Origin of the sequence: Providencia sp. PROV205, assembly GCF_028479505.1 — a bacterium.
Taxonomy (GTDB): Bacteria; Pseudomonadota; Gammaproteobacteria; order Enterobacterales; family Enterobacteriaceae; genus Providencia; species Providencia huaxiensis.
The window spans coordinates 1-57,671 of the sequence record NZ_JAMPNU010000003.1 but is presented as its reverse complement, the minus strand read 5'-3'; the positions used below and the strand labels follow the sequence as shown (position 1 = coordinate 57,671).

Here is a 57,671-nt window from a genome sequence, read left to right as displayed (position 1 = left end):
CTTGGTTTTCTAATACATTGTGGTTAATTTTTGCTATATCCGTAAAGCGTATTTTACCTTCAAGAAAAGCAGCAACGGTCATTTCATTCGCACCATTAAGTGCAGTTGTAGCGGCTTGCCCTTGATGACAGGCATCGATTGCGAGCTTCAAGCAAGGATAACGTTGATAGTCAGGCTGAACAAACGTTAATGATGAAAGAGTTGCAAAATCAAGCGGTTTCGCACCAGACATGATACGCTGGGGATAAGCCATACTGTATGAAATTGGTGTACGCATATCTGGCGTGCCCAACTGTGCTATCACGCTACCATCTTTATACCGAACCATGGAATGAATAACAGATTGAGGATGGATAATCACTTCCATTTGCTCAGCACTCGCATTAAAAAAGTAGCAAGCCTCAATATATTCTAGACCTTTGTTCATCATTGTCGCAGAATCTACTGATATTTTTCGTCCCATCGACCAATTTGGGTGGTTACACGCTTCATCAGGGGTCACATTATCAAAATGCGATAACGGTGTATCTCTAAATGGGCCACCTGAACCTGTTAATACGATGCTCGAAATACCCGAGGCAGACAAATCAGAGAAACCTAAATTTAATTGAATAATTTCAGGTAAACTTTGGAAGATAGCATTATGCTCACTATCAATAGGAAACACAGTTGCATTGTGCTTGCGAATCTCATTAAAGAATAAACGGCCACTGGTAATTAAAGACTCTTTATTCGCTAATAATATTCTTTTACCTTTGCGTATTGCCGCTAGAGTAGGAAGTAAACCGGCAACCCCGGTAATTGCTGACATCACTTGGTCTGCATCATCAAGACCAGCAAGGTCAATCGCAGCTTGTTTTCCTGACAAAACCTCAGTTTTGCAATTGTTCTCGGTCAAAATAGCTTTTAACGCTTTTGCTGATGATTCATCCGCCATTGAGACATATTTCGGATTAAACTCAAGGCACTGTTTCGCCATTTCAGTGACATTCTTTCCTGCCACTAAAGCGGTAATTTGAAATTTTTCGGGATTTTGGCGAACAACAGAAAGTGTATTGGTACCAATTGAACCTGTAGAACCCAGGATTGTCAGACGTTTCATAGTGATTGGTTGCTCTGTATTAATTCAATACTGAGATTATATCAGCTTAATGATTGGAAAGGATTTATTAATAGATATGAAAATAATAAAGCCACGCTAGCGCACACTTTTACAGTTGTTTGCTTTGGTGGCTTTATTATCATGATGGATTAAAACTCCATCAGCTCCGCTTCTTTTTGCGCTAATGACTCATCAACTTTTTTGATGAAGTTATCAGTCAGCTTTTGGATATCATCCTGTGAACGGCGCTCATCATCTTCACTGATTTCTTTATCTTTCAGTAAAGCTTTTACTTTGTCGTTAGCATCACGGCGAACGTTACGAACAGCAATACGGCCTTGTTCTGCTTCACCACGAACCACTTTAATTAAGTCTTTACGACGCTCTTCCGTTAATGGAGGAAGTGGAACACGGATCACGGTACCCGCAGATGATGGGTTCAGACCTAAGTCAGACGCCATAATCGCTTTTTCAATCGCAGGTGACATACTGCGGTCAAATACAGAAATCGCTAATGTGCGTGAATCTTCAACAGTGACGTTTGCTAATTGGCGCAGAGGTGTTGCTGAACCGTAATATTCAACAGTAATACCATCTAACAGGCTTGGCGATGCACGGCCTGTACGAACTTTACTAATTTGGTTTTTGAATGCTTCAAGGCTCTTTTCCATACGGTCTTGAGCATCTTTTTGGATTTCATTAATCACGTTTTCAACCCTTAAGAACTGGTTATTAAAGGCCGCGATGCGACCTCGCTTAAATAGTCTGAATTTATATGCTAGATAATACATTTAAACTCAGGTCATGTCTCTGAGTATTAATTGTGAGAAATCAGAGTTCCTTCATTTTCACCCATAACCACGCGTCGTAAAGCGCCCGGTTTATTCATATTGAATACGCGGATCGGTAAGTTATGGTCACGTGCTAATGTGAACGCAGCTAAGTCCATCACTTTGAGTTCACGTTCTAAAACTTCTTGGTAACTCAGATTTTCATAAAGGACTGCATCAGGGTCTTTAGCCGGGTCTGCTGAATACACACCATCAACTTTTGTCGCCTTCAACACAACATCCGCTTCAATTTCAATGCCACGTAAGCATGCAGCGGAGTCTGTTGTAAAGAATGGATTGCCTGTTCCTGCAGAAAAAATAACAACACGGCCGTGACGTAACAAGCTAATGGCCTCTGCCCAGCTATAGTTATCACAGACACCGTTAAGTGGAATTGCAGACATCAGTCTTGCATTCACATAGGCGCGATGTAATGCATCACGCATCGCGAGTCCGTTCATCACAGTTGCTAGCATCCCCATGTGGTCTCCGACAACACGGTTCATTCCAGCTTGTGCCAAACCAGCACCACGAAACAGGTTACCACCGCCAATAACCACACCGACCTGTATACCCAGTTCTATGAGTTCTTTGATTTCCTGAGCCATACGATCTAAAACGCTAGCATCGATACCAAAACCTTCTGCGCCTTGTAAGGCTTCGCCACTTAATTTAAGCAGAATACGCTGATAAACGGGTTTTGCATTGGTTGCCATGGTGTTCTGTCCTAACAGATATTTATTGGGGTAACATACGTAGAATCACAGTTTTCTACATACCTAAATTTTTAAATAGACGTATATAAAACAGAGCCGCCAATTGGCGGCCCTTAGTTGATTACTTGCTCATTGCAGCAACTTCTGCTGCAAAGTCAGTTTCAACTTTCTCGATACCTTCACCTACTTCGAAACGAAGGAAACCAGAAACAGTAGCACCTTTCTCTTTCAGTAAGTCACCAACAGATTTGCTTGGGTCCATTACGAAAGGCTGGCCAGTCAGAGAGATTTCGCCAGTGAATTTGTTCATGCGACCGATAACCATTTTTTCTGCGATTTCGCGTGGTTTACCAGATTGCATAGCGATGTCTAACTGGATTTGATGCTCGTGAGCAACAACATCAGCAGGAACATCATCTGGAGTCACATATTCAGGTTTGCTTGCAGCGATGTGCATAGCAATGTGTTTCAGTAATTCTTCGTCAGCGCCTTCAGCCGCAACTAAAACACCAATACGAGCACCGTGCAGGTAGCTACCTACTTGTGCGCCTTCCAGAATAGCAACGCGACGAATATTGATGTTTTCACCAATTTTCGCAACTAATGTTGTACGAGCTTCTTCGAATTTTGCTTTCAGTGCATCGATGTCTGCATTTTTGTCAGCAACAACAGAAGCTAAAACTTCTTTACCGAATGCTAAGAAACCTGCGTCTTTAGCGACGAAGTCAGTTTCGCAGTTCAGCTCAACCAGAGCACCTGTTTTACCACCGTTGAAAACTTCAGTCAGGATAACACCTTCAGCTGCAACGCGACCTGCTTTTTTAGCCGCTTTTGCTTGACCTGATTTACGCATGTTATCAATCGCTAATTCGATGTCGCCATTAGCTTCAACAAGTGCTTTTTTACATTCCATCATACCTGCGCCAGTACGTTCGCGCAGTTCTTTTACCAATGCAGCGGTAATTCCAGACATGTGATTTATTCCTCGATATTCCCCGTGGGAATTTTCCCCACGTGGATAGTTCTGATTCATATATAAAAGGGGCCTAAATCAGGCCCCTTCTAACATATAGCAGTACCTGTATAGCAATACCTAAATAAGGGTTTAAACCTTATTATTCAGCTTCTACTAAGCTTTCTTCTGCTTGAACAGCCAGATCTTGTGAACGACCTTCACGAACGGTGCTTGCTACAGCGCCCAGATACAATTTGATTGCACGGATTGCATCATCGTTACCAGGGATAATGAAGTCGATACCGTCTGGATCAGAGTTAGTATCAACAATAGCAAATACTGGGATACCCAAGTTGTTTGCTTCTTTAATAGCGATGTGTTCGTGGTCTGCATCGATAACGAACAGAGCGTCAGGTAAACCGCCCATATCTTTGATACCGCCTAAGCTGTTTTCTAACTTACCAAGTTCACGAGTACGCATCAGCGCTTCTTTCTTAGTCAGTTTGTCGAAAGTACCGTCTTGTGATTGAACTTCTAAATCTTTCAGACGTTTGATTGACTGACGAACGGTTTTCCAGTTAGTCAACATTCCGCCTAACCAACGGTGGTTAACGAAATACTGATCACAGCTGTTAGCAGCTTCTTGAACGGCTTCGCTTGCAGCACGTTTAGTACCGACAAACAGAATCTTGCCTTTACGAGAAGCAATTTTAGTCAACTCAGCCAGAGCTTCGTTGAACATTGGAACAGTTTTTTCCAGGTTGATGATATGAACTTTGTTACGCGCACCGAAAATGAAAGGTTTCATTTTTGGGTTCCAGTAACGAGTCTGGTGACCAAAGTGTACGCCTGCTTGTAACATATCGCGCATGGAAACAGTTGCCATTTAATACCTCTGTATTTAAGTAATTGGGGTTATGCCTCCACAAATCCCATGCTACCGACTCCAAAGCTGCGTTTAAACGCATAAGAGCACCCCGGTGCACGTGTCGATTTGTGTGTGTTATTACACAATTGAGTTTTAAGTTTCGCACATCCAAACTTCTCATTAGCCACTTCATATTGATGCCATAAAATGACATTTCGATGATGGTGATAAGAAATAATATGGATTGCCGGCGCGCTTTATACCATAAAACCAACTTAGAAGCCAACTTTTGTTGTTTTTTTCGCTCACAAAAATGGCAGTGAAGTTGATTTAATCGGAGCAATCGCACTTTATAATTATAGACGCTTTTTGATTAGATAAAAAAGCCCTATTTAAAGAATGGTTTTTATTGTTTCACATACTTCTTATATCTCTCTTGCGGTTAGTTATTTGCATTTTGTGCTACGCAAGGCTCAAAATGAACAAGCCAATCCCCTCTCATCACCTATCCTACAAACAACTTCAACTTTCGAATCTATCGTTAGCTAGTTGGCAGAAAATGCGGTGGCTGTTACCATACGTCTTATCGATGTAAAAAATGGTATTCAACCTCCATTTTCAAACCCTCTTATTTAGCATGTCATTAAGCACTAATGGCATGAATGGACTGGACTCATGGCTATTATTATCAAAACTGAAGAAGATATTCAGAAAATGCGCGTTGCTGGTCGCTTAGCAGCTGAAGTATTAGAAATGATTGCACCGCACGTTGTGCCGGGTGTTAGTACAGGTGAATTAGACCGCCTATGTCATCAACACATTGTTGATGTGCAGAAAGCTATCCCTGCATGCTTGGATTACCACGGTTTTCCTAAATCTGTTTGTATTTCTGTCAATGATGTTATCTGCCACGGCATTCCTAGCGACGATAAGATTTTAAAAGATGGCGATATTGTCAATATTGATGTCACCGTCATTAAAGAGGGTTTCCATGGCGATACCTCCAAAATGTTTATCGTAGGTAAACCGACGATTCAAGGTGAACGCCTTTGCCAAGTCACTTTAGACAGCTTGTATCTAGCAATCCGTATGGTTAAACCGGGTATTCGCTTACGTACTCTGGGCAAAGCTATTCAAGAATTTGTCGAAAAACAAGATTTCTCGGTTGTACGTGAATATTGCGGCCACGGCATTGGACAAGGTTTCCATGAAGAGCCACAAGTTCTGCACTATGACGCTGATGACAGTGGCGTAGTCCTGCAAAAAGGGATGACTTTTACCATTGAGCCAATGGTCAACACAGGTGATCACCGCATTCGTACCATGAAAGATGGCTGGACAGTTAAAACCAAAGACCGCGGTTGGTCAGCACAATATGAGCACACATTAGTCGTAACGGATAACGGCTGTGAAATCCTCACTCTACGTAAAGAAGAAGAACCATTTATCTCTGCCGTATTAGTCAACGAATAATCTTCTCCTTAGAGCCTTCTTAATCGAAGGCTCTACCTCTGTTCATTTTTATCAAAAAACCGTAAGCTGGTAGCTATTCCCCTATTGCTATCAATACGGAAAGATAAAGATGACTGTAAATTCAGCTTCCTACCTATCTCCGAATCAATTTAGTACTCATGACCTTGAGTTGAATTCATTAAGACAACATGTCGATGATTTCGATCAGTGGTTGGAAGAGGCTTTCAACCAAGGTAAAAATGTTGCCGACCTTATTCACTTACGTAGTGATTACCTTGACGCATTGCTGACAAGATTATGGCAATCTTTTAAATTTGATAAGCAACCCGATATGTCATTGATCGCCGTTGGGGGTTATGGTCGCCATGAACTTCATCCACTTTCTGACATCGATATTTTAGTTTTAAGTAAAAACCCCCTTCCAGAACGCGTCGCCAGCGAAATTGGGCAATTTATCACGCTATTGTGGGATTTACGGTTTGATATCGGCCACAGTGTCCGTTCGCTTGCTGAATGTATTGAAGCTGGAAATGCCGACCTAACCACCGCAACTAACCTCATTGAATCACGGTTAATTTGTGGTGATGTCACCCTGTTTTTACAATTACAAAAAACCATTTTTAGCGATGACTTTTGGCCCTCTGCCCTCTTTTTTGCTGCAAAAATTGAAGAACAGCAAGAACGTCATCAACGCTACCATAGTACCAGCTACAATTTAGAGCCCGATATTAAAAGTAGCCCTGGAGGATTGCGAGATATCCATACCTTACTGTGGGTCGGTCGGCGCCATTTTGGTGCAACCACCGTCGATGAAATGGTGGGTTTTGGCTTTCTCACTGAAGAAGAGCGCCAAGAACTCAAAGAGTGCTTAATGTTTTTATGGAAAATTCGCTTTGCACTCCATTTAGTGGTGAAACGCCATGATAATCGCCTGCTATTTGACCGCCAATTTAGCGTAGCTCGGTTACTAGGTTATGAAGGCGAAAAGAACCAACCCGTTGAACGGATGATGAAAGATTTCTATCGCGTCACTCGTCGAGTGAGGGAACTCAATCAAATGCTATTACAGCTATTTGATGAGGCCATTTTGACACTTAATCCTAACGAAAAACCTCGCCCTATTGATTCATTATTCCAATTACGCGGGTCATTGATTGATGTCATTGATGAAGAGTTATTTATTAAGCAGCCAGCTGCTATTTTAAAAATGTTTTATCAAATGGCTAGATATCCAAATATTACAGGGATCTATTCCACCACATTGCGTCAACTTCGTTATGCACGGCGTAACCTTTCGGTGCCATTATGTGAAATCCCTGAAGCCCGAAAACTGTTTATCAAAATTCTACGCCACCCCAGAGCAATCAAAGGGGCTTTTGTTCCCATGCACCTTCATAGTGTATTAAGTGCCTACACACCGCTATGGGGCAATATCGTCGGGCAAATGCAATTCGACCTATTTCATGCATATACCGTTGATGAACACACTATTCGCGTGCTGCAAAAAATTGATAGCTTTACATTAGAAGAAAATCGTCGTGACCATCCACTGTGTGTCAGTGTTTACCCCAAATTATTACAACCCGAACTTTTACGATTAGCTGCGATTTTCCACGATATTGCTAAAGGCCGCTCAGGGGATCACTCTGATCTCGGCTCTGAGTTTGTTTATGATTTCGCCTTACTGCATGATTTTTCTGTCAAAGAAGCTGAATTAGCTTCCTGGTTGGTAAAAAATCACTTATTAATGTCAGTGACAGCTCAACGACGTGACATTCAAGACCCTGATATTATCAAGCAATTTGCAGGAGAAGTTAAAACCGTTTCACGGCTTAACTACTTGATGTGTTTAACGGTTGCGGACATTTGTGCCACAAATAGCACGCTGTGGAATAGCTGGAAACAAAGTTTAATTCGTGAGCTATTTTTATCAACAGAACACCAATTAAATCAAGGCATGCAAAGTACCCCTGACTTACGCGAACGCATTCGTCATCACCGTTATCAAGCTTTATCATTACTGCGCCAATCATCAATTGATGAAGAAAAACTGCAAGGCTTATGGTCTCGCTGCCATGCGGATTATTTTTTACGTCATACCCCATCCCAATTAGCATGGCATGCTAAGCACTTACTAGCCCATGACTTGAGCCAGCCTTTAGTGTTAATTAGCACGCAGCCTAAACATGGCGGAACAGAAATTTTTATTTGGTGCCATGATAAACCCCATTTATTTGCAGCTGTCGCTGGCGAATTGGATCGCAGAAATTTAAGCATTCACAGTGCTCAAATTTTCACCAACAAAGACAATATGGCCATGGATACCTTCGTCGTACTGGAACCTAACGGTAGCCCTCTATCCAAAGACAGATACGACCATATCCGAAAAATGTTGTTATTAGCCGTTCAGCAACCTGAAATTTCACTGCCTAAGCCACGTACTCTGCCGTCAAAGTTACGTCACTTTACTGTGCCAACAAAAGTTAATTTCCTACATTCCACTAACGAACGTCGCACTTATATGGAGCTATTTGCCTTGGATCAACCGGGTTTATTGGCTCGCATCGGTCATATTTTTGCTCAAATGGAAATTTCTCTGTATGGCGCACGCATCACCACAATTGGCGAAAAAGTGGAAGATTTCTTTGTTTTAGCTGATAAGGAACACAAAGCGTTGACTAAAAATATGCAACAAGAGTTATCAGAAAGGTTGACAGAAGCCCTAAAATCGAAGGATAAAATATAGCGTTCATCACATTTTCATGGTGAACGTTCACTTTTATATCATTCAAGAGGAAAATACAATCAATGCAGCATTTACAAGCGATCATTGAACAAGCGTTCGAAGAACGAGCTAATATCACACCAAATACCGTATCAAGTTCGGTAAAACAAGCCGTGTTAGATACCATTGCATTACTCGACAGCGGAAAATTGCGTGTCGCTGAAAAAATTGCCGGTGTTTGGGTTACCCATCAATGGCTGAAAAAAGCAGTTTTGTTATCATTTCGCATTCAAGATAACCAAGTCATTGACGGTGCAGAAAGCCGTTATTTCGATAAAGTCCCAATGAAATTCGCAGATTATGACCAAGCTCGCTTCGAGAAAGAAGGTTTCCGAGTTGTTCCTCCTGCCGCGGTTCGTAAAGGTGCTTATATCGCTAAAAATAGCGTATTAATGCCGTCATATGTCAATATTGGTGCTTACGTCGATGAAGGTACAATGGTAGATACATGGGCAACCGTTGGCTCCTGTGCCCAGATTGGTAAAAACGTGCATTTATCTGGTGGCGTAGGGATCGGTGGTGTACTAGAGCCATTACAAGCCAACCCAACGATTATTGAAGACAATTGCTTTATTGGAGCTCGTTCTGAAGTGGTCGAAGGGGTGATTGTTGAAGAAGGCTCCGTCATTTCAATGGGTGTTTATTTAGGACAAAGCACCAAAATCTATGACCGTGAAACAGGTGAAATTCATTACGGCCGAGTCCCTGCAGGTTCCGTGGTTGTTTCAGGTAATTTGCCATCAAAAGATGGTCGTTATAGCCTGTATTGCGCCGTCATTGTCAAGAAAGTCGATGAGAAAACCCGCGGTAAAGTAGGCATTAATGAATTATTAAGAACGATTGATGAGTAATTAAACGTTTAAAACTTCATGCCAAACCTATTACTGGTTTTTATAATAAGCTTTATAGTGAGCCACTGTAATTAGGTTAAAAAACCAAAGCTATCCCGAATCGCATACCCCCGTATGCAACTCGGGTGGCCATATCAGTGTTACCTTTTAATATTAGCGCATTAATTGCAAAGAGAAGTTTGTCAATTTCTACAAATCGCGCATAATATGTCCGTGGCTTTTGCCGTTTACCTCTAATAAAACTGTATTATTTTATTTTTCATTATAATGATGCTGTTTGTGTAATAACATCATTCTATCTATCACCTAAACGAATGGGATAGATAACTTATTAACGAGAAATAGACCGATATTGTTACGGCCTGCTCACACTATCACTTTGTTCACCGACTCTGTCTCTACAGTAAAGCGAGCTAACATGTACGATAATTTGAAAAGTTTAGGCATCAGTAACCCTCAAGACATCGACCGCTACACCTTGCGCCAAGAAGCGAATAATGACATTTTAAAAATTTATTTTCGCAAAGATAAAGGTGAGTTTTTTGCTAAAAGTGTAAAATTCAAATATCCACGCCAGCGTAAAACTATTGCTGACGGTAATAATAATTTCAAAGAAATTAATGAAATTAACACTAACCTGCGTTATGCCATCGAAGAACTAGACCAAATTTGCCAAACAGATCAAACTGATATTGATTTAAAACACAAAATTCTTGATGACTTACGCCATCTTGAACACGTGGTTTCAAATAAGATCGCAGAAATTGAAGCGGATCTAGAAAAATTGACCCGTAAATAATTTACAGGTGAAATGATTAATTTACTGCGCCGTAGCACTGCCAATATTTATCATTAATATAGGTAATACTACGGTGCAGACATTTAGAGCAGTCCCGCCCACGCTTCAACCCAAGGCTTAGCAAACTCCTCTGGAACATCCACCTCAATTGCATCAATGAATAAAATATCACCAATACGGGTCGCTGATTGTTCAGATAACAGCTCATCAAAACGAATACCAGCCCCACAAAAACTTTCATAACTGCTATCACCTAAAGCAATTAGGCCATAACGTAAATCAGGTTGATAACCGACAACATCTTTGATTTCACTATATAACGGAGCGATGGTGTCCGGTAAATCCCCTTGCCCCGTCGATGAGGTAACAATAAGTGCAATTTCATTACCTGAATTATAAAGTTGCCAATCGTTCAAGGTGGGCTCATCAAAAACAACCACTTCATGCCCTTGCTGCTCTAAAATTTCTTGTGCTGTTTCTGCAACAGCTAAAGAGTTACCGTAGACAGTTCCAACAAAAATGCCTATTTTTGACATAACTTTCCCTCTATTTTATCGTTAACTTGATGAGTTAATAACGTTTATCCCTAGTTTTTCAACTTTGCCTGTCCATCCAAATTGCTCAATTAATGACAACCATTGTGTATCCCATGTGGCAACCAACGATATATTTTCTTTTGTTATTGGGTGGTTTAAATTTAATAAGCTGGCATGTAGCATCAGGCGAGACACTGAAAAATGCGTATTCACACCTCTATTTTGGCGTAAGTCTCCATGCTTGCTATCACCAATAATAGGGTGACGAAGGTGAGACATATGCCTTCTCAATTGATGTTTACGGCCAGTTTCAGGTTTTAATTCAACTAAACTAAATCTTGATGTTTCATACCGCCCAATCCCAATGGGACATTCAACTGTCGCTATCGGTTTACAGTGGGTAACACACTCCTGCAAAACAGGCTCACGTGATGCATGTTTATCCGCAATTTTATCTAACTCTTCTAATAGCGGATAATCGATGGTTTGCTCTTCGGTTAAATAACCACGAACAACAGCGTGATACACTTTTTCTAACTGATGGTTTTCAAATTGAGCCGATAACAGCCTTGCAACCTCACTCGATAATGCAAAAAGCAATATACCTGATGTTGGCCTATCGAGACGATGAATGGGATAAACATACTGGCCAATTTGGTCCCGTAATGTTTGCATCACAAAGACGGTTTCTTTACTGTCTAGCCAACTGCGATGCACTAGCATCCCCGCGGGCTTATTCACTGCGACCATATACTCGTCGTGATAAATAATTTCCAACATCAATAAATTACCCACGGGTCTTCGTTGAGAAAAATCCATCTAATTCACGCAAATAATTAATAATTAGCGTGTATTGTTCTTCTTCATCATGTTTATAAGCTTCTTCAAAATAAGGAGCAACCGCAAAATTAGTTGGCAGCGTAGCCCCTTGCTCAATTAACATTTGCAGGCGGGGGATCAAAATCCACTGTAACCACTCTATCGCCTCCATCGTGTCTATACAAAAAGGCTCTACACTGTTAAAAGCGTCTGGCAAAGGTGGTTGTTCCCCCCAAAGAGATTTTAATTTCATTTCCTCTTCTAAGTGACGAAGTTTCTCAATGATACGTTGTTCAATATTCATACTTAAACTCATTTAGTGATGACAATGGCAAATATACGGTATTTTCTATCACAATTCTGTCGAATAAATGGGGTTAAAAATGAGTAAATACAAGTTTATTCATTTTTCTTATCTATAGTTATTATCACCACCATCAATCTGACAACTCACTTAATAAGATTTGTTTATATTTCGTTGCAGATAACACATGTAAAATTAAATGTTTTATCAATTTAGAACTTACAAAATAATTAACAACAAAATGGTTTATTTATGGGACGACTAAAACAGTGGCGCAAGGAAAGTAAAGTTTGGAAAGCCTTAAACTCTAAGTATTTTGAATTAAAAAGAAAAATACGCATTTCAAAGCTACCTTCGTCACAATATCAGCAGTATCAATTTATGTGTCAAAACTACCGTAGCGCTCAGTTTTCTTCAGTTATTGAAGGCGTTCCTCACTTCATTGAGCGCCCAATCAATAAGTACCTACATAAAAGCTGGAATGGAAAACAAAAATTATTAACTGCCAGCTATACGCTCAATTTAATTGAAAACACATTTACACCCGAAGCTATTGAGACAATGTTCTGTACAAAGCGCGAAGGGCTTCTTGTGGCAAACATTGAATTAAAATCAGGGGAATTTGCTCAGTTAACGTTGATTTATTCTCAATATCCTCGGGAAGGTGACCTCACTTTACACTTGAGAAATGAAACGGGTGACGATATTTATTTAATGAGTTTTTCCTTTGGCCCAGAAGGACAATTGTACGTGTGCTCTTTGCAAGGCCCTTCCACTGAACAAAGTGTCGACCAAGTTAGGTTGATAACTAAGCAAATGCACGGAATGAGGCCCAAAAACCTATTAATGTCCGCGGTTTATGCAGTAGCAACCTTCTTTCAGGTAAAATCAATATTAGGGATTTCAAACCAGTGCCATATTAAGAGCCAGCATTTGAAATCAAGCTACGATACATTTTGGCAAGAATGTAGTGCGACGAAAACACCTGATGGTTGGTTCCAATTACCTATTCAAGAACCTGTACGAGATATAGAGTCAGTGAAAAGCCAGCGTCGTGCTGAATTTCGCCGCCGAGAAGCACTTCGCGATACCATGACCCAAGATATTATTGCCTCGTTAACCGAAAATTCGATTAAAGCAGAGCATTGATTTTTAATCAATTAAAGTATCTTTGATACTTTTTTCACCACTCTACTGCAATAAACGCATAACTAAAAAAGCCAGTCAACCGAAGCTGACTGGCTCATACTTTAAAATTTACGCATCCTGCAAATGACTTCCCGTCACTCAACATCCTGTTGATTAAAACAAATTTATAGATCCGTCACCTAGTCGCGTTCCATCGCCTTGTTTTAAACAATTTTCACACCTTACACTAAGCAGTAAGGTATAAAAAGCTAAACGAGTTTACCCTGTCCAGCGAGATAAGAATGCATTAAATGTATTAATGAAACAACCTAGCAAAATAAACAATAACATAGTGAAAACACATACAAATCACAAACCAGATAGTAACGCCATGAAATTAAAAGTTAAATAATTATCATTACAATATAAAGAACATTTTTTAAGAAATGACTTAGCTCAATTGTAGGCATTTACTTACACAAACCCACTTAAAAACACTTACCCCTGAGGTTCAATGACAACCACGAGTTCATCGAGAAAATTTGTTAAATTCGAAGAAAGTACACGCCTTTGCTGACTACCAAATTTTTCTAATATAATTTCTCCCGTGAGATTACACATTGAAATCATTTCAATCTCTGATTCTAAAGTCGCAATAAACAGCGTGGGTGATAGCTTTAAACGCTTCTGAGTAACTAAATGACCAATTAAATTTTCTTGCAAACGGATGAAGTCATCTTCATTCCATACCTGCACTAAACTCAGCGTAATATCACGAAATGTGGCTTTCATATCACCAGCAAGCTGTGTCGTATAAAAAGCATGGATATCACCTTGCAAATTTATCTCCAATGCTGCCGCGACTTTGTCTAAGCTCGCATCCTTTATTGGGAATGGCTGAGGTTCCCAATAAACCCAGTTTTCACCTGTACGGACAATACATGGAGATGGAACACCATATAAGTCTGTTGAAGCAGGAGGCAAACCCGTTTGTTGGTGCCATTGCGAAATATATTTCTGCGTAAAATTTTGTAGTGCGACAGAGTGTGATGTATTCATAGTTATGTGTTTTCTGTAGCCTATTTAAAGAGAAAGGCGTCAATGTGGTAGATAAATGGTATTATGACAGAAGTTTGCAAATGAAGAAAATATCCCAATTTTTACCTGTTAGCCTCATTTTAAGTTTATGAAGTATAAGGACCCCTATGTCACACTACCAAAATAATCCCGCACTTAATAATTTAACACTTGGGAAGAAAACGGCTTACCATGACCAGTATGATGCCACATTATTGCAAGCCGTCCCTCGTAGTTTAAATCGTGACCCTTTAGCTATTCATGCTAAAGCACTTCCGTTTCACGGTGCTGATATTTGGACAATGTATGAGCTTTCATGGCTAAATCAGCGTGGGGTTCCTCAGGTAGCAATAGGTTCGGTTAGTGTTGATGCTAATAGCGAAAATTTAATTGAATCAAAAAGTTTTAAGCTTTATCTAAACAGTTTTAACCAAACACGTTTTGAAACTTGGGAAAATGTGCGAAGCGCTTTGCAAAATGATTTAAGCCACTGTGCTAATGGCCAAGTAAGCGTTACACTTCATAAATTAGCCCATTTTTCTCATCAACCTATCCAGCCATTACTTGGCGAATGTATTGATGAGCAAGAAATTGATATTGATAATTATGAGTTTAATCGAGACTATTTGGCGAATTGTACTCAGCAACAGGTTGTCGACGAAACGTTAGTGAGCCATTTATTAAAATCAAACTGCTTAATTACCAATCAACCTGACTGGGGCTCTGTGCAGATCCACTATCGTGGGCCCAAAATTGATCGCGAAGCCTTATTACGTTATTTAGTTTCATTTCGCCATCATAATGAATTTCATGAACAATGCGTTGAACGCATTTTCACTGATATTATGCAATTGTGTAAACCTGAAAAATTAAGTGTTTACGCACGCTATACTCGCCGTGGAGGGCTTGATATAAACCCATGGCGTAGTAATGAAGAATTTAAGCCTGAATTAGGTCGTTTATCACGGCAATAAATGTATACAGTTGAAAAATAAATGTAATTAATACATTTACAGTACAATCACATATCAAGAACCCATTGGGTAAAGGAGTACTACTTGATTACTCATATCAGTCCATTAGGATCTATGGATCTACTCTCTCAACTTGAAGTTGACATGCTAAAACGCACGGCCAGTAGCGATTTGTACCAATTATTTAGGAATTGCTCTTTAGCCGTTTTGCATTCAGGCAGCTTAACCGATAGCAGTAAAGAGCTTTTAGAAAAAAGTAAAGATTTTGATATCAATGTATTACGCCGTGAGCGTGGCGTTAAGCTTGAACTTATCGAGCCACCAGAAAAAGCCTTCGTTGATGGCAAAATCATCCGCACCTTACAAGCAAACCTGTTTGCTGTATTACGTGACATTTTATTCGTACATGCGCAAATTACGCATGCCAAAGAGCGATTCAATCTAGACCTCGAAAATGGCACACACATCACTAATATGATTTTCTCCATCTTACGTAATGCTCGCGCACTGCATATTGATGAAGACCCAAGTATGATTGTTTGCTGGGGCGGCCACTCAATTAATGAAATTGAATACCTATATGGTCGTAAGGTCGGTAACGAACTTGGCTTACGTGAACTCAATATCTGTACAGGCTGTGGTCCTGGAGCTATGGAAGCACCAATGAAAGGTGCCGCTGTTGGCCACGCCCAACAACAATACAAAAATAGCCGTTTTATTGGCTTAACTGAACCTTCAATTATTGCGGCTGAGCCACCAAATCCATTAGTGAACGAGCTCATCATTATGCCTGATATCGAAAAACGTTTAGAGGCATTCGTTCGATTAGGTCATGGGATTATAATCTTCCCAGGTGGTGTCGGTACTGCTGAAGAGTTGCTTTATTTACTTGGTATTTTGATGGATCCGGCTAACAGTGAACAAGTTCTGCCATTAATTTTAACGGGTCCAAAAGAAAGTGCAGAATACTTTGAAGTATTAGACGATTTTATTCGTCACACTTTAGGTGATGAAGCCAGTAAGCACTACCAAATTATTATTGATGATGCACCAGAAGTTGCTCGTGTGATGAAACGTAGCATGCCACAAGTTAAAGAAAATCGCCGTAGCACTGGTGATGCCTATAGCTTCAACTGGTCGATCAAAATTGCTCACGATTTACAGCACCCATTCGAACCAACCCATGAGAATATGGCATCACTGAACCTACACCCAGGACAAGCGCCTGAAAAATTAGCTTCAGATTTACGTCGTGCTTTCTCAGGTATTGTCGCTGGTAACGTGAAAGAAGTTGGTATGAAAGCCATCGAAAAACATGGCCCATTCAAAATTCACGGTGATAGTGAGCTAATGAAGCGTATGGATGTGTTATTACAAGGCTTCGTTGAACAACATCGTATGAAATTACCTGGTGGTACAGCGTACGAACCTTGCTATGAAATCGTGAAATAAATAATGATGGCGTATTTATGATCCATTTATTAATTATTGATGCATTAAACTTAATACGCCGGATCCACGCGGTGCAAGGAAGCCCGTGTGGAGAAACTTGTTTATCTGCAATAGCACAGTTGATCACCCATACAGACGCCACACACATTGTTGCAGTGTTTGATGAAGAAGGTCGTCATCAAAGCTGGCGTCATGAAAAACTGCCTGATTATAAAGCTGGCCGGCAACCGATGCCTGAAGATTTGCATGCCGAACTCCCTGCATTAATCGCTTTATTTAAAGAAAAAGGAATTCACTGCTGGCAGTCTGAAGGGGATGAAGCTGATGACTTAGCCGCAACCTTAGCAACACGCATTGCGGGCTCAGGGCACACGGTTACCATCGTATCCACAGATAAAGGTTATTGCCAACTACTTTCCCCTAACTTAAGAATTCGCGACTATTTTCAAAAGCGCTGGCTTGATATCCCTTTTATCGAAAAGGAATTTGGTGTTTCTCCTGAGCAACTTCCTGATTATTGGGGACTCGCAGGGATCAGTAGCAGTAAGGTTCCTGGGGTTGCAGGTATTGGTCCCAAAAGTGCTACAACCCTATTGCAGCAATACCATTCTATTGAAAATATATTTGCTAATTTAGATAAACTTGAAGATAAGTGGCAGAAAAAACTCATCAATCAACAGGAAATTGCATTGATTTGTCGAGATATCGCGACTTTAAGAACCGATATCGCGCTACAAGGAAATTTGAATCAGCTGCGTTATATAACCAACTAATATAAAAAAGGCCACTTTATTAATTAGTGGCCTTCTCATTGACTGGTTTTATGGATTAATAATACTCACGTGCCATTGGATTTGCCGACCATATCCTCATCACGTGCACAGTCACTTCTTCACGGTCATGATAAAGCTGCTTCGCTTGAATCAACACATTAATGCCTTGCTCTTTGAGCTGTGTTTTCATCTTTTCTAAGATATGTGAAACTTCTTCATAGCGCTTTTTCATCGGCAATTTTAAGTTGAAAATGGCTTCTCGGCACCAACCTTGTGCAAGCCAATCCGTCATTAACGCAGCAACTTTAGCGGGTTTTTCAACCATATCACAGACTAACCACGTAATGTTGTGGGAAGTAGGCTTAAATTTAAACCCATCTTCACGGTGATGCTTAACTTGCCCTGTATCCATAAGGCTTTCTGCCATTGGGCCGTTATCTACAGCATCCACCATCATACTGCGTTTTACCAATTGATAAGTCCATCCACCTGGACATGCACCAAGGTCGACTGCTTTCATCCCGCTCGCTAGACGCTCTTCCCACTCTTCATAAGGAATGAAGACATGGAAAGCTTCCTCAAGTTTTAAGGTTGAACGACTCGGAGCATCCGATGGGAATTTTAATCTTGGGATCCCCATATAGAAGTTCGAACTATTATTAGTATATGAATACCCGGTATAACAACAACCTGGGGCTATAAAAAATACATGAATAACAGGCCGCTTAAAGTTTTCGAGTGGCAATAAGATTTTTTCTTTACGTAATGCATTACGTAAAGGTACCGTAAACTTGCGGCAAAATTTCAGCAGCTCTTTCGACTCGTTGGTATCAGCAACTTCAACACGGATATCACCTGCCCGCGCAACTTGCTGACTCAATGCATTTACAATCGGAGTAATACGGTCTTCAGGCGGTAAGTCCTTAAGTAAATCCCCTATTACAATCATTTGACGAGCAAAAATTAATTCTCGAAAAGGCAACGTCCGTGCGAGTGTGTCTGCATCTTCTGCTTGATAGCACTCAAAAATAACATAACCACTGTTTTCTTTTACGCGAGCAAAACCATAAATCTCTTTTTGCCCTGCTTTATCTGTAATCTCTGCTGCACATTCTTTTTCAAAGCCTGGACGGCAATATAGTGCAATTTTATTACTCATTGCGTGACGCCGATTTCCTTAGACGCATAGCGCCAATAACCACTAACAGCCAACCAATTAGGAAACATACACCACCTATTGGCGTAAAATAAGAGAAGTATTTTACCTGCAATAGTGCCATACAATAAAGGCTACCGCTAAAAAGAAGTATCCCAACAGAGAAAAACACACCTGACCAATAGAACCATAGGATAATTTTACGTAATAAAATTGCCCCGAGCACCATCAGTGCTACAGTATGCAACATTTGATAACGCAGTCCTATTTCAATCCAGTCCATTTGATGGACACTCATAATTGACGATAACGCATGTGAACCAATAGCCCCAAAAGCAACAGTAAAGAAGCCACTAATTCCAGCAAAAATTAACATCAAACGACTATTCACAGTAACACCTTTTATTTAAATACTTGATTACTGAATAAGCGCCACATCTTGGTCACCCGTAATAAAGCCTAATTTCTCTTGTTCACTTGCTGCCTGCCCAAGGATCCATTGGCGAAATGCAGCTATTTTGCCTAAATCTGCCTGATTTTCTTGGCAAACTAGGTAGAATGCGTTTTTACTAACTAACACCTCACTAAAAGGGCAAACTAAGCGCCCAGCGTCAATTTCATTTTTGGCCATCACATTATTCGTTAATGCAACCCCCTGACCATGAACAGCAGCTTGAATAACCATAGCACTATGACTAAAAATGGGACCTTGCTGTACATTGACTACATTTTGTAACTCTAGTTGCTTAACATATGCCTGCCAGTCTCTTCGTGAAGAATCGTGAAGTAACGTATGTTTTGCTAGATCTTCAGGAACTTTTAATTGGCTATCCCCAGTTAATAAAGATGGCGAACACACAGGCATTAAATATTCAGCATAAAGCCTATCTGTTCTTAATCCAGGCCAATTACCTTTACCGTAGAAAATAGCGACATCAACGTCATCAGCCAATTTATCTTCTTCTCTATCTACAGCCTGGATCCGCACATCAATGCCTGGATAGGCTTGATTGAAGCCTGAAAGCCTTGGTACCAGCCATTGAATTGCAAAGCTTGGGGATAAACTCACTGTTAATGCCCCCTTCGCGCTTCTTGCTTGTAACTTACGCGTCGCCTCATTCAAAGAAGAAAAAATTTCTTTAATATCAAGGTAATAACTTTGTCCCTCTTCTGTCAACAACAATGAGCGATTGCGCCGACGAAATAATTTCAACCCAAGGAAATCCTCCAAACTTTTCATCTGGTGGCTAACGGCCGCTTGAGTAACAAATAATTCTTCTGCTGCCTTAGTAAAACTTAAATGACGAGCTGCAGCGTCAAAGACTCTCAGTGCATTTAGGGGCGGTAATCTTTTAGACATAATCACTTCTACTTGGCATCTTGTTATGCATTAGTTTTTTTCATCCGAAGCATTATAATTTGTCCCTTGAGGATACGCTAGTAAATACCTATAGTATGCACACTTCCTAAGCCGGAACGAAAAGTTACAGAGTTTAGTTACTTTGAAACTTTTGGCTTTGTGGTTGTGATGTTGTGTTTGCAAGTTGTCTGGTTGAACCAGACCTTTGTAGCTTTAGCTACTGTTTTTTCACTTCCTGTACATTTACCCTGTCTGTCCATAGTGATTTTATATAGTGCACCGCCAACGCGCGGTGCTTTTTTTTACTCTTTTTTTAATGCTATTTCGGCATTTACTTAAGCAATTTAACTTAATAAATACAAATATCTATAGATAAATACAAGTGTACCGAAAAAACTTTCAGTAAGATATTTAAGATAAATCTTGAAAATTATTCACTAAGTACTTAAAAAAATAAATTTATAAACAAAAGGCGTTGCATTGCAATGCAAAACACTGAATCATCTTGAAACCACATCTGGAAGAATTGCTAACAATTAATACCAAACGTAACAGAATATTTCAATAATTAGATTGAAAAATGATAAGTTTAAATTAATCAGAAAATAACTATAAATGTACTAATAAATGTACAATCAACTAATACAGCACTCAGTAAAATCAAAACACATTGAAATTTTGACTAAAAAGAAAATACTCATGGATCATTTTAGCGCTACCACATTTCGCCTCGCCTTCCCAGCGATAGACTCGTCAACACTATTTTTTGATAGTGCGGCTACGGCTCTGAAGCCTATTGCCATGATCAATGCATCAAATGACTATTATCGCTTGTCAGGCAGTTCCGTATACCGAGGTCAGTCACCTGAATCACTAAAATTAACACGTGATTATGAGCAGGGGCGAATTCGTGCCGCAAAATATATTCATGCTTCAAATGAAAAAAATATTATTTGGACACGCGGGACAACAGAATCAATTAATTTAATTGCACAAGGTTATTTTCGCTCAACATTACAACCTGACGATGAAATTATTGTTAGTGAAATAGAACATCATTCAAATTTATTACCATGGATTATGCTTTCGCAACAAACAGGTGCCAAAATTATAAAATGGCCTGTTGAAAAAAACCTGACGTTAAGCCTTGATGTACTCAAATCTAAATTATCTGAAAAAACGAAAGTTATCGCTATCACACAAATGTCCAATGTAACTGGGTATCAACCAGATATACAGACAGTAACTCAACTTGCTCACCAAGTAGGAGCTCTCGTCGTTGTTGATGGCGCACAAGGTGTCGTTCATAGCCCTATTAATGTCAGTGAGCTGAATGTCGATTTCTATGTATTTTCAGCACATAAGTTATATGGACCCACAGGGCTTGGGGTTTGCTATGCCAAAACAGAACTTTTAGAGCAAATGACCCCTTGGCATGGTGGCGGTAAGATGTTGACTCACGTCACATTTGATAATTTTACGCTTGCTCCTATTCCCCAACGATTCGAAGCAGGAACACCGAATATTGCTGGTGTAATTGCCTTTTCAGCTGTTCTAGAGTGGCTGGAAGAGATAAATTTAACACTAGCAGAAACATATACTTGCTCATTAACCGAATATGCAGCTAAAAAACTATCGGCACTTCCCGGCTTTATTAGCTATAGTGTGCCTCATTCTCCTTTGCTATCATTTAACTTCAAAGATGTTCATCATAGTGATCTGGGAGCCCTCTTGACCGAGCAAAATATTGCACTACGCTATGGTCAACACTGCACCCAACCATTAATGGATGCATTAAATATAAGTGGCTGCTTGCGCGTCTCAATGATGCCTTACAACAACCTGCAAGATGTCGATAAATTTATTGACGCAGTCACCGTTTCACTTTCTATACTCAATGAATAAATCAATAAAGGAAGCCTAATGACTTCGACTAACCATGAACTTGCTCCGCACCCATTCGGTACAGAGATTAAAATTCAAGAAATAGTTGAACAGTTTTCCACACATAAAGCATGGGAAGATAAATATCGTTTATTAATTCAATTTGCGAGAAAGCTGCCTGTATTGTCTGATGATGAAAAACTGCAAACTCAAGAAGTTAAAGGCTGTGAAAACCGAGTTTGGATCGGAGCACGGCTCAATGATAATGAAACATTTCATTTTTATGGGGATAGTGAAGGCCGGGTAGTAAAAGGGTTATTTGCTATTTTATTAGCCGCGGTAGAGCAAAAAACAGCAAAAGAGATCATGGAAATTGATTTTGACCACTTATTAGCTCAAACCGGCTTACCTTCGCAACTCAGCGAGTCTCGCCAAAATGGTATTCAATCACTCATTACTGCAATTCAAAATATTGCCAATGAAATGACACCTGCGTAATTCATTAAATGAGGCTATCTATCGCAATAGCCTCATTCGCTTTACAGATTTTCCATTTCTCGTTGTGACTTTGCTATCATTTTTTTAAGTGCATGTGAAACGGCAACAAACCCAAAACTCGCTGTAACCATAGTAACTGCGCCAAAGCCTGAAGCGCAGTCCATACGCTTAGAACCATCCGCAGTACTTTTTGCCGCACATACCGTGCCATCGCTTTGTGGATAAACAAGTTGCTCGGTAGAAAAAACACAGTCAATCCCAAGCTTTCCTTTCCCGTTTTTAATGACGTTAAAATCAGATTTTAAGCGTTCTCGCAACTTAGCCGCTAATGGGTCTTGGATAGTCTTAGCCAAGTCTGCCACTTGAATTTTTGTTGGGTCGATTTGCCCACCAGCGCCCCCTATGGTGATAATAGGTATTTTAAAGCGCCTACAATACGCTAGTAACGCTGCTTTAGGCCTCACACTATCAATAGCATCAATAACATAATCAAACCCCGTACTAAGGTAGTGAGCGACATTATCGACAGTAATAAAGTCATCAATAACATTCACTACACACTCAGGGTTAATTTCTAAAATACGATTTTTCATCACCTCAACTTTTGGTTGCCCAACCGTCGACTTGATGGCATGTAATTGACGATTAGTATTAGTCACACAGATATCATCCATATCAATCAATGTGATGAACCCAATACCTGAACGAGCAAGCGCCTCCGCGGCCCATACACCTACCCCACCAACCCCAATGACACAAACGTGAGAACGTGCAAAAAGATGAAGAGCATGTTGCCCATATAAACGCCCGATCCCAGCAAAACGCTGCATCCAAGCATCAGAAAGCTTAGCTTGCATAATAACGAACAACCTCAGTTAAATCTGTAACTACAGTGAACCAAATAGCGGCTGGCTTTTTTTCAGCACCCAAACTCGCCCATAATGGTTATAAAAACCGGCCATTTTCCCAGCGTCATGACCTATACCGTGGTAAATATCAAAATGATGCCCTTTAATTGCACCACCGACATCCAAGGCTATCATCATACGCATTTCATACTGCCCCGTAAATTTCCCGTTATTATCTAATACAGGGATTTCTGCGAGCAAAGCTGTACCCGGTGGAATGAGGGTTTTATCTGATGCAACGGATGCCTTAGCAATTAAAGGAACCGCACTTGCACCTCTAACAGGGACAAATGATTGCGGTTTAAAAAAGACAAATGACGGGTTTTCTTCTAAAAGCTGGCGAACTTCTTGCTCGCTATGCTGGTCCGTCCAATCATGGATAGCTTGTAATGACATTTGGCTAAGAGGAACCTCACCGCGGTCTACCAGCACTTTTCCGATACTTTTGTACGCATGGCCATTTTTACCTGCATAACCAAAGAAATTCAAAGGGCTACCATCCCCAAAATCAACATAGCCACTTCCCTGAACTTCCATCATAAAATTTTCAACGGGTGAATTACTATAAGCTAAAATTAAATTATCACTCAGGGCACCGTTATAAATCGCGGCTCGGCTAGGTAAACGCTTCTTTCCTTTTCGGGGCATACCGTATAACGGATAACGAAATTCACCTTGTGCCATACGACGGGCCTCAATCACAGGTGTGTAATATCCTGTAAATTGCACGTTTCCATAATTATCGGCACCTTCCATTTGGAAAGCCGTTAAATTGAAATTTGCCAATTGAGCCGGATCTCCTCCCGCCATCAACCAATTTTCTATGGCATGGTAAGCATCATTGTTATTTTTAAACAACCGTGGTGATGCATTTTTGATTTCATTAACCTGCTGATTAAAATCTGGCGCATTGATTGGTCGTCCCTGTACATTCACTTGATTTACTTTCTGTAAATCTTGAACTAAGCGACCATCTTTATATTGTTGGCCTTTATCCGTTGGATGGGTTTGGCACCCAGCTAATAAGGAAAGAAATACACTGGTTACTAACCACTTTTTTACTGTTTGTTTATTGACGATTTTTGTTAGCCCTATATTCATGCTCTACCACCCAGATAAATCCAACAATCCAATATGAAGCGCACAATAGCAAACCCAATTAGGGAATGAAACGTGTAAATATATTTAGAGTGGTTATTTTCCTTCACCAACTCATCAAAGTGTAAAAAACAGCCAGACAGAACAAATTTTGTTCGGTAAATGCTAAATTTTGAAAAAAAAACACGAAAAAACTTGCATCAGATCTCATCCCGAGTATAGTGCCCGCATCGGACGCGGGGTGGAGCAGCATGGTAGCTCGTCGGGCTCATAACCCGAAGGTCGTTGGTTCAAATCCAGCCCCCGCAACCAATTACTGATTAAATCAGTAAAGTAACAAAAAATCTGCAGTATAAAGTCGTAAAAATTCAGTCGCGGGATGGAGCAGCATGGTAGCTCGTCGGGCTCATAACCCGAAGGTCGTTGGTTCAAATCCAGCTCCCGCAACCAATTTTTTGCCTCTTCAGTCGCGGGGTGGAGCAGCATGGTAGCTCGTCGGGCTCATAACCCGAAGGTCGTTGGTTCAAATCCAGCCCCCGCAACCAATTCTTTTGAGTCTCCTTTCTGGTCCCCCATCACCTTTTTAATATCACTATAAAAATTCTATTTTTAATCATAACTGAAAAATAAAAAAGGCGATCCACATACGTTTATCACCTTTCTTAATCTTTTTAAATTAACTAGTTGCGGATCGCTAATGCACCACCGTTACGGAAATAAGCTTTTACTCCTTCAAAAATGGATTCTGCCATTTGCTGTTGGAATTTTGCTGTTTTTAATTTCTTCTCTTCTTCCAAATTACTAATAAAAGCGGTTTCGACTAGAATCGATGGGATCTCAGGTGCTTTAAGTACCGCGAAACCGGCTTGGTCAACTCTGTTTTTATGCAGTTTGTTAACTTTTCCCATTCGTTTTAGTACTTCGTCACCGAATTTCAAGCTGTCATTAATTGTCGCAGTTTGCACGAGATCAAACATCGTATGGTCAAGATACACATCACCACTTTTACTCACTCCGCCCACTAAGTCCGCTTCGTTTTGTGTTTGTGCAAGGTAACGAGCCGTATTACTGGTCGCGCCTTTCGTCGATAGTGCAAAAACAGAAGAGCCTCGGGCTGAACGATTAGTAAATGCATCCGCATGAATTGAAACGAATAAATCTGCCTGCATTTTACGCGCTTTCGCCACTCGGACTTTTAATGGAATAAAGACATCTTCATTGCGTGTCATATAGGAGCGCATTTTAGGATCTTTATCTATCAGTGCTTTTAGCCGACGTGCGATCTGTAAAACCACATCTTTTTCGCGCGTTTTATATTTGCCGATCGCACCGGGGTCTTCGCCACCATGTCCTGGGTCGATCATAATAATAATTGGGCGATCCGTCCCTGCTTTACCCGGTTTCTTCGCTTGAGCGGGCATGCTCTCCTCAAGATCACCTTTATTATAATCCTCAAGTAATGCCAATAGAGGATCATCATTGGTGTCAACGCCTTTACCTGGATAAAAATCAAGAACTAAGCGATGCTTAAATTCCGCAACAGGGGCCATCGAGAAGAATTGAGGACTGACTTTATTTTTAACTTCAAATACCAAGCGAACCGTTTTCGGATCAAATTGCCCAACTCTAACTAGTTTAAGGTAGGGATCACGTGTTTGAATTTGAGTTCCCATATCCTTCAATACATTATTTAACTGCACCCCTTCAAGATCGACCACAATACGCTCAGGGTTATTAAGCACAAACTGACGGTACTTCAATGGAGTACTAGATTCCAATGTAACTCGTGTATAGCTCGATGCTGGCCAAATGCGCACAGCCACCACGCTGCTACTCGCAGAAAAACCGAATGGGCTAATGCTCAGTAACATAACTGCTGCTGCGCCTTGAATAAAACGACGCTTCGATGGGTTGTGATCTTGGTGACTCATCAATAATTCCGAACCTAGAACTGAGAAATAAAGTGATTTTAGGATAAATGCTAATAGTTAGCCTTGAAATACGCACTCTAACTAATCATTTGCACTCTGTCATTAAGAATATATCAAAGCATCTATAGAGTTACAGACATGAGTATAACCTAATCATACTGAGAGAAAATATTTGTGAGTGACTTTCTGTGTCAATTTTATGCAATTTAGTTTTCATAGAGTATATCGAGTTAAATTTAGAGATATGTAAATGTAAAAAATAAAAATGTTACTTTTTTTATCCCATCTTTTACTTGATATTTACCGACAAAAAGAATAAAAATACATTATTAACGAATAAAAATTCAATTAAGAGGGTTGTTATGAAAGAGCGCAGCACCGAGTTGGTTGATGAGTTTCGCCATTCGGTTCCTTATATAAACGCCCACCGCGGCAAAACATTTATTATTATGCTTGGTGGTGAAGCGATTGCGCATGAAAATTTTCCTAGCATTGTCAATGACATAGGATTATTGCATAGTTTAGGCATCCGAATTGTTGTCGTTTATGGCGCTAGGCCTCAAATTGAGGACATTTTAGCAGAGCATAAATATGATGCGGTTTATCATAAACATACTCGCGTCACCGATGCGAATACTCTTGAATATGTAAAGCAAGCTTCTGGCGCTTTACAATTAGATATCACGGCTCGGTTATCTATGAGCTTAGGTAATACCCCGCTTCAAGGCGCACACATTAATGTGGTTAGTGGCAATTTCGTTATTGCCCAACCTCTGGGCGTTGATGATGGTATTGATTATTGCCACAGTGGAAGGATCCGTCGTATTAATGAAGAAGCCATTAATAATCAATTAGATAATGGTTCTATTGTGCTAATTGGGCCGGTTGCCGTCTCAGTCACAGGGGAAAGTTTTAATCTGACCTCTGAAGAAATTGCCACTCAATTAGCAGTAAAAATGAAAGCGGAAAAACTGATCGGTTTTTGCTCCTCACAAGGTGTAGCAGACAAAGAAGGCAATATTTTGTCTGAATTATTCCCAAATGAAGCAGAAAACCGCATTCAAGAACTTGAATCTGAAGGTGATTACTATTCAGGAACTGTGCGCTTTTTACGCGGAGCCGCAAAAGCTTGCCGCCGAGGCGTCCGCCGTAGCCACCTATTGAGCTACCAAGAAAATGGCTCGTTAATTCAAGAGTTATTCTCTCGTGATGGTATTGGCACCCAAATCGTCATGGAAAGTGCGGAACAAATCCGCCGTGCAAACATTAATGATATTGGTGGAATATTAGAGCTTATTCGCCCATTAGAGCAACAAGGTATTTTAGTTAGACGTTCACGTGAGCAATTAGAAATGGAAATTGATAAATTTACCATTATTGAACGTGATAACTTAGTCATCGCTTGTGCAGCGCTTTACCCTTACCCAGAAGAAAAACTAGGTGAAATGGCTTGTGTCGCTGTTCATCCTGATTACCGAAGTTCATCTAGAGGAGAGGAGTTACTGCACCGTGTTGCTGTACAAGCAAAACAATTTGGTTTAGATAAACTATTTGTCCTGACAACTCGTAGTATCCATTGGTTTCAAGAGCGTGGTTTTACCCCCGCGGAGATTGAGATGTTACCAATGAAAAAGCAGGCTTTATATAACTACCAGCGTCGCTCTAAAATATTGATTTTAGACCTAAAAAACCAAGCTGATAAGTGAATATTAGAGTCTTCAGCATAATTACTGTTTCGTCACTGACTTTAGCCCCAAACTATACAAGGATGCATAGTTTGGGTCGTAGCTTTAAAACTACGGAATAGCCGTTAAGCTATCTGAATAACTCTAGCTTTCTCACACAAAGGAATGGAATCTAAATGTGGTTGGATTGCCGCTTTCATCTCAGCGAAAGATGTACCATAAAAATAGAATGCGGTTTCTGTCGGGCCATCCCAAACGCCATGAATGCTCCCAATATCTTCCACAGCATCATCTAGAATATCGAACACTTCACTGATATCCCCGTTTTCATAAACGTCATCCGCGAGTTCTGTCCCGTTGAAATAAATAGCCATACCTTCATCTGAACCAAAATCGATTCGAACATCTTCCCCATGAATAAATAAACGAGAGCCTTTTGGAGCTAACATTGAAGAAAAAAGTTGAATAATTAAACTGATATTTTCGTCACTCGCCTCTTCAAGTGCTATTTCTATATCACATTCCTGCGCTTCACCATTATCACCTAATAATGTCCCACCACCTGTGACATGGATATTTTTATCCATGCTTTTCATGACTTCATTAAATGCATCTTCTAAGTCACCACGCCTAATAGGCTCAAGCCTTGCATTTAATGTTACTGTAATTGCCGTCATTTCTTGCTGGTTATCCATCTCATTACCTTTACTTTAGGGTGAATTATTCACGTAACTTACAAATAAGTTAGTTACATTAATTGGGTCGCTAAACCGCTCCGTCGCTTAGTTGGCGTTTCAACGGCTCGACGTAATACTTTTGGGCTACCGTAAAGAGATAGCTCTTTTTTAGCTCGAGTTATCGCTGTATACACAAGCTCACGTGTCATGACTGGAGAATATACATTTGGTAAAACCAATGCGGTATGAGCAAACTCCGAACCTTGTGATTTATGAACGGTCATTGCATAAGCTGTTTCATGCTGTGGAAGCCGGTTAGGTTGTACTCCACGAATAGTCCCATCTGGAAATTGGAAATAGGCTCTCAGTGCATTTTCTTCATCTGGTAAAATGATGCCTATATCCCCATTAAAAAGTCCTAATGGGCTATCATTACGACTAATCATAATTGGTCGGCCTGCATAGTGTTTATTCAATAAATTATATGGGCGGTTTATTATCCCTTGCCTATGAAATAATTTTTCTAATTTATCGTTAAGGCCAATAACGCCAAAAGGCCCTTCCCGCAGAGCCGTTAGTAACCGATATTGGTTAAATTTTTTCAGAACTTGCTCAGGATCTTCTTTATCTTTAACCGCAAGTAGATATTCCTTATAATTTTCAGCGGCATCTAATAAAATTTTCGCGTAATCATCCGCTGTTTCTTGAATATAACTATGCACATCTGGACGTTGTTGATTTAGTAATTGTTGAACTCGAGAAACATTCCCTTCATTTACAGCAAAAGCGAGTTGGCCAATCCCTGAGTCTGCAGAAAAACGGTAGCTTTTACGCAATAAACATAGGTTATCACGAATAATTGGGCCGTTTGGTGATGCATAAGCTGCAACTGAATATCCTGTTAGCGCCGAAAGTTGAGATGCCCTTTCCACACTATAACCGTTATCAGCAAACTGACAAATATCCCCTAACACAGCACCCGCTTCGACAGAAGCAAGTTGATCTTTATCACCTAGAAATATTAATTTTGCATTTTCAGGCAGTGACTCAAGTAATTTACTCATCATGGGTAAATCTACCATTGAGGCTTCATCAACAATGAGTACATCAAGAGATAAACGGTTGTCTCGGTTATAACGAAACTGCTGACTTTCAGGTTGAGCCCCTAATAAACGGTGTAATGTTTTTGCATGATTAGGCAAAACAGCGCGTTCTTCATCGGTTAAAGGCATCTTTTTCATCGCTTCACCAAGAGATTCCGTCAACCTAGCTGCCGCCTTACCAGTTGGAGCAGCCAGCTCTATTCTAATTTTGTGGTGAAGTTTGGTTTCAAGCTTAATTAATGCGGCAAGGATACGTGCAACCGTTGTTGTTTTTCCCGTCCCTGGCCCCCCTGATATGATTGACACCTTGCTGGTTACGGCAACTGCTGCTGCAATTTTTTGCCAATCAATATCATCAGTAGTAGGAAATAAATTATCTAGTACTTCCTTGATTTGGGCATTATTTTGCTTTTCTATTGATGTGTTAGAGAAAAACTTTGCAACATATTGCTCATATTGCCACATCCGTTGAAAATATAAGTATTCCCCTGAAAGTATTAAAGGCGAGATCTGGTTTTCTGTTGATAGCGACACTGCATTTGCTTGTTTGAGCGTTTGATAAAGTACTTGTTCGCTCGGCTCTCCCATTTTTTGCCAAAATTCAGCGGCTAATTCAGGATGCCTTCCTGCAAATAACTTTTCAGGTACAACATCTGCCAATGCTAAGCAAACGTGCCCAGCCATAGTTTCTGCGCTAAGAAGTGCGGCAATCATAAGCACTATCGGGTGCTTATCATCAGAAATACTGTAAGCAAATTGCACATCAAGAGGTGTAAAGATACGTAGCTCAATAGCCTGATTAAATAGGGATTTCATTAAGCGGGTTCCCCTTGTTGAACATTTTTAAATAAGCTATCTAACGCTTCAATAAACGCTTCTATAGGGCGATAAAAGAAAATACCGTTACTGGAGTTAACATCATCTACCCCCCTTAGAAATAAATAATAGACACCCCCAAAATGGGTTTCATAATCATAATTAGGCATTCTTTGCTTTAGGTAACGATGTAACGCCAACGAATATAGTTGATACTGCAAATCATAGCGGTGGTCTATCATCGCTTCAGCCATCGCTTCTTGGGTATAAAAGCTAGCGTCTTCCCCTAGATAATTTGACTTATAATCAAGAAGGTAAAATTTACCTTTCCAGTAAAAGGTGAGGTCAATAAACCCTTTTAAAATTCCCTGAACTTTCTCAAAACTTAGTGGAGGACAACGTTGTGATAATGGATCATATTGATGTGTTATTTTATCTAATTGGCCTGCACTCAACATTGACTCAATAGGCAGATAAAACTGCATCTCATCTAATTGGTCTTGAGGCCGTAAAGCAGATAAACATAACCCGTCTTCTGATAGTGGTGCATGTACAATTGCGTGTAGCCATTCTTGCAGCATTGGTGCCCACTGTAAGTCGAACCCTGAGGATTCAAGTTTTTCAGCCAACCATTCTTGAGAAACTGGTTCACTAAAATCAATCTCTTCCATTAAGCTATGTAAAAATGTTCCTGGTGACGCACCTTTAGGAAATTGATGAGGAGTTAGGAACAAAGACTCGTCTTCCTGCTGCTCTACATCAACACTAGCCTCAATATCCATATTCGGGGCTAATGAATTCGCAAATTGCAATGCTGAAACTGATTCTTCTGCTTCGGTATGGCTTGAACCGTAACTTAACCCCGAATAGCTAGTAACACGCCAATGGTCATTAAAATGACGAGTCACTGCTCTTGCGGATAAGTTTACACGACCATTTTGTTCTAATAATACGCGTTCCGACTTAGGTTGATTAATCACTGCAACATCAATAACGTCATTGCTAATTTCAGCCAACATCTCGTTTAAGAGTTGGTAATCACCAGCTTGCCCTTTTTGGATAACGTAACCCAGTGCAGATAAGTGTAAATCGGTTTCACCACTTTTTTTCCTGTTACCTTTAATTAATGGTGCAATACCGACACTACAGTGATAAATAGCCCTTGTGAGGGCCACATATAATAAACGTAGGTCTTCTGCCAAGCGTTCTTCGTCAGCTAAAGCGACATTTTCTTCGCTATCATTTAAGTCTAGCCGTACTCCATAATCTGTTCTGTCGTGATATAAGCCTTTAGATTGAGGTAAAAAATTGCTAGCAAAAGGCAGCCATACAATTTTGTATTCAAGGCCTTTAGATTTATGTATGGTACTGATCTGCACCAAATGTTTATCACTTTCAAGACGCATTTGCTGTGCGTCAGATTGATGATCAGGATGGGCTATTTGTTGCGCTAACCAACGGATTAGTGTGTGCTCACCTTCAAGTTGTAATGACATTTCTTGCAGTAATTCACCAATATGCATCACATCCATCAAGCGACGCTCTCCGTCGGTGCCTGATAATAATGTTTCTGCAATTTGCCTCTGCGCCATGACCATTCTAAGCATGGGGAGCACGCCTCGTTTTTGCCACACCACGGCATAACGAGCAAATTCATCTACAATTTTTTCCCACGACCTTTCATCATGGTTTAGGTCATCAATTTGTTTAGCGGTTAAACCCAATATTCCTGTCGCCAATGCACTGCGCAAAACACGTTCTTTTTCAGGTGTTAAAACTGCCTGTAGTAACCACAATAAATCCCTAGCTTCTGACGTTGAAAATACACTCTCCCGATTAGATTGAAACACCGAAGGGATATTTAACCGATTTAAAGCATCACGAATTAATACGGCTTCGCGCCGACTGCGCACCAACACAGTAATATCCGAAGCTTCGACAGGAGTATGCGTTCCTTTATTGTCAAAATAGCTACTACCTTGCAAGCCACCTTGCAAGTATTGTGCGATTTGTACTGCACATTGTGAAGCTGTTGCTTGCTCATATTCAGCAACGGAGACACCTTCTTCTTCCATTTTCCAAAATGTAAGCGCGTTGACTTCTTCACCATTATGGATAAGTTTTCTACCGCTATTTTGCTTAGCGAAATTAACGGGTTGAAAAGGAATTTGTTCAAAAATAAAAGGTGACTGACAATGGCTAAATAGATGATTAATAGCTTCAACCATATTTTGTGATGAGCGATAATTAGTCTCTAATGTATAGTGAGCGCTAACTTCATTTTTTGCTTCAATGTAAGTGAAAATGTCAGCGCCTCGAAAAGCATAAATAGCTTGTTTAGGGTCGCCAATAAAAAGTAATGCACTGTCATTAACTTCTCGATAAATTCTTTGGAAAATACGATACTGCTGTGCATCCGTGTCTTGAAATTCATCTATCATCGCAACGGGAAAACGTTGGCTGATAGCTTGAGCTAAAAACTTTCCACTCTCTTGAGCAAGAGCACTATCTAAACGGGTCAATAAATCATCAAATCCCATTTCACCACGGTTATGTTTTTCAAAACTAATCGCTGACCTCACCTCTGAAATTGCCAGTGGAATAATTAGATCTTTTAGGGTTAATGATTGAGAAAGTAGCTCATCTATTCTTTGGAAAACAACATGCTCTGGCCCTGAGCCACTTTTTGATTTTTTATGTAGTACCGTTTGTGAGAAGCGTTCAAGATCTTTAGGCAGCTGATAATCTTCTGTTTCTTCTTGAGCCCATTCGCCAATTTTTATCAACCATGCGGGTAGAAAACGAGTACTATAACTTCGTTTATCAACATCTGACTCAGCGATGAGCTTCTCAAAATCCGCTGAATTTTCTAACCATGCCGTTTTAACTGACTCAATTAACAAGATTAGCCGCTGATGCCGTTCTTCTAGAGTTTCTACTTGTTTCGGTTGGTTAATAATTAAAGGAATATCACCCTGTAAGAAAGGTTTAATCTCCGAAAGCAATGCTTCGGGACTATTCCACAGTGACTGAATAACTTTTGTCATGGAGTAATTCAGAGGATAAAAATGACGGCGCCAAAAGTCTGCACAGGCTTGTTTTTGAATCGGAGATTCATCTTGAATCATTGTTTGTTCGAACAATACTCCCGACTCAAATGCATTATGAACTAGCATTCTTTGGCAAAAACCATGGATAGTATATATCGCGGCTTCATCCATTTGCCTTTCCGCTGCCTGTAACCATTGCGCAGCGAATTTTCTTTGGGACTCCCCCGAAAGCTCGGCTAATAATTCAAGGTACTCAGGCTGCGACTCGAAACCAACACCATTTCTTAAGCAAACTAAGCGCATGTCATGAATACGTTGACGAATACGTCCCCGTAACTCATTCGTCGCAGCCTCAGTAAATGTCACAACTAAAATCTCTTCAACACTTAACGGCCTAGGAAACGCATTAACGCCTCCCAGACCTAGTAAAAGCCGCAGATAAAGTATACCAATTGTGTATGTTTTACCCGTTCCTGCAGATGCTTCAATTAACCGCTGTCCACACAGAGGCAATGAAAAAACATTCAGTAATTGGGACTCTACCTGCACTTTATTCACTCAGCATCTTCCTTTATTGGTAAAATCTTTTGCAACTGAGAAGCTGTCGAGTAAAGCACCCAATCTTTCAGATGAGCATACCCCACTTTAGTATCAACTCCTTGGCCTATAACTTGGGAGCTAACTGCTAATCCTTTGTGCTTTATAACCGCATTTTCATAATACTCGATGACTTGTTCTTTCGTTGCGGTCCCTAAAGTTGCAATAACTTTTTCACGTGTATCAAAACTAAAAATATTTCTAGAAAAATCAGATGAGTAACGGCCTACTTCCTCATAGAATGTTTGAGGTGGTTGGTTCATCTCTGTGATAATAGATTGTTTATATTGATTAAACTCATCTATCGGCAGTTTTTTCAGTTTCTCTAATGCTTGAAGATAAAACTGTTGGTAACGAGTATTTAAGTAACTCGGTGTTTTCGCATTACTTTGAATTAAAAAGCCCATTCCCCACTGATCCCCCAGCCCTGCTTTAAAAGCAAATACTGCGTAACCAAGTTGCTCATTGGTCCTTAATTGGTCATAAAACCAAGGCTGAATCACTTTAGAAAGAATACCTGATAATACTGCACCATCAATGCGGCTATAACCGTCTGGGATAAAGATTTCAGCAAGTGCATTATCTGAGCTATTCCCCTGTTTATGGAAATCTGCTAGGTAATTTTTATCAATAACGACAATGTCACCACGCCACCAATTGGTACCTTCGCTCTTTAATAATTGCTGTGCATCTTTAATGGTTTCAATACCTTGTGATTCAGTCATATTACCAAAGACAAGCGCTTGTAATGCGGCACTTTTAACTAACATTTCACGGTAGTTGGTGAGGTCCTGCAATGAAATTTTATCTAGCTCGGCTAAACGCTGTTCTTGCTCAAAATAAGGCACACTATTAATACGCTGAAGCGGTTGCATGGCCAGCTCATAAGCTTTCGCATTATTAGCAACTTCAATTTGCTCTTTATACCAAGACTTCGCTTGAGCTAACTCTTGTTCCGTTGGCTCAAAATTCAGGTATAGCTTTGTCATGGATAAAAAGAGTTCAGGTAAATGTTGGGTGTAACCACTGGCATTTAATTGCAGACCGATCCCCTGAGAAACAGAGACAGACATGCCAGCTACAGATGCCTGATATTGCAGTTCATCCATTTTCAATGAAGCGATATATTGTAATAAAGAGCCTGTGACTTGTTGCTTAGCGTCTTTGTCACCTTGGTTAGAACGTAATGATAAGGTGATACTCGCCTTTGGCTCATCTGCAAAATATTGACTTGGCATATATAACACACGTGTATTGCCATCTTGATAGATGAACTCGGGGTGTTTATAAGCCTTATCAGTTTTAATTAGTGATAAATTATCAGCAATATATGGGTTTAAAGCAGGCAATTTAAAATTCATTTTAGATTCTAAACTTGCCCAGGTTTTAAATTGTTTTGCTGTGATTTTATTAACTTGATACGGTGCATCAACAAAGTAGGCTTTTTTGTTATTCGGTTCATTTGGACTAATAAACCAAATTCTCGCCTCTTGCGCAGTGAGCTCTGATAAACGCTGTTTAATCGCTTCAGGATCATACTTATCAGCAATGTAATCTGAGTCAAGAACATGATTAACTGGAACATCAATCATTTGGTCTGATAACCATTCAATGTAGTTCATGTCCCTGACAATTGAACCATAACGAAATGATAAATTAAGAACTTTTGCTATTTCATCAAAGTAGCTTTTATTAACTCCATCATTCTTAATTAACTCAATATAAGAAAAGATAGCCGCGATAATTTCGTCTCTTTCCTGTAACCCTTTATCTGTCAGCGTGACATAAATAGAGAATGAGCCGTAGTTTCTATCTAAATTTGGAGTGGCAGAGGCGCTGATACCTTCAGCAAGCCCTTGCGATATTAACCAATCCGCCAATGTTCCTGGGCTTCTATTACCAATTAAGTAACTAATATAGTTGTCACTTTTACTGCGAAAATCTGCCATATTATTTTTAATGCTAAATTCAATTTGTATGGCTTTTTGTGGTTGAGCTGGCACATAATGAATAATAATGCCTTTTTCATTATCCGTTACCGCAGGGGTATTAACAGCCGGAACACTGGCATTAAAATTAGGTATACGCCCAAATGATTCCTGTGCAATATTCGCTAATGACTCAATAGATTGGTCGCCGTAAAGCACTGCATTCATTAGGTTTGCAGAATAATACTGCTTATAAAAACCCACGAGCTCATCTTGTAGTTTGCTATTAGGTTTATCTTTCAGAGTCTCTAAATTCCCCCCAGAAAAGCGTGAGTTCGGGTGTAATGGGTTCAATGTTTCAGAACGTACTTGCCATATACGCATCCCGTCACGAGAGCGTGCCATTGTAAGTTCTGCATTAACTGCATTACGTTCTCTGTCCGCATTAATCGGGTCTAAAAGTGGCTCAGCTAATGCATCTGCAAGCCTATCCGTCGCTTCTTTTAGTGCTCCATTTTCAACTTCAAAGTAATAAGCAGTACGATGAGAAGCGGTACTTGCATTATGGCTACCACCGTGTTTTTGCAAAAATTCAGAGAAACTACTTGGCTCTGGGTACTTTTTGGAGCCCATTAAAACCATATGCTCTAAATAATGAGCCAACCCTAATTGGCTATTTGGGTTTTCAATACTACCAACAGGTATCGATACCGCAGCCAATGATTTTGTTGCTTTGGTATCTGATACTAATAAAACCGTCATATCATTACTGAGTTTGATGGCTTTGTATTCCCTAGGGTCACTTTCACTTTTATTTACTGTTTCAGGCAAAACTTGCCAAAGTGGTTGTGCTGCAACCGCTTGACCACCGAAAAAAATTATCAGTAATAAAAATAGATGAGCGATATTTTTGGATAAATATTGCATCCTTTGGTGCTCTCCTGTCATTTCAAGTATTTTGTCATCGGTAATAAAAACCGTTGAGTGTTTGATAACAAAGATTTAATCATTGCATCATCAATGCTTCTGCAAACTCTTGACACATAATCGTCTTCCATCTCGCCTTTTTGCATCTGACTTCCTTGTAAGCTTTGGAGCAAAGCAGATAATGCTTTTTGTTGAATTTCTTCACTCGAAAAATCGTACTCTTTTGTCTTTTTATCAAAACAAGCCTTAACCCAACTCCAACCACTTTGAGAAAGAAGAATTAGTGGGGAATTAAACCCTTCGCAATAGCCTACAACTAAATCTTGTAGATAAGCCAATGCATCTTCTTGGCTAATAGCGGAAAACTGCCAAATACTATTATCTCTTCCTAGTGCAAGGCTTTCCCCTTCACCTATTTGCGAGTTAAATAGCAAATGCTCCACCCATAGCTGCACCCCATCGTTAGCCGTTAAGTAAGCCGGACGATAGCGTACTATTCCTGTTTCATGAGCATTTTTCAGTACGCCTGTAATTTTGACCCCATTTAACTGAAAATCAAATGGATAATCAAATAGCTGCATATCATATTCTTTAACTTTTTCAGCTAATGGCGATATCTCATTCAACTGCTGTTCCCAGAAAAGTTGACCAAATTGTCTGGCTGGCAGCTGGCCCGATGCCTTTAAAGCGGAATAAAAAGGCTCAATACTTTTATCTTTGACAAGTAAATCTAAAATTTGATCATTAATTTTATATCGTTGTAACCGACCTAAGTTAAACGGTTCTTCTTCTGGCAGTTCAGTTTCTTCAATAGAGAAATGCACTTTCAAACGCTGTTGAAAAAATGCCCTAATCGGATGACGATAAAAACGTAATAATTGTTCTAACGAAATTTCAGTAATGGGTTCTCGTATTTCAAGTACTGAACAAAATGGCTCATCAACTTTATTTGTTGTTTTTGCGGCAGGTAACCACTCACTCGCGAAGCTCTGATAAGGCGTTTCTGGTAAGAAATTTTCTTTTGCGAATGGGACTCTATTATGTTGAATGACCAGATGTCCCCTTAATCGTTTCGCACTTTCATCTATGTTCAAGGTTTCATCGCCAATTAAACAAAAACTTTGGCAAATATAGTCAATTAATTCAGTCACTAATACCGATGGATTACAAGGCTGATTATCACGAATAGAAAGCCCAATATAGCTAACATACAGTTGTTTAGATGCTGAATTCAATGCTTCTAAGAATAGATATCTATCGTCGTCCCGGCGTTTTCTATCTCCGCGAACAGGCTTTTCAGCCATCAAATCAAACCCTAAAGGTGGTATATTTCGCGGGTAAGCCCCATCATTCATTCCCAATAAACACACAACCTTAAATGGCACTGAACGCATTGGCATCAACGTACAAAAATTAACAGCCCCCGCCAAGAAACGTTGACTAATCTTTTCATCATCAAAACGAACTGAAAGCTCATCACGAATTAAACGCAATGGCACTTGTTCTTCATATCCTGAAGTTATCGCATTATCAACGATTTGATGCCACTGTTCCGTCAATAGTGCGAGAACGAGTTCAGTTTCTCCATCAACCATAAAACAGCTATTAAGTAGTTGTTGGCAAAGCTCTTTCCACTCTTCAAGTGGACGTTCTTGTGCTAGTAAAGAACGCCATTCTCTAAGTGTGTTGATTAATAATGCTAATTTCCCAGCTAGTTGAGCCGCTAAACCACTACATTCATCATAAGGTAAAATACCACTCCACGGTCCATTTCTGCTATCCATTGCATAGCCAAGCAACATCCTACTTAAACCGAATTCCCATGTATTTTGCCCTATCACTGGTAAAGCGAAAGAACGTACATTATCGTCATCAAGCCCCCAACGGATCCCTGATTCATTAACCCAGCGGCGTAATAAGCCTAATTCACTTTCATCAATACCAAAACGTTGAGAAAATGCAGAAACTTCAAGTAGGCTGAGAACTTGCTCCGTTGAAAAACGGCTCTGAGGTAAGTCAAGTAGCATAATAAATGCTTGTAAAATGGGATGAGCTTGTAGTGCTTTCCTATCTGAAATTGAAAAGGGGATATATCGAGTTGATGTAGTATTACCGAAAACAGCCTGAATATACGGTGCATAGCTGTCAATATCTGCAACCATGACTATCACATCACGCGGTGTTAGCGATGGGTCCTCCTCAAACAGAGAAAGCAAATGATCTTGTAATATTTCAACTTCTCTCTGTGCGCTATGACACAAATGGAATGTTATCGAATCATCTAGCTCACTGATCGGTCGTTTACCAAGACTCGTTTCATAATTTTCTATTGTTGTCCCTAATTGAGCGTGGTTTTCAAGATCTAAAATATCTTGCTGGACATTCTCTAATAAATTGACTCGTTCAGTATCAACATAGGCTGATATTTCATTAGCGCTATCGATTTGAGAAATAAAATATAAATTGTCCCTGCCAAGCCTCCCCCACGATGCAAGCAGTGGATTGGCAATGTCCTGCTCACCATTTTCATTAAATAAATCAGGAACCTGTCCTTCAAATTTGAAGCGAGAAATTTCATGTTTATCAAGATAATGTCGCAGCTTTCTTTGCTGTAATCTAGCTAAAAATGACGCACTCTGAATGTCTCCCCAATAATAACGACAGGGGTTAGTGAACATTAAGTGAACATCTGTATGCTCTGCTATTGCATTGAGAGCTTGTAAATAAACAGGCGGGAGAGATGAAATACCGCAAATAAAAATACGTTTAGGCAGCATTTTTCCTAAATCAGGAGTCGATGACAATGTACCAATAAAATGTTGATATAAATTAGCACGGTGCCAAGGCGGCTGTTTTAATTCATTTGAATAATCAACAAGGCATTGCCACAAACGTTTTTGCCACAGTTGATTTTCACTTAGACCCTCTACTAGTTCATTTCTTTGCCATACTTCGACCCATTGTGGGCGATAAACTAAATATTGGTCAAATAAATCGGCAACCCTACCAGCAAGCTGATGAAGTTTACGTTTATCTGCATCCTCTTGAAGATAATGCCTTAAAGGTTCAAATTCGTCCTCGTCAATGACTGTTGGCAGTATTGTCATGAGTTTCCATGTCATTGCTTGTTTGGTATAAGCACTTTCTTTTGGAATATCCGGTAAGACTCGCCTAAACATGTCCCAAATAAATGTTGCCGGTAAGGGATAGTTAATATTTGCAGCAATACCAAACTGTTTAGCAAGTTCGATTTGCAGCCACTGTGACATCCCAGGACTTTGTACTAAAATTATTTCTTGCTCAAAAGGGTGAGAAAGTGGTTCATTTTTCATTAAATGAGTCATTAGATCTTTTAATAAATCTAATTGATTAGAATGATACACTTGAAACATAGTGCTCTCCTGTTGAGCAATACCAACGACTTAATGAAAATGGCTGTTTTTTTATTGTTAACGATACCACTAACTCAGTACAATTATCGGCCTGCGGTAAACGAGTTGCTTGTATTTTCCATTCAGGGTAACGCAAATCTGGGTCCATGGCAGAATTTTTCTCCCCAGATATTGATGCTGCTAACATTGCGCTCTTTTCTAATGTACTATGCAATCCCCTAACCGCTGAAGAATTCATATACAATTGATTAAAATTCAATATGATATATTGCGAATAGTTTACCAAAGCTACCAATGAAATAGCAAAAATAACCACGCCAATCATTGCCTCTATTAATGCGAATCCTTGCTGTTCTATTTTCACTAGCAAAACCCTTTTTTTACCACTGGGCAATAATCTAACCACCCATTTTTACGGGGAAAAAGCTGTTGCTTATTTGCATCTAATACCATCCATCGATAAACTTTAATATCATTTCCTAGACGATAATGGCTTTGTCCCGACAGCAAAAAAGTCGCCCCTTTATAATGTTTTAAGCAGCTTTTCCACTGTTGAGTTTTCTCTTTCTGGCAAACCCAATTCTTTAACCCTCTCTGTTTACTATCCCATTGCAATGTCGCCCCCCATGAAAGAGCTGATTCTGCTTTATTAAAAGTATCGAAATATTTAATTTCCTTACGCAGATCATCCCGAGCCCGCTCTTGGAAAAAATGCACAGATTTAATCAATAATGAGCCTATTGTGATAAAAATAATAACCATAAGTAGAGAGGCATTTCCCTGTTGTTGCGCTATATTCTTCATAAGTTTCTAACCAAGACTGCTATTTGGTAATTAAACGTTTGGTTGGGCAATAAATCTGTCTTAAGATTTATTTTCATTTCAAGTAATTGGGTATTTTCCTGCCAACCAAATGCTAATGTTTTAACTTTGATTAGCTTCTCATCAAATAGCGATTGCCAACGCGTTCCATCGCAATCTCTGACATTTCGATTAGACTCTAATTTTTCATTGTTTAACCGATACCCAAAATAATCAGACTCTATCGACTTAGATTTAATGTCCTCCCACTTACCCGATAAATCTTGGTCATAGGCAAAAATAATGCATGAATTATTTCCTCGGCTTAAAAACTTAGATGTAATTTTTAAAGGCTCTTTTCCACAATCTAAGCTACCGCAGTAACCAATCCTTCTAAAATCTTTTTCCATGTTTATTAATGTCTGCCTTATATCTTTGTCTATTTGATATTGAATGTAAGCTCGGTAGGTTTGTTTAAATAATGTAGGGATGACACTCATCGCTGATACACAGACAATGCTACTGATTGCCATTGCCATCAACATTTCAATCAGTGTAAAGCCTTGCTGTTTTTTAAATTTATCGTGATTTAAGGAGTTCAGCATTTAGGCACTCCAGTCATTTTTTTATGACTACAGCTTCTAATGCGGCCTAATGAAGAGATATAAATTGTGATCTGCTCATGCTGATTTTTTAGCCCTATACTGAAAGCACGAATAGTCCCCTGCTTCCCATACAGCTGAATTGACGTCCGGCTCGCTTTCCAGAGCTCTATTCCTCGATGCCTTTCTGCTGTCAGTTTGCCAACCTCTTGCTTGTTATTTGCATCTTTAACAATCAGCTGCCAATCACCTACCCCAACTTTAACCGATAATATTTGGTACCTATTTAAATAGACACCTTCCGTCATTTGACTATAAATAAACTCTGATACTTGCCTAGCTGCGTCGATTAATCGCTGCCTTTCTACCTGCTGCTGCCATTGATATAAACCAGACAACATGACCAAAGAACAGATAAATAGAACAATCAGAATTTCAATTAAGGTGAAACCACGCTGTGTTGTATTTGATTCAACTTTCATCTTGTTGTGACCTCACTTTTTCATACGCAAGACAGAGATTGCCAAAAAAAACCGGTATAGCGAGGATTGTCATTGCAAACTGCATAACGTTTCGCAACAAAATAAAGAGATTCATATAAATACAACTCGGTCTGCGAAGCGCTTCGCAAAAAAATAGTTAATTCAAAGTAAATACAAGAAAGTAAATTACTTATGAGACAAGATGAAGTTCATCAAGGCGATGGAATCAATAAAGAGTGATGGAATCAATAAAGTGGGAAATAGTGAGATGTAAAAAAACAAGACTAAGATGGCTTTTAGATAAAGCCATCTTAGTAAAAAATATATTCGCTAATCAAACAGTAAATGGATATTTGATAGCTTCATGGCACTGGTACCCTTCGAGGGTAAAATCATCTGAAGTCACCCATGTTTCGAGGTCTTCTAATGACTTAATTTCGGGGTTAATAACCAATGAAGGGGAAGCAAAAGGCTCACGTTTCAGCTGAACATCACGCATCAAAGGCAGTTGGTTTTCATAAATGTGCGCATTCACAATTTTATGATAAGCCTTACCGGCTTTATGCCCTGTAATGCGAGCCATTAGAGCAAGTAGAACAAAGCATTGTACTTGGTTGAAATTTAGGCCAAGCGGAACATCACAACTACGCTGATAAGATGTTAAATGTAGCGTATCACCTAATAGTGAAAAAGTATGAGTATGCATGCAGGGACGCAAACAGCCCATTTCAAATTCACCCGGGTTATAAAAAGTGATGATTTCAGCACGGTCATCAATTCCATTTTTTAAGTTATTGACGACTTTTTTTAATTGGTCTAAGTGCGTACCGTCTGGACGTTGCCATGAGCGCCCTTGAACGCCATAGACGCGCCCCATGTCATCTTCACCTTTACGGTGGGGGTTATTCAGCCATGCTTGGTTTTCGTTTGCATTCGCATTCCAGGTATTACAACCAATTTCACGAAACTGGGCTGCGTTATCATAGCCGCGAAGGTAGCCAAGAAGCTCTGCTATTGCTGCTTTATAAAAACTTTTACGAGTCGTAATCAAGGGGAATTGATTATTACCAACATCATATTCAAGGTCAGCGTTAATAACGGTTAAACAACGAACTCCTGTTCGTTTGTTTTCAACCCATTGCCCTTCATCAATAATACGTTGGCATAAATCAAGATACGGCTTCATAGTGACTCTCTTTTAAAAAAATAACTTAAGTGGCTAACCTTTGTCTTGTTGTACTTCATTGCTTTATTTACAAAATAGTTATATTCAGCAGACTAAGTTAGCCCCATTAATTGTACTTATTAACTCTTTTTAGGCTCTTTTAGTGGCTTATGGGCCGGCACATTTTTGCCATATTTGTAAGCCCAAACAATCATTAGAATTCCAATGATAATCATCGGAATTGACAGAATTTGCCCCATACTAATACCACCAAATAAACCAAGCTGTGCGTCTGGCTGCCTAAAGAATTCAACAATAATCCTAAATGCACCATAGCCAATCAAGAATAGCCCGGAAACACTCCCCATTGGGCGAGGTTTACGCACAAATAAGTTCAAGATAAGGAACAGAACAATCCCCTCTAAGAACATTTCATAAAGCTGTGATGGGTGTCTTGGTAGCACACCGTATTGCTCTAATATGGGTAATAGTGAAGGGTCCTGGGCTGCAAGTTGAATATCTTCACTGCGTGAATGAGGGAATAAAAATGCCCATGGCGTATCGAGTGTTACTCGTCCCCATAGCTCCCCATTAATAAAGTTACCAATACGACCCATACCTAGGCCAAATGGAATTAATGGTGCAACAAAGTCAGATACTTGCAAGAAACGACGACGAGTACGGTGAGCAAACCACATCATGGCACATATCACACCGATTAGGCCACCATGGAAGGACATACCACCATCCCAAACCTTAAATAGATATAAAGGATCGTCAAGAAAAACAGGGAGATTATAAAAGAAAACGTAACCTAACCGGCCACCGACAAATACGCCAACAAAGCCAACGTACAGCAAGTTTTCTACTTCATTTTTTGTCCAGCCACTATTGGGTTTTGCAGCGCGACGTCCTGCTAGCCAAAGGGCAAAAACAAAGCCAACAAGGTACATAAAGCCATACCAGTGTAACGATACTGGCCCAATCGAGAACATAACAGGATCTATTTCTGGAAATGCTAAGTAGTTGTTACTCATTGTTCCCCACTTTTTAATCATTAAGCCAACTACTCGTCGACTATTACGTATTCAACAGACTTCAATGTGTGAAGTCCCCTGAAGCATACAACAAAAAGTATAGTCATTTATACTTGATATTTTTCGAACTAAACCAAATTAACTACTTACATCTTAACTAATTACATCTTGTTGTAAGTTAAATCCCACCACGTACAAAACCGCCTAAATGGTGTTGCTCCATAAATTCACTCGCCTCTAGCCTGACACTATCACTCGTTTCCGCAGCCAATAATTTCGGTACTAAGTGCGACATCAAGACTGGATCAAGCTGGCGGATTAAATATTTCATGCGAGGAACACTACGCCCACTCATACTTAAGGAGCGATATCCTAGAGCAATTAATACCATTGCGCTAAGTGGCTGCCCTGCCATTTCCCCACAAACACTGACAGGGAGCTGAAGGCGTTGGCACTCTTCACTTACTTTTGCTAAAAAGCGCACAACTGAGGGGTGAAGATTATCATATAGTGCCGCTACATGGGTGTTATTACGGTCAACAGCAAGTAAATATTGTGTAAAGTCATTAGTCCCAATAGAGATAAAATCAACGCGTTTTTTTATCTCTGGTAATAAAAATAGCAAAGAAGGAACTTCAAGCATAATACCAATTTGGGGCATCTCAACGGGCATTTTTAATAAAATACTCACTTCGTCTCTTGCTCTTTTAACCAACAAAATGGCTTCGTCTATCTCATTAACACTGGTCACCATCGGTAATAAAATACGTAAATTACCTGAAAACATATTCGCCCGTAACATCGCCCTTAGTTGAATCAAAAAAATCTCGGGCTGGTCTAACATAATACGAATACCCCGCCAGCCTAAGCTTGGGTTTTCTTCGCTAATTGGCATGTATGGCAGCTGTTTATCAGCTCCTATATCAAGGGTTCTTAACACAACCGGTTTGGTTGGGAAAAGCTGTAAAACTTCCTTATAGAGCTGTTTCTGCTCATCTTCCGAGGGAAAACCATTGTGCAGCATAAAAGGCAGTTCAGTACGATACAAGCCAACACCGTCAACCCCTGTGTTAATTTGTTGCTCGTAACGCGGACTTAAACCCGCATTAAGGTAAATATGAACGTGTTCGCCACCTTTAAGTGTTGCATCTTGCCCAAGAGTCCCTTCTGCTAAGCGACTAATGACATTTTCTTCTTCAATAATTTGCTGGTATTCCTGAACAATTAAGTTCTCAGGTTCAATAAAGAGCTCACCACGATAGCCGTCCAATATTAAATGGCGATTATGTAACAGCGAAGGCTCAATATCTGCCCCCATAATTGCAGGGATCCCCATGGCTCTGATTAAAATCGCAGAATGAGAATGTGTTGCTCCATCACGCACGACCACACCAGCAAGTTGCTCAATAGGTAACTCAGCCAATACGCTAGCGCTTAATTCATCAGCAACTAAAATAAAACGCTCTGGCCACTGTTCATTTGCGGTCAGTGAATCATCAAGATGAAATAATAAACGTTGCCCCAAGGCTTTTAAGTCAGCCCCTCTTTCTCTTAAATAGAGGTCACGCAGGCGAGAAAACTGCTCTACATAATTTTCAATGACCGTTTTAACCGCCCATTCAGCGGTTGCGTTGTCATTAATGGCAGCAAATAGGTGTTTTTTTAGCTGAGGGTCGCTAAGTAGATGATTATAGAGATCAAATATTGCTGCACTTTCTTTTGCAGAGCTAGCCATAAAACGTTTACTAATACGACGACATTCCGCAGTAGCACTTTCGAGGGCAGTGACAAGGCGTTGCTTTTCTTTGTCGATATCAATGGCACTGGCTTGGAAAATACTATCTAAAGAGGGTTGGGAGCTATCTTGCCACCCATAAGCCATTGAAATTCCCTGAGATACAGGGATAGCTTTAATTCTATTTTGTCGATATTGCCCAAAAATACCTTTTGCCTGAGCTTGTGACAAGATCACAGCGAGTTGCATCGACAACGTGACCATGAAAGATTCTTCGGTTTCATTAAACAGTCGTTTTTCCCGCTGCTGTACCACCAGCACGCCTAATAATTGGCGGCGATAGACCACAGGGACACCTAAGAAAGCTCTTAACTGTTCTTCTTTAAGCTGAGGCAGGAATTTATATTGAGGATGTTCACGAATATCGGCTAGATTGAGCATCTCAGATTGGCGCCCGACGGCACCCACGACACCTTCATCAAACCCTAGGCGAATAGCAATCCCGCTAGGTTTTTTTAACCCGCGGGTTGCCATTAAGTAATAGCATTGGCGAGGGTGATCAGCTAAATAAATGGAACAAACGTCTGTTCGCATTGCTTTGCAAGTCTCATTCACCAACACTTCTAGCGCATCAGTCAAACTTGTCGCCATTGCAACTTTTTCGACAATTTCACGTAAACGCATCAACATAGGCTACTTTGCTCCACGCCTACGGTTATTAAAAGTGGGTCGTTGTGGTAATTTTTGTTCCTGCAGAGGCATAACAACAGGGGCAAATTCCTTCATAACACGCCGATAAACTTCACGTTTAAAAGAAACCACCTGCCTAACAGGATACCAATAACTGACCCATCGCCAGCCATCAAATTCTGGCGATTTACTGCGCTGCACGTTTATATCGGCATCATTGCATTGAAGTTGAAGTAAAAACCAACGCTGTTTCTGCCCAATACAAACAGGTTTTGTATCCCAACGCACCAAACGCTTGGGTAATTTGTAACGTAACCAATTACGGGTAGATGCCAATAACCTGACATCCTTACGCTGTAGCCCGACTTCTTCGTATAGCTCACGATACATCGCCTGTTCCGGCGATTCCCCGGGATTGATGCCTCCTTGAGGAAACTGCCATGAGTGCTGACCATAGCGGCGGGCCCATAAAACTTGCCCTTGCCGATTACAAATTACAATTCCTACATTCGGGCGGTAGCCATCATCATCAATCACAGACTACCTCAATAACCAAATTTGAAAGATGCCTAATTGTTTCACACATACCTAAACTGGTAAACCTATATCAATACAGTTTGCAGATATGTCTGAAGTCACTACAATAGTGAACATCTCAACGGGGTGCCGAATTTATTTAGGCTGAGAACTAACCCGTAGAACCTGATCCGGTTAATACCGGCGTAGGGATTTGAGCCGCCGTCTGCATATCTGCACCGGTTTCTCCTCAAATCCTGTGTCACTATCTTTTAGCGCAGGAAAAAGCATGTTTAAAAACAAAATTATAGCATCGATTTTTACCTTTAGTGCACTCAGTTTAAGTCAATTAGCATGGGCTGATAAACCAACGCTTACTGTTTATACCTATGATTCCTTTGCAGCAGAGTGGGGCCCCGGCCCTCAAATTAAAAAGAATTTCGAAGCGCAGTGCGATTGCGAGTTAAAAATAGTGGCGCTGGGAGATGGCGTAGCGCTGCTAAACAGACTCAGAATGGAAGGGAAAAAAAGCAAAGCAGATGTGATTTTAGGGTTAGATAATAATTTATTAGATTCTGCTGAAAAAACAGGCCTGTTTGCCCCCGCTGACATTGATACCACTGCATTGAAACTGCCTATTTCGTGGGATAGCTCAACCTTCATTCCTTATGACTATGGTTACTTTGCATTTATATATGACACTAATAAAATTAAACATCCCCCAGCAAGTATGGATGCATTATTAAATAGTGATAATAATTGGAAAATTATTTACCAAGATCCTCGCACCAGCACTCCGGGGCTTGGCTTAATGCTATGGATTGAAAAACTGTATGGCGACAAGTCTGCGGATGCATGGCAAAAAATGGCAGGCAAAACACTTACCGTCACTAAAGGTTGGAGTGAAGCTTATGGCCTGTTCTTAAAAGGAGAAGGTGATTTTGTACTCAGTTACACCTCATCACCGGGCTACCAAATGCTTAATGACCAAAAAGATAACTATGCAGCGGCATTATTTAATGAGGGTCACTATATGCAAGTTGAAGTGGCTGCAAGGCTGAAAAATAGCCCACAACCGGAGCTCGCCAAGCAATTCCTACAGTTTGTCTTAACACCTGATTTCCAAAACACCTTGCCAACGACTAACTGGATGTATCCGGTCATTGATATTCCCTTACCTGAGGTATACAACCAGTTACCTCTACCTGAAAAAGCCTTACAATTTAGTTCTCAAGAAGTTGCAAAAGAACGCCAAAACTGGACTCGTTTATGGCAAGCCGCCGTCAGTCGCTGATTAATTTGTCTTTACTACCGGGGGCGTTGGCCTCCGGTTTACTGATTACGGTTGCACTCATTAGTTTTGGTGCGCTGTGGTTTTTTGCACCTGAAATTTCAGTGGCTGACATTATCAGCGATAGCTATTTGTGGCATGTAATTGGTTTTACTTTCTGGCAGGCTTTTTTATCTGCTATTTTTTCTGTGATCCCTGCTATTTTTCTCGCAAGAGCACTGCATCGCCGTCGTTTTTTTGGGCGAACTCTATTTTTACGCCTATGTGCAATGACATTGGTTCTTCCGGTGTTAGTTGCCGTATTTGGTATTTTATCGGTTTACGGGCAGACGGGTTGGCTAGCTAAACTTTGTCAATTACTGGGGCTTGATTACACCTTTTCACCTTATGGCCTAAAAGGCATTTTGTTAGCGCATGTATTTTTTAACATGCCACTGGCAACACGTATGCTATTGCAATCTTTAGAGAATATCGCTATTGAGCAACGGCAGATTGCAGCACAATTGAGGTTTAATGAGTGGCAGCAATTCACTATTTTAGAATGGCCCTATTTACGGCGACAAATATTACCCACTGCCGCATTAATTTTCATGCTGTGCTTTGCCAGCTTTGCGACGGTTCTCGCTCTGGGAGGCGGCCCGGCAGCAACTACCATCGAATTGGCTATTTACCAAGCACTTAATTATGATTTTGATTTAGGACGAGCCACCCTTTTGGCGCTCATCCAGCTGTTTTTCTGTGTCGGTTTAATGTTTATCTGCCACAGAGTAAATAGTGTATTTTCAGTGGGGTTTAGCCAACAAGCGCAATGGGTTGACCCCGCTGATAACGCATTTCGTCGTATTCGTGACCTGCTGCTCATTATCGCTGCCATGTTATTACTACTGCCCCCGCTGTTCGCTGTTATTTTTGATGGCTTAAATGGGCAACTCTGGGCGGTACTGCAGCAATCAGCCTTATGGCAAGCCACTGCAACCTCGGTGTTTATTGCACTATGTGCGGGCACCGTCTGTGTGGCACTCACCTTAATGTTGTTATGGAGCAGTCGTGAATTGCGCTTACGCCAAGCTGCTCGTCTAGGGCAAGCCATAGAACTTAGCGGGTTAATTATTTTAGCCATGCCCGGTATTGTGCTAGCGACAGGTTTTTTTATCTTTTTTAATGAAACGATAGGCTTACCTGAATCCCCTTACCCATTAGTCATCATGACAAACGCTTTGTTAGCTATCCCCTATGCGTTAAAAGTATTAGAAAATCCCATGCGAGACAGCGCTGAACGCTATAACCCATTGTGCCAATCACTCGATATTTCAGGGTTTAATCGCTTTCGAATTATTGAACTTAAAGCACTGCGTAAACCAATCGCCCAAGCGCTCGCATTTGCCTGTGTTATCTCAATTGGTGATTTTGGTGTCGTCGCGTTATTTGGCAATGATAACTTCCGCACACTCCCTTATTATCTTTATCAGCAAATAGGGGCTTATCGGTCGAACGATGGGGCTGTTACGGCCATGCTATTGTTATTACTTTGCTTTTGCTTATTCAGCTTGATTGAACGTATTTCAGGAAAACATCATGATTAAATTGACTCAGTTAGATTACCAATATGACAACCTGACAATGTCATTTGATTTTTCTGTTCAGTCCGGTGAGTCTGTGGCAGTCATGGGGCCAAGTGGTGCAGGGAAAAGTACGTTATTAAGTTTAATTAGCGGTTTTCAATTTCCCAATAGCGGTAAGATTGTGCTCAATGGCGAAGACCATACCTTCACGCCACCTGCTAAGCGCCCTGTTTCCATGCTATTTCAAGAAAATAATTTATTTTCACACCTGACTATCCGGCAAAATATTGGTCTGGGTCTGCAACCCAATTTGCGCCTTAATAGAACGCAAATTCAGCTAGTTGAACAAATGGCGAGCCGAGTCAGCCTGAGTGAGTGTTTAGATAGGTTACCGGCTCAATTGTCGGGGGGACAACGCCAACGCGCGGCATTGGCACGCTGCATGATCCGCAATCAACCAATTTTACTGCTTGATGAGCCTTTTTCTGCTCTCGACCCTGCATTACGCCGAGAAATGCTGTTATTACTTAAGGAAATTTGTGCGGAAAAATCAATCACGTTATTAATGGTTTCCCATAATGTCGATGATGCCCTGCAAATTGCCCCACGGACACTGGTTATTGCAGAGGGGAAAATCGCCTACGATGGCGATACTCAATTACTATTACAGGGGCAAAGTGAGGCATCTGCGTTACTGAGTATCACCACCGCTGCCAATAATTAACACTGTATAAATTCACACCATTCGCGTATATTTATCGTAACTATTTTTATACGAGTTTTATGCGAGTAGCCTAATGACCCAACTTATCGCTCCAGCAGAAAGAGGCTTTATTCTTAGCCGCCACTGGAAAGACACCCGCCACGGTGTTGAGGTCTCTTATTGGCTACTCACTGATAACCAACCTCAAAAGGTCACTGTTCCCTATCAAAAAGCGATTGGTTTTTTAGCTGAATCTCAATTCCCTCAAGTAAAACATCTATTAGATGAACAACCCAGCATTACCTATCGGCTCCTTGAATTAATTGATTTTAAACGCGAAAAAGTCTATGCAATTTATTGCCACCAATATCGACAATTGCAAAATATTGAAAAAAGTTGCAACGAATTGGGAGTCGAATTATTAGAAACCGATATTCGCCCAAGTGAACGCTATTTAATGGAACGCTTTATCGCGGCCTCTGTCTGGTTTTCTCGAAATCAGCAAGGGGAGTTTCAGCTAAAGCCTTGCGAAGGCTACCGCCCTTTAGTCAAAGCCGTTTCCCTTGATATCGAAACCAGTCAACATGGTGAACTCTATTCGATAGGGTTGTCTGGCTGCGGTGACAACGTGGTATTTATGTTAGGGCCAGAACAAGGGCCGGCATTGAGCACTGAACATCGCTTAATCTATGTGAATAGCCGCCCGCAATTACTTCATAAACTCAATGAATGGCTTCACCAATACGACCCTGATGCCATCATCGGTTGGAACCTAATCCAATTCGACCTACAAGTATTACAAAAGCATGCAGAGCGTTATGGCATCCCCTTATTATTTGGCCGACAAAGCAAAAAACTGGAATGGCGAGAGCATGGCTTTAAACAAGGGGTATTTTTTGCTGCCGCTGAAGGCCGGTTAATTATTGATGGTATCGATGCATTAAAAGCCGCGACATGGAGTTTTTCCTCATTTAGTTTAGAGTCTGTCGCCCAAGCGCTACTTGGTGAAGGTAAAGCGATTGATACCCCTTATGACCGAATGGATGAGATCAACCGCCGCTTTGCTCACGATAAACCCGCTTTGGCACATTACAATATTCAAGACTGTATTTTAGTTCATCGGATCTTTGAAAAAACGGATTTAATGGCGTTCTTGCAGGAACGTTCAACAGTAACCGGCCTTGCTGTCGATAAAATGGGCGGGTCTGTCGCGGCATTCTCACACCTTTATATTCCCCGTTTACACCGCCTTGGATTTGTCGCTCCCAACTTTACGGAACATAAAATGCAACTGAACCCCGGGGGCTTTGTCATGGACTCCCAACCCGGGCTATATGACTCCGTATTAGTTTTGGATTACAAAAGCCTATATCCTTCAATTATTAGAACTTTTCTCATCGACCCTGCAGGTATGATTGAAGGATTAGCGCATCCAGACCTTGAATATTCTGTTCCCGGTTTTCGCCAGGCTTGGTTTTCTCGTACAACCCACTGTTTACCCGATATTGTCAGCCATATCTGGCAAGAACGGGATAAAGCCAAAAAAGAACATAATGCACCGCTATCCCAAGCGTTGAAAATTATTATGAACGCATTTGCTGGGGTACTTGGGGCTGAAGGTTGTCGTTTTTTTGACCCAAGGCTAACAGCGTCAATCACCATGCGTGGCCATGAAATCATGCGTACAACCAAACGTTTGATTGAGTCACAGGGTTATCAGGTTATTTATGGGGACACCGACTCCACGTTTGTGTGGTTACGTGATGCGCACAATGAAGAACAAGCGCAAAAAATTGGTTTTTCTTTACGTGATTACGTGAATAGCTGGTGGAAAAAACATTTAGCAGAAGAGTGGCAATTAGAGGGTGTTTTAGAGCTCGAATATGAAACCCATTACCGCCGATTTTTGATGCCAACGGTACGTGGTGCCGAAATGGGGAGTAAAAAGCGCTATGCTGGGCTGAGTAAAGACACCATGGTATTTAGAGGATTGGAGACCATTCGCTCAGACTGGACACCTTTAGCACAAATATTCCAAAAAGAGCTCTATACCCGTATTTTTTATCGCCAACCTTACCGTGAATATATTCGTGAATATGTACAAAATATTCGTTCAGGCCAATATGATGACCGTTTAGTTTACCGTAAACGTCTGCGCCGAAAATTGACTGATTACCAAAAAAATGTTCCTCCCCACGTTCGAGCCGCTCGTGCCGCTGATGATTATAATTTAAAATTACAGCGGCCTTTGCAGTACCAAAATGGCGGTTGGATAAACTATATTATCACTCAAGCGGGGCCTGAACCGCTGGAAATCATCACAGCAAAACCGGATTACGAACATTATATCGCTAAGCAAATCAAGCCAATAGCCGATGCCATCTTACCTTTCTTACAAGATGACTTTGATACCCTGCTAACTGGGCAAATCACCCTTTTGTTTTAAAATTTATTCCACCTTTGATGCTTTTTTAACAGGTGACGATAGCCCTCGGTTGAATTAATATATCGCCCCTTTGGTATCTCGCACGTCTGGCTACACAAATTATGCGTGATAATCAACAATACCCGTTATAATTCAAATAGACATTGCTTATTGTCTTGGCCACAAGCCCAGCAAACGCTTTGATGCTTACTTTGCTGCAATTTGAATGATTAAATGTGTATAATTAATCATCAGGTAACGACTGTTTTTAAAATAATTCGAACTCTTCCTTGTGTAACTAGCTAATGAGTTACACCAACACTGGGCGAAGACACTGATAAAAATTGTCTTAAAAAATCTAAAAAATAAACTCTCAATTTTATGGAATTAAGTTAAATCTATGCCATTTACTCTTGGTCAACGCTGGATCAGCGATACAGAAAGCGAACTTGGATTAGGTGCCATCGTGGCAATTGATGCCCGTATGGTAACGCTGCTTTTCCCTGCTAGTGGCGAAAACCGCCTGTACTCTAGCAGTGATGCCCCTATTACCCGAGTGATGTTTAATGAAGGTGATACCATTACCAGCCACGAAGGCTGGCAACTTCAAGTTGAAAGCATTGAAGAAGATAAAGGATTATTGACTTACATCGGCACACGCTTAGATACGCAAGAAACCGGTGTGAGCCTTAGAGAAGTGTTCCTTGACAGCAAGCTCACATTCAATAAGCCGCAAGACCGTTTATTTGCTGGGCAAATTGACCGTATGGATCGTTTTGCTTTGCGCTTTCGTGCACGCAAGTTCCAAAGCGAGCAAGTCAAACACCAAGCGACAGGGCTACGCGGCATTCGTGCAAGTTTGATCCCACACCAATTACATATTGCCAATGAAGTGGGAAAACGCCACCACCCGCGCGTATTACTCGCTGACGAAGTGGGCTTAGGTAAAACCATTGAAGCAGGGATGATTATCCACCAGCAATTGATGGCAGGCCGTGCTGAACGTATCTTAGTTATTGTTCCTGATAGCTTACAGCACCAATGGCTCGTTGAGATGCTGCGCCGCTTTAACCTGCGCTTTTCTCTGTTTGATGATAGCCGTTACAGTGAAGCGCAACATGATAGCGATAACCCATTTGAAACAGAGCAACTCGTTCTGTGTTCACTGGATTTCGTCCGCCGCAATAAGCAGCGTTTTGACCAATTAGTTGAAGCTGGCTGGGACATGATGGTTGTCGATGAAGCTCACCACTTACAGTGGAGCGAGACTGCCCCGAGCCGCGAATATCAAGTGATTGAAACATTAGCCGAAAATATCCCGTCTATTTTGCTATTAACGGCAACACCAGAACAGCTAGGCCAAGAAAGCCACTTCGCTCGCCTGCGTTTACTTGACCCTAGCCGTTTCCATGATTACCAAGACTTTATTGCTGAGCAAGAAAACTACCGTCCAGTTGCTGATGCGGTTTCCTTATTACTGTCGGGTGACAAACTGACTAATGACCAGCAAAATTTACTTAACGAGCTAATCAAAGAACAAGATATCGAACCACTGCTAAAAGCGGCAAACCTTGAAAGTGAAGATGGCCATGCTGCACGCCAAGAGCTGATCAACATGTTAATGGATCGCCACGGTACCAGTCGCCTATTGTTCAGAAATACCCGCAATGGTGTTAAAGGCTTCCCTCGCCGTGAATTGCATTCGTTAAAAATGCCCTTACCCACCCAATACCAAACCGCAATTAAAGTGGCGGGTATTATGGGCAGTAAAAAAGACCTTGAAACACGTGCAAAAGAGATGCTCTATCCAGAGCAAATTTACCAAGAGTTTGAAGGTGAAAATGCCACTTGGTGGAACTTTGACCCGCGTGTTGAATGGTTAATGGGCTTTTTGACCGCAAACCGCCATGAAAAAGTGTTAGTGATCTGCGCGAAAGCCGCAACTGCTTTACAATTAGAACAAGTTTTACGCGAACGCGAAGCGATTCGTGCTGCTGTGTTCCATGAAGGGCTATCGTTATTAGAGCGTGACCGAGCGGCTGCCTATTTCGCATCTCAAGAAGAAGGGGCACAGGTGCTATTGTGTTCTGAAATCGGCTCTGAAGGACGTAACTTCCAATTTGCTAACCAATTAGTGATGTTCGACCTGCCGTTTAATCCAGACTTACTCGAACAGCGTATTGGCCGTTTAGACCGTATTGGCCAAAGCCGTGATATCAGCATCCATGTGCCTTATTTAGAAAGTACTGCACAATCGGTGTTGATCCGCTGGTATCACGAAGGCTTAGATGCCTTTGAACATACCTGCCCAACAGGTCGCGCTATCTACGATAAATACTACCAACCATTACTGCAGTTTATGGCTGAACCGACAGTCACTGAAGGTTTTGATGATTTTATTAAAACCTGCCGTGCTGAACATGACAGCTTAAAATTACAATTAGAACAAGGCCGTGACCGTTTACTTGAAATGCATTCAAACGGTGGCGAGTCGGGTAATCAATTAGCTGAAGAAATTGGCGAAGGTGATAACGATACCGAATTGGTCAACTTTGCACTCAATCTTTTTGATATCGTGGGTATTAATCAAGAAGATAAAAGTGACAACTTGATTATCCTAACCCCTTCAGACCATATGTTAGTACCTGATTTCCCTGGGCTTCCTCAAGATGGTTGCACCATCACATTTGATAGAGAGCAAGCGCTTTCCCGTGAAGACACGCAATTTATCAGCTGGGAGCACCCTATTATTCGTAATGGTTTAGATTTAGTGTTATCTGGCGATACCGGCAGCTGCGCAGTTTCTTTATTGAAAAACAAAGCATTGCCTGTTGGCACCTTATTGACTGAACTCATTTACGTTGTGGAAGCACAAGCGCCTAAAAACCTGCAAATTAGTCGTTTCTTACCAGCAACTCCGGTACGTTTATTAATTGATTTAAAAGGTAATAACTTATCATCTCAAGTTGAGTTTGAAAGTTTTAACCGCCAATTAAATGCCATTAACCGCCATATGGCGAGCAAATTGGTCAATGCCGTACAAAATGAGGTTCATTCGGTATTACGCTTATCTGAACCAATGATCGAAAAAGAAGCCAAGGCATTGATAGAAAATGCAAAAGAAGCTGCGGATAAGGCGCTGACGCTGGAGCTCTCTCGTTTAGAAGCACTTAAAGCGGTCAACCCAAACATCCGTGATGAAGAGCTTGATATCATTGAAGAAGAGCGCCAGAAACTGATGACCAATATCGACCAAGCTACGTGGCGCCTAGATGCCATCCGCTTAGTTGTGGTGACTCATCAATAAGCGTATTAGGTGCTAAGCCATTCAATCCACTTATTATTAGCTATTTAAATTATGGTGAACGTAGCTTAAAATTATCACCAATTTCTCCCTCATTAGAGGGAGAATTTATTTTAAGAGCTTTGGGAGCGATATACCTTATGATGGAACCTTACCATCCCTCCGTTGAACCTTGGCTGCATGTGCTCTACCAAGATGACCATATTATTGCGGTGAATAAGCCAAGTGGGCTACTTTCTGTGCCTGGGAAAGCTCCTGAGCACCACGACAGCATTATGAGTCGTGTTCAGCGTGATTTTCCCGCAGCTGAATCCGTACATCGCTTAGATATGGCGACAAGTGGTGTCATGGTTGTGGCACTGCACAAGAAGGCTGAGCGAGAGCTTAAACGCCAATTTAGGGAGCGTGAGCCCAAAAAAGTCTATATTGCTCGTGTTTGGGGGCATTTAGAAAAAGAAGAAGGTTTGATTGATTTACCACTGATTTGTGATTGGCCAAACCGCCCTAAGCAAAAAGTGTGTTTCGAAACAGGGAAATCAGCACAAACTGAGTACCAAGTTTTACAATATGAAGAACAAGCAACTCGCGTGAAACTGTCACCGATTACAGGTCGTTCTCACCAGCTGAGAGTTCATATGTTAGCTTTAGGCCACCCAATCCTTGGTGATCGCTTTTATGCTCACGATGAAGCCAAATCGCTCGCCCCTCGCTTACAATTACATGCACAGGAATTATATATCACCCATCCTGAATATGGCACGCCAATGCATTTTACCTGCCCACCGGATTTTTAATGCTAGATTTATTTGATCGTTTGATTAATTTTCCCTCCCCCTAGCATACCCTAAATGGTTTGTGCCGCAGCTAGGCGGCAAGAGAGCGAATCCTTAGGAGCGTAGATAACTA

45 protein-coding genes, 3 tRNA genes and 1 riboswitch (1 of these 49 running past the window's edge) are annotated in these 57,671 nt (G+C 40.7%); of the genes, 20 read left to right on the top strand and 28 right to left on the bottom strand.

Going from position 1 to position 57,671, the window contains the following annotated elements; all coding sequences use genetic code 11:
• From ispC to rpsB, 5 genes are all read right to left on the bottom strand, one after another.
• Positions 1-1,102 carry the 5' portion of a 1-deoxy-D-xylulose-5-phosphate reductoisomerase gene (ispC, locus tag PR800_RS03645; protein WP_102139935.1) on the bottom strand. It extends 92 nt beyond the left edge of the window, so only the first 1,102 of its 1,194 coding nucleotides appear in the window; it begins with the start codon at positions 1,100-1,102; its stop codon lies beyond the left edge, outside the window.
• A gap of 149 nt (positions 1,103-1,251) precedes the next feature.
• Positions 1,252-1,809: a ribosome recycling factor gene (gene frr / locus PR800_RS03640; RefSeq protein WP_102139936.1), complete on the bottom strand. Its 558-nt coding sequence runs from the start codon at positions 1,807-1,809 to the stop codon at positions 1,252-1,254.
• A gap of 110 nt (positions 1,810-1,919) precedes the next feature.
• Positions 1,920-2,648, bottom strand: coding sequence for a UMP kinase (pyrH, locus tag PR800_RS03635; protein WP_004257499.1), 729 nt, complete (start codon positions 2,646-2,648; stop codon positions 1,920-1,922).
• 121 nt (positions 2,649-2,769) lie between these two features.
• The gene (gene tsf, locus PR800_RS03630) at positions 2,770-3,621 is read right to left on the bottom strand and encodes a translation elongation factor Ts (protein WP_004908761.1); all 852 of its coding nucleotides are present in this window, start codon (positions 3,619-3,621) and stop codon (positions 2,770-2,772) included.
• Between the two features lie 142 nt (positions 3,622-3,763).
• A complete protein-coding gene (gene rpsB / locus PR800_RS03625) occupies positions 3,764-4,489 on the bottom strand; it encodes a 30S ribosomal protein S2 (RefSeq protein WP_102139937.1) in 726 nt (241 codons plus the stop codon).
• A 657-nt stretch (positions 4,490-5,146) separates the two neighbouring features.
• Here rpsB and map point away from each other — a divergent pair.
• The 4 genes from map to PR800_RS03605 all read left to right on the top strand — a co-directional run bounded on the left by map (position 5,147) and on the right by PR800_RS03605 (position 10,379).
• On the top strand, positions 5,147-5,944 hold the full coding sequence (gene map / locus PR800_RS03620; RefSeq protein WP_166264459.1) for a type I methionyl aminopeptidase: 798 nt from the start codon (positions 5,147-5,149) through the stop codon (positions 5,942-5,944).
• A gap of 109 nt (positions 5,945-6,053) precedes the next feature.
• Positions 6,054-8,690, top strand: a complete 2,637-nt coding sequence (glnD, locus tag PR800_RS03615; protein WP_239978406.1) for a bifunctional uridylyltransferase/uridylyl-removing protein GlnD — start codon at positions 6,054-6,056, stop codon at positions 8,688-8,690.
• Between the two features lie 62 nt (positions 8,691-8,752).
• A complete protein-coding gene (dapD, locus tag PR800_RS03610; protein WP_102139940.1) occupies positions 8,753-9,580 on the top strand; it encodes a 2,3,4,5-tetrahydropyridine-2,6-dicarboxylate N-succinyltransferase in 828 nt (275 codons plus the stop codon).
• A gap of 418 nt (positions 9,581-9,998) precedes the next feature.
• Entirely contained in the window at positions 9,999-10,379 is a 381-nt protein-coding gene (locus PR800_RS03605; RefSeq protein WP_004908747.1) for a DUF3461 family protein, read from the top strand.
• 83 nt (positions 10,380-10,462) lie between these two features.
• On the opposite strand, the gene PR800_RS03600 is transcribed toward PR800_RS03605, so the two are convergent.
• The 3 genes from PR800_RS03600 to PR800_RS03590 are packed head-to-tail and all read right to left on the bottom strand — an operon-like array spanning position 10,463 to position 12,038.
• Positions 10,463-10,915 carry a flavodoxin gene (locus tag PR800_RS03600; protein WP_102139941.1) on the bottom strand — a complete coding sequence of 151 codons (453 nt, stop codon included), beginning with the start codon at positions 10,913-10,915 and terminating at the stop codon, positions 10,463-10,465.
• Positions 10,916-10,936: 21 nt separating this feature from the next.
• Positions 10,937-11,695, bottom strand: a complete 759-nt coding sequence (gene truC, locus PR800_RS03595) for a tRNA pseudouridine(65) synthase TruC (RefSeq protein ID WP_272530227.1) — start codon at positions 11,693-11,695, stop codon at positions 10,937-10,939.
• Positions 11,696-11,702: 7 nt separating this feature from the next.
• Positions 11,703-12,038 (bottom strand): YqcC family protein, encoded by a 336-nt coding sequence (locus PR800_RS03590; protein ID WP_102139942.1) that lies wholly within the window; start codon positions 12,036-12,038, stop codon positions 11,703-11,705.
• Positions 12,039-12,290: 252 nt separating this feature from the next.
• On the opposite strand from PR800_RS03590, the gene PR800_RS03585 reads away from it, so the two are divergent.
• Positions 12,291-13,187, top strand: a complete 897-nt coding sequence (locus PR800_RS03585; RefSeq protein ID WP_210848164.1) for a DUF535 family protein — start codon at positions 12,291-12,293, stop codon at positions 13,185-13,187.
• A 477-nt stretch (positions 13,188-13,664) separates the two neighbouring features.
• Here PR800_RS03585 and syd read toward each other — a convergent pair whose 3' ends face one another.
• Entirely contained in the window at positions 13,665-14,225 is a 561-nt protein-coding gene (gene syd / locus PR800_RS03580; RefSeq protein WP_102139944.1) for a SecY-interacting protein, read from the bottom strand.
• Positions 14,226-14,371: 146 nt separating this feature from the next.
• On the opposite strand from syd, the gene queF reads away from it, so the two are divergent.
• From queF to xni, 3 genes are all read left to right on the top strand, one after another.
• The gene (gene queF, locus PR800_RS03575) at positions 14,372-15,217 is read left to right on the top strand and encodes an NADPH-dependent 7-cyano-7-deazaguanine reductase QueF (RefSeq protein ID WP_102139945.1); all 846 of its coding nucleotides are present in this window, start codon (positions 14,372-14,374) and stop codon (positions 15,215-15,217) included.
• 84 nt (positions 15,218-15,301) lie between these two features.
• A complete protein-coding gene (ppnN, locus tag PR800_RS03570; RefSeq protein WP_102139946.1) occupies positions 15,302-16,669 on the top strand; it encodes a nucleotide 5'-monophosphate nucleosidase PpnN in 1,368 nt (455 codons plus the stop codon).
• Between the two features lie 17 nt (positions 16,670-16,686).
• Complete coding sequence (gene xni / locus PR800_RS03565) at positions 16,687-17,442, top strand: flap endonuclease Xni (RefSeq protein WP_102139947.1); 756 nt, start codon at positions 16,687-16,689, stop codon at positions 17,440-17,442.
• Positions 17,443-17,497: 55 nt separating this feature from the next.
• Here the strand turns inward: xni and rlmM are convergent, their stop codons facing one another.
• From rlmM to PR800_RS03550, 3 genes are read right to left on the bottom strand one after another with little or no spacing between them, the layout of a single operon-like run.
• Positions 17,498-18,601, bottom strand: coding sequence for a 23S rRNA (cytidine(2498)-2'-O)-methyltransferase RlmM (gene rlmM / locus PR800_RS03560; RefSeq protein ID WP_102139948.1), 1,104 nt, complete (start codon positions 18,599-18,601; stop codon positions 17,498-17,500).
• A complete protein-coding gene (locus PR800_RS03555) occupies positions 18,594-18,989 on the bottom strand; it encodes a DUF423 domain-containing protein (protein WP_004908716.1) in 396 nt (131 codons plus the stop codon). Before PR800_RS03555 ends, rlmM begins: the two co-directional genes overlap by 8 nt.
• A 27-nt stretch (positions 18,990-19,016) precedes the next feature.
• Entirely contained in the window at positions 19,017-19,958 is a 942-nt protein-coding gene (locus PR800_RS03550) for a transcriptional regulator GcvA (protein WP_102139949.1), read from the bottom strand.
• A gap of 699 nt (positions 19,959-20,657) precedes the next feature.
• On the opposite strand from PR800_RS03550, the gene csdA reads away from it, so the two are divergent.
• Entirely contained in the window at positions 20,658-21,863 is a 1,206-nt protein-coding gene (gene csdA, locus PR800_RS03545; RefSeq protein ID WP_272530226.1) for a cysteine desulfurase CsdA, read from the top strand.
• Between the two features lie 18 nt (positions 21,864-21,881).
• Entirely contained in the window at positions 21,882-22,340 is a 459-nt protein-coding gene (gene csdE, locus PR800_RS03540; RefSeq protein WP_206275836.1) for a cysteine desulfurase sulfur acceptor subunit CsdE, read from the top strand.
• A 41-nt stretch (positions 22,341-22,381) separates the two neighbouring features.
• Here the strand turns inward: csdE and tcdA are convergent, their stop codons facing one another.
• Both tcdA and mltA read right to left on the bottom strand, forming a co-directional pair.
• Complete coding sequence (gene tcdA / locus PR800_RS03535; RefSeq protein ID WP_102139952.1) at positions 22,382-23,197, bottom strand: tRNA cyclic N6-threonylcarbamoyladenosine(37) synthase TcdA; 816 nt, start codon at positions 23,195-23,197, stop codon at positions 22,382-22,384.
• 30 nt (positions 23,198-23,227) lie between these two features.
• A complete protein-coding gene (gene mltA, locus PR800_RS03530) occupies positions 23,228-24,349 on the bottom strand; it encodes a murein transglycosylase A (protein ID WP_272530224.1) in 1,122 nt (373 codons plus the stop codon).
• Positions 24,350-24,581: 232 nt separating this feature from the next.
• On the opposite strand from mltA, the gene PR800_RS03525 reads away from it, so the two are divergent.
• From PR800_RS03525 to PR800_RS03515, 3 genes are all read left to right on the top strand, one after another.
• A tRNA-Met gene (locus PR800_RS03525) sits at positions 24,582-24,658 on the top strand.
• A gap of 61 nt (positions 24,659-24,719) precedes the next feature.
• A tRNA-Met gene (locus tag PR800_RS03520) sits at positions 24,720-24,796 on the top strand.
• 18 nt (positions 24,797-24,814) lie between these two features.
• Positions 24,815-24,891: transfer RNA gene (locus tag PR800_RS03515), tRNA-Met, on the top strand.
• A 135-nt stretch (positions 24,892-25,026) separates the two neighbouring features.
• On the opposite strand, the gene amiC is transcribed toward PR800_RS03515, so the two are convergent.
• Positions 25,027-26,277 carry an N-acetylmuramoyl-L-alanine amidase AmiC gene (amiC, locus tag PR800_RS03510; protein WP_102139953.1) on the bottom strand — a complete coding sequence of 417 codons (1,251 nt, stop codon included), beginning with the start codon at positions 26,275-26,277 and terminating at the stop codon, positions 25,027-25,029.
• Positions 26,278-26,639: 362 nt separating this feature from the next.
• On the opposite strand from amiC, the gene argA reads away from it, so the two are divergent.
• Positions 26,640-27,983 (top strand): amino-acid N-acetyltransferase, encoded by a 1,344-nt coding sequence (argA, locus tag PR800_RS03505; protein ID WP_102139954.1) that lies wholly within the window; start codon positions 26,640-26,642, stop codon positions 27,981-27,983.
• 104 nt (positions 27,984-28,087) lie between these two features.
• On the opposite strand, the gene PR800_RS03500 is transcribed toward argA, so the two are convergent.
• The 13 genes from PR800_RS03500 to rppH form a co-directional block, all read right to left on the bottom strand.
• On the bottom strand, positions 28,088-28,657 hold the full coding sequence (locus PR800_RS03500; RefSeq protein WP_166264453.1) for a hypothetical protein: 570 nt from the start codon (positions 28,655-28,657) through the stop codon (positions 28,088-28,090).
• A 53-nt stretch (positions 28,658-28,710) separates the two neighbouring features.
• On the bottom strand, positions 28,711-30,558 hold the full coding sequence (gene recD, locus PR800_RS03495; RefSeq protein ID WP_206275835.1) for an exodeoxyribonuclease V subunit alpha: 1,848 nt from the start codon (positions 30,556-30,558) through the stop codon (positions 28,711-28,713).
• Complete coding sequence (recB, locus tag PR800_RS03490) at positions 30,558-34,166, bottom strand: exodeoxyribonuclease V subunit beta (protein WP_272530223.1); 3,609 nt, start codon at positions 34,164-34,166, stop codon at positions 30,558-30,560. Before recB ends, recD begins: the two co-directional genes overlap by 1 nt.
• The gene (gene ptrA / locus PR800_RS03485; protein WP_210844047.1) at positions 34,163-37,060 is read right to left on the bottom strand and encodes a pitrilysin; all 2,898 of its coding nucleotides are present in this window, start codon (positions 37,058-37,060) and stop codon (positions 34,163-34,165) included. The genes recB and ptrA overlap by 4 nt, the downstream gene beginning before the upstream one ends.
• 17 nt (positions 37,061-37,077) lie before the next feature.
• Positions 37,078-40,452 carry an exodeoxyribonuclease V subunit gamma gene (gene recC / locus PR800_RS03480; RefSeq protein ID WP_210844045.1) on the bottom strand — a complete coding sequence of 1,125 codons (3,375 nt, stop codon included), beginning with the start codon at positions 40,450-40,452 and terminating at the stop codon, positions 37,078-37,080.
• A complete protein-coding gene (locus PR800_RS03475) occupies positions 40,430-40,816 on the bottom strand; it encodes a prepilin-type N-terminal cleavage/methylation domain-containing protein (protein WP_272530219.1) in 387 nt (128 codons plus the stop codon). The genes recC and PR800_RS03475 overlap by 23 nt, the downstream gene beginning before the upstream one ends.
• The gene (locus PR800_RS03470; RefSeq protein WP_102139961.1) at positions 40,816-41,256 is read right to left on the bottom strand and encodes a DUF2509 family protein; all 441 of its coding nucleotides are present in this window, start codon (positions 41,254-41,256) and stop codon (positions 40,816-40,818) included. Before PR800_RS03470 ends, PR800_RS03475 begins: the two co-directional genes overlap by 1 nt.
• Positions 41,253-41,858: a prepilin peptidase-dependent protein gene (locus PR800_RS03465; RefSeq protein ID WP_272530217.1), complete on the bottom strand. Its 606-nt coding sequence runs from the start codon at positions 41,856-41,858 to the stop codon at positions 41,253-41,255. Before PR800_RS03465 ends, PR800_RS03470 begins: the two co-directional genes overlap by 4 nt.
• Complete coding sequence (locus PR800_RS03460) at positions 41,852-42,337, bottom strand: prepilin-type N-terminal cleavage/methylation domain-containing protein (RefSeq protein WP_102139963.1); 486 nt, start codon at positions 42,335-42,337, stop codon at positions 41,852-41,854. The genes PR800_RS03465 and PR800_RS03460 overlap by 7 nt, the downstream gene beginning before the upstream one ends.
• Before the next feature lie 334 nt (positions 42,338-42,671).
• On the bottom strand, positions 42,672-43,523 hold the full coding sequence (locus PR800_RS03455; protein WP_272530215.1) for a thymidylate synthase: 852 nt from the start codon (positions 43,521-43,523) through the stop codon (positions 42,672-42,674).
• Between the two features lie 119 nt (positions 43,524-43,642).
• The gene (gene lgt / locus PR800_RS03450; RefSeq protein WP_004908663.1) at positions 43,643-44,539 is read right to left on the bottom strand and encodes a prolipoprotein diacylglyceryl transferase; all 897 of its coding nucleotides are present in this window, start codon (positions 44,537-44,539) and stop codon (positions 43,643-43,645) included.
• A gap of 178 nt (positions 44,540-44,717) precedes the next feature.
• Positions 44,718-46,964, bottom strand: a complete 2,247-nt coding sequence (gene ptsP, locus PR800_RS03445) for a phosphoenolpyruvate--protein phosphotransferase (RefSeq protein ID WP_195697673.1) — start codon at positions 46,962-46,964, stop codon at positions 44,718-44,720.
• A 3-nt stretch (positions 46,965-46,967) separates the two neighbouring features.
• Positions 46,968-47,501 (bottom strand): RNA pyrophosphohydrolase, encoded by a 534-nt coding sequence (gene rppH / locus PR800_RS03440; RefSeq protein WP_004908658.1) that lies wholly within the window; start codon positions 47,499-47,501, stop codon positions 46,968-46,970.
• A gap of 112 nt (positions 47,502-47,613) precedes the next feature.
• Positions 47,614-47,711: riboswitch (TPP riboswitch) on the top strand.
• 58 nt (positions 47,712-47,769) lie between these two features.
• Between rppH and thiB the strand changes: the two genes are divergently transcribed.
• The 6 genes from thiB to rluA all read left to right on the top strand — a co-directional run bounded on the left by thiB (position 47,770) and on the right by rluA (position 57,559).
• The gene (thiB, locus tag PR800_RS03435) at positions 47,770-48,774 is read left to right on the top strand and encodes a thiamine ABC transporter substrate binding subunit (RefSeq protein ID WP_102137812.1); all 1,005 of its coding nucleotides are present in this window, start codon (positions 47,770-47,772) and stop codon (positions 48,772-48,774) included.
• Positions 48,750-50,354 (top strand): thiamine/thiamine pyrophosphate ABC transporter permease ThiP, encoded by a 1,605-nt coding sequence (thiP, locus tag PR800_RS03430; protein ID WP_166264437.1) that lies wholly within the window; start codon positions 48,750-48,752, stop codon positions 50,352-50,354. The genes thiB and thiP overlap by 25 nt, the downstream gene beginning before the upstream one ends.
• Complete coding sequence (gene thiQ / locus PR800_RS03425; RefSeq protein ID WP_272530213.1) at positions 50,347-51,057, top strand: thiamine ABC transporter ATP-binding protein ThiQ; 711 nt, start codon at positions 50,347-50,349, stop codon at positions 51,055-51,057. The genes thiP and thiQ overlap by 8 nt, the downstream gene beginning before the upstream one ends.
• A gap of 73 nt (positions 51,058-51,130) precedes the next feature.
• Positions 51,131-53,482, top strand: a complete 2,352-nt coding sequence (locus PR800_RS03420) for a DNA polymerase II (RefSeq protein ID WP_272530210.1) — start codon at positions 51,131-51,133, stop codon at positions 53,480-53,482.
• 379 nt (positions 53,483-53,861) lie between these two features.
• Positions 53,862-56,768: an RNA polymerase-associated protein RapA gene (gene rapA / locus PR800_RS03415; protein ID WP_272530208.1), complete on the top strand. Its 2,907-nt coding sequence runs from the start codon at positions 53,862-53,864 to the stop codon at positions 56,766-56,768.
• Positions 56,769-56,905: 137 nt separating this feature from the next.
• A complete protein-coding gene (gene rluA, locus PR800_RS03410; protein WP_206275827.1) occupies positions 56,906-57,559 on the top strand; it encodes a bifunctional tRNA pseudouridine(32) synthase/23S rRNA pseudouridine(746) synthase RluA in 654 nt (217 codons plus the stop codon).
• Positions 57,560-57,671 lie beyond the last annotated feature (112 nt).

Coding starts and splice junctions, on each gene's coding strand:
- PR800_RS03585 (WP_210848164.1), top strand. CDS start 12,291: ATGGGACGACTAAAACAGTGGCGCAAGGAAAGTAAAGTTTGGAAAGCC.
- glnD (WP_239978406.1), top strand. CDS start 6,054: ATGACTGTAAATTCAGCTTCCTACCTATCTCCGAATCAATTTAGTACT.
- mltA (WP_272530224.1), bottom strand. CDS start 24,349: ATGAATATAGGGCTAACAAAAATCGTCAATAAACAAACAGTAAAAAAG.
- csdE (WP_206275836.1), top strand. CDS start 21,882: ATGACTTCGACTAACCATGAACTTGCTCCGCACCCATTCGGTACAGAG.
- argA (WP_102139954.1), top strand. CDS start 26,640: ATGAAAGAGCGCAGCACCGAGTTGGTTGATGAGTTTCGCCATTCGGTT.
- rlmM (WP_102139948.1), bottom strand. CDS start 18,601: ATGAGTAATAAAATTGCACTATATTGCCGTCCAGGCTTTGAAAAAGAA.
- thiP (WP_166264437.1), top strand. CDS start 48,750: ATGGCAAGCCGCCGTCAGTCGCTGATTAATTTGTCTTTACTACCGGGG.
- dapD (WP_102139940.1), top strand. CDS start 8,753: ATGCAGCATTTACAAGCGATCATTGAACAAGCGTTCGAAGAACGAGCT.
- tcdA (WP_102139952.1), bottom strand. CDS start 23,197: ATGCAAGCTAAGCTTTCTGATGCTTGGATGCAGCGTTTTGCTGGGATC.
- PR800_RS03455 (WP_272530215.1), bottom strand. CDS start 43,523: ATGAAGCCGTATCTTGATTTATGCCAACGTATTATTGATGAAGGGCAA.
- PR800_RS03605 (WP_004908747.1), top strand. CDS start 9,999: ATGTACGATAATTTGAAAAGTTTAGGCATCAGTAACCCTCAAGACATC.
- PR800_RS03550 (WP_102139949.1), bottom strand. CDS start 19,958: ATGTCTAAAAGATTACCGCCCCTAAATGCACTGAGAGTCTTTGACGCT.
- PR800_RS03500 (WP_166264453.1), bottom strand. CDS start 28,657: ATGGATAACCAGCAAGAAATGACGGCAATTACAGTAACATTAAATGCA.
- rluA (WP_206275827.1), top strand. CDS start 56,906: ATGATGGAACCTTACCATCCCTCCGTTGAACCTTGGCTGCATGTGCTC.
- recD (WP_206275835.1), bottom strand. CDS start 30,558: ATGAAATCCCTATTTAATCAGGCTATTGAGCTACGTATCTTTACACCT.
- rapA (WP_272530208.1), top strand. CDS start 53,862: ATGCCATTTACTCTTGGTCAACGCTGGATCAGCGATACAGAAAGCGAA.
- amiC (WP_102139953.1), bottom strand. CDS start 26,277: ATGAGTCACCAAGATCACAACCCATCGAAGCGTCGTTTTATTCAAGGC.
- PR800_RS03420 (WP_272530210.1), top strand. CDS start 51,131: ATGACCCAACTTATCGCTCCAGCAGAAAGAGGCTTTATTCTTAGCCGC.
- rpsB (WP_102139937.1), bottom strand. CDS start 4,489: ATGGCAACTGTTTCCATGCGCGATATGTTACAAGCAGGCGTACACTTT.
- thiB (WP_102137812.1), top strand. CDS start 47,770: ATGTTTAAAAACAAAATTATAGCATCGATTTTTACCTTTAGTGCACTC.
- ptsP (WP_195697673.1), bottom strand. CDS start 46,964: ATGTTGATGCGTTTACGTGAAATTGTCGAAAAAGTTGCAATGGCGACA.
- queF (WP_102139945.1), top strand. CDS start 14,372: ATGTCACACTACCAAAATAATCCCGCACTTAATAATTTAACACTTGGG.
- PR800_RS03600 (WP_102139941.1), bottom strand. CDS start 10,915: ATGTCAAAAATAGGCATTTTTGTTGGAACTGTCTACGGTAACTCTTTA.
- tsf (WP_004908761.1), bottom strand. CDS start 3,621: ATGTCTGGAATTACCGCTGCATTGGTAAAAGAACTGCGCGAACGTACT.
- PR800_RS03590 (WP_102139942.1), bottom strand. CDS start 12,038: ATGAATATTGAACAACGTATCATTGAGAAACTTCGTCACTTAGAAGAG.
- csdA (WP_272530226.1), top strand. CDS start 20,658: ATGGATCATTTTAGCGCTACCACATTTCGCCTCGCCTTCCCAGCGATA.
- pyrH (WP_004257499.1), bottom strand. CDS start 2,648: ATGGCAACCAATGCAAAACCCGTTTATCAGCGTATTCTGCTTAAATTA.
- lgt (WP_004908663.1), bottom strand. CDS start 44,539: ATGAGTAACAACTACTTAGCATTTCCAGAAATAGATCCTGTTATGTTC.
- syd (WP_102139944.1), bottom strand. CDS start 14,225: ATGAATACATCACACTCTGTCGCACTACAAAATTTTACGCAGAAATAT.
- PR800_RS03470 (WP_102139961.1), bottom strand. CDS start 41,256: ATGAAGAATATAGCGCAACAACAGGGAAATGCCTCTCTACTTATGGTT.
- PR800_RS03465 (WP_272530217.1), bottom strand. CDS start 41,858: ATGCTGAACTCCTTAAATCACGATAAATTTAAAAAACAGCAAGGCTTT.
- recC (WP_210844045.1), bottom strand. CDS start 40,452: ATGTTTCAAGTGTATCATTCTAATCAATTAGATTTATTAAAAGATCTA.
- xni (WP_102139947.1), top strand. CDS start 16,687: ATGATCCATTTATTAATTATTGATGCATTAAACTTAATACGCCGGATC.
- thiQ (WP_272530213.1), top strand. CDS start 50,347: ATGATTAAATTGACTCAGTTAGATTACCAATATGACAACCTGACAATG.
- PR800_RS03460 (WP_102139963.1), bottom strand. CDS start 42,337: ATGAAAGTTGAATCAAATACAACACAGCGTGGTTTCACCTTAATTGAA.
- ptrA (WP_210844047.1), bottom strand. CDS start 37,060: ATGCAATATTTATCCAAAAATATCGCTCATCTATTTTTATTACTGATA.
- truC (WP_272530227.1), bottom strand. CDS start 11,695: ATGTTGGAAATTATTTATCACGACGAGTATATGGTCGCAGTGAATAAG.
- map (WP_166264459.1), top strand. CDS start 5,147: ATGGCTATTATTATCAAAACTGAAGAAGATATTCAGAAAATGCGCGTT.